This window comes from Streptomyces angustmyceticus (assembly GCF_019933235.1).
Classification (GTDB): Bacteria; Actinomycetota; Actinomycetes; order Streptomycetales; family Streptomycetaceae; genus Streptomyces; species Streptomyces angustmyceticus.
Map to the genome: position 1 here is coordinate 3815145 of NZ_CP082945.1, position 57671 is coordinate 3872815.

The 57671-nt window shown below is 72.1% G+C and carries 47 protein-coding genes, 3 tRNA genes and 3 pseudogenes (2 of these 53 cut by a window edge); 16 read left to right on the top strand and 37 right to left on the bottom strand.

What is annotated here, in order from left to right:
- Both K7396_RS17115 and K7396_RS17120 read right to left on the bottom strand, forming a co-directional pair.
- Position 1: a 1-nt sliver of a helix-turn-helix domain-containing protein gene (locus K7396_RS17115; RefSeq protein WP_086718130.1), read on the bottom strand. Its footprint begins 974 nt before the window's first position; only 1 of the gene's 975 nt is visible here; the start codon is cut by the window's left edge — 1 of its three bases falls inside, at position 1; its stop codon lies beyond the left edge, outside the window.
- 274 nt (positions 2–275) lie between these two features.
- Entirely contained in the window at positions 276–494 is a 219-nt protein-coding gene (locus K7396_RS17120) for a hypothetical protein (protein ID WP_086718129.1), read from the bottom strand.
- Between the two features lie 357 nt (positions 495–851).
- Between K7396_RS17120 and K7396_RS17125 the strand changes: the two genes are divergently transcribed.
- The 3 genes from K7396_RS17125 (at position 852) to K7396_RS17135 (ending at position 5066) form a co-directional block, all read left to right on the top strand.
- A complete protein-coding gene (locus tag K7396_RS17125; protein WP_086718128.1) occupies positions 852–1325 on the top strand; it encodes a MarR family winged helix-turn-helix transcriptional regulator in 474 nt (157 codons plus the stop codon).
- 11 nt (positions 1326–1336) lie between these two features.
- Positions 1337–3952, top strand: coding sequence for an MFS transporter (locus tag K7396_RS17130; protein ID WP_152104619.1), 2616 nt, complete (start codon positions 1337–1339; stop codon positions 3950–3952).
- Positions 3953–4223: 271 nt separating this feature from the next.
- Positions 4224–5066, top strand: a complete 843-nt coding sequence (locus K7396_RS17135) for a YceI family protein (protein ID WP_086715293.1) — start codon at positions 4224–4226, stop codon at positions 5064–5066.
- 97 nt (positions 5067–5163) lie between these two features.
- Here the strand turns inward: K7396_RS17135 and K7396_RS17140 are convergent, their stop codons facing one another.
- From K7396_RS17140 to K7396_RS17165, 6 genes are all read right to left on the bottom strand, one after another.
- On the bottom strand, positions 5164–5934 hold the full coding sequence (locus K7396_RS17140; RefSeq protein WP_086715294.1) for a TetR/AcrR family transcriptional regulator: 771 nt from the start codon (positions 5932–5934) through the stop codon (positions 5164–5166).
- Between the two features lie 143 nt (positions 5935–6077).
- Positions 6078–7661, bottom strand: a complete 1584-nt coding sequence (locus tag K7396_RS17145; protein WP_086715298.1) for an MFS transporter — start codon at positions 7659–7661, stop codon at positions 6078–6080.
- A 93-nt stretch (positions 7662–7754) separates the two neighbouring features.
- On the bottom strand, positions 7755–10070 hold the full coding sequence (locus K7396_RS17150) for an ArnT family glycosyltransferase (RefSeq protein WP_086715299.1): 2316 nt from the start codon (positions 10068–10070) through the stop codon (positions 7755–7757).
- Complete coding sequence (locus K7396_RS17155; RefSeq protein WP_107421132.1) at positions 10067–11389, bottom strand: glycosyltransferase; 1323 nt, start codon at positions 11387–11389, stop codon at positions 10067–10069. Before K7396_RS17155 ends, K7396_RS17150 begins: the two co-directional genes overlap by 4 nt.
- Positions 11390–11415: 26 nt before the next feature.
- On the bottom strand, positions 11416–13056 hold the full coding sequence (locus K7396_RS17160; protein WP_086715305.1) for a sensor histidine kinase: 1641 nt from the start codon (positions 13054–13056) through the stop codon (positions 11416–11418).
- 106 nt (positions 13057–13162) lie between these two features.
- Positions 13163–13864, bottom strand: coding sequence for a response regulator transcription factor (locus K7396_RS17165; RefSeq protein WP_152104660.1), 702 nt, complete (start codon positions 13862–13864; stop codon positions 13163–13165).
- A gap of 661 nt (positions 13865–14525) precedes the next feature.
- Here K7396_RS17165 and K7396_RS17170 point away from each other — a divergent pair.
- Positions 14526–15092, top strand: a complete 567-nt coding sequence (locus tag K7396_RS17170; protein ID WP_086721944.1) for an NADPH-dependent FMN reductase — start codon at positions 14526–14528, stop codon at positions 15090–15092.
- A gap of 21 nt (positions 15093–15113) precedes the next feature.
- Here the strand turns inward: K7396_RS17170 and K7396_RS17175 are convergent, their stop codons facing one another.
- The 3 genes and pseudogenes from K7396_RS17175 to K7396_RS17185 form a co-directional block, all read right to left on the bottom strand.
- Positions 15114–15989 (bottom strand): amidohydrolase family protein, encoded by an 876-nt coding sequence (locus K7396_RS17175; RefSeq protein WP_086721945.1) that lies wholly within the window; start codon positions 15987–15989, stop codon positions 15114–15116.
- Between the two features lie 396 nt (positions 15990–16385).
- Positions 16386–17057: pseudogene (locus tag K7396_RS17180) on the bottom strand (DUF2797 domain-containing protein); the annotation flags it as partial.
- A gap of 173 nt (positions 17058–17230) precedes the next feature.
- Positions 17231–18355, bottom strand: a complete 1125-nt coding sequence (locus tag K7396_RS17185; RefSeq protein ID WP_152104618.1) for a GlxA family transcriptional regulator — start codon at positions 18353–18355, stop codon at positions 17231–17233.
- 44 nt (positions 18356–18399) lie between these two features.
- Between K7396_RS17185 and K7396_RS17190 the strand changes: the two genes are divergently transcribed.
- Complete coding sequence (locus K7396_RS17190) at positions 18400–19185, top strand: NAD(P)H-dependent oxidoreductase (protein ID WP_152104617.1); 786 nt, start codon at positions 18400–18402, stop codon at positions 19183–19185.
- Positions 19186–19266: 81 nt separating this feature from the next.
- Here the strand turns inward: K7396_RS17190 and K7396_RS17195 are convergent.
- The 3 genes from K7396_RS17195 to K7396_RS17210 form a co-directional block, all read right to left on the bottom strand.
- A tRNA-Met gene (locus K7396_RS17195) sits at positions 19267–19340 on the bottom strand.
- Positions 19341–19702: 362 nt separating this feature from the next.
- Positions 19703–19775 (bottom strand) — tRNA-Arg (locus K7396_RS17200).
- Positions 19776–20364: 589 nt separating this feature from the next.
- A tRNA-Ser gene (locus K7396_RS17210) sits at positions 20365–20455 on the bottom strand.
- A 242-nt stretch (positions 20456–20697) separates the two neighbouring features.
- Between K7396_RS17210 and K7396_RS35965 the strand changes: the two genes are divergently transcribed.
- Complete coding sequence (locus tag K7396_RS35965; protein WP_373866922.1) at positions 20698–21657, top strand: SSI family serine proteinase inhibitor; 960 nt, start codon at positions 20698–20700, stop codon at positions 21655–21657.
- A gap of 192 nt (positions 21658–21849) precedes the next feature.
- The gene (locus tag K7396_RS17220; RefSeq protein ID WP_152104616.1) at positions 21850–26157 is read left to right on the top strand and encodes a response regulator; all 4308 of its coding nucleotides are present in this window, start codon (positions 21850–21852) and stop codon (positions 26155–26157) included.
- A gap of 164 nt (positions 26158–26321) precedes the next feature.
- Here K7396_RS17220 and K7396_RS17225 read toward each other — a convergent pair whose 3' ends face one another.
- Positions 26322–27974 (bottom strand): long-chain fatty acid--CoA ligase, encoded by a 1653-nt coding sequence (locus K7396_RS17225; protein WP_086718606.1) that lies wholly within the window; start codon positions 27972–27974, stop codon positions 26322–26324.
- A 493-nt stretch (positions 27975–28467) separates the two neighbouring features.
- On the opposite strand from K7396_RS17225, the gene K7396_RS17230 reads away from it, so the two are divergent.
- Positions 28468–28740: a hypothetical protein gene (locus K7396_RS17230; protein ID WP_223660044.1), complete on the top strand. Its 273-nt coding sequence runs from the start codon at positions 28468–28470 to the stop codon at positions 28738–28740.
- Positions 28741–28840: 100 nt separating this feature from the next.
- On the opposite strand, the gene K7396_RS17235 is transcribed toward K7396_RS17230, so the two are convergent.
- Positions 28841–30667 (bottom strand): SpoIIE family protein phosphatase, encoded by a 1827-nt coding sequence (locus K7396_RS17235; protein ID WP_223660047.1) that lies wholly within the window; start codon positions 30665–30667, stop codon positions 28841–28843.
- 298 nt (positions 30668–30965) lie between these two features.
- Here K7396_RS17235 and K7396_RS17240 point away from each other — a divergent pair, with 298 nt between their 5' ends.
- Positions 30966–35270: a HAMP domain-containing protein gene (locus tag K7396_RS17240; protein WP_373866929.1), complete on the top strand. Its 4305-nt coding sequence runs from the start codon at positions 30966–30968 to the stop codon at positions 35268–35270.
- Complete coding sequence (locus tag K7396_RS17245; RefSeq protein ID WP_152104615.1) at positions 35267–36139, top strand: response regulator; 873 nt, start codon at positions 35267–35269, stop codon at positions 36137–36139. The genes K7396_RS17240 and K7396_RS17245 overlap by 4 nt, the downstream gene beginning before the upstream one ends.
- Positions 36140–36209: 70 nt before the next feature.
- On the opposite strand, the gene K7396_RS17250 is transcribed toward K7396_RS17245, so the two are convergent.
- The 4 genes and pseudogenes from K7396_RS17250 to K7396_RS17265 form a co-directional block, all read right to left on the bottom strand.
- On the bottom strand, positions 36210–36392 hold the full coding sequence (locus K7396_RS17250; RefSeq protein WP_170314279.1) for a hypothetical protein: 183 nt from the start codon (positions 36390–36392) through the stop codon (positions 36210–36212).
- A gap of 295 nt (positions 36393–36687) precedes the next feature.
- A pseudogene (locus K7396_RS17255) lies at positions 36688–37113 on the bottom strand (Uma2 family endonuclease); the annotation flags it as partial.
- Between the two features lie 32 nt (positions 37114–37145).
- The gene (locus K7396_RS17260) at positions 37146–38105 is read right to left on the bottom strand and encodes a helix-turn-helix domain-containing protein (RefSeq protein ID WP_373866921.1); all 960 of its coding nucleotides are present in this window, start codon (positions 38103–38105) and stop codon (positions 37146–37148) included.
- 372 nt (positions 38106–38477) lie between these two features.
- The gene (locus K7396_RS17265) at positions 38478–38894 is read right to left on the bottom strand and encodes an ATP-binding protein (protein WP_086720158.1); all 417 of its coding nucleotides are present in this window, start codon (positions 38892–38894) and stop codon (positions 38478–38480) included.
- 111 nt (positions 38895–39005) lie between these two features.
- On the opposite strand from K7396_RS17265, the gene K7396_RS17270 reads away from it, so the two are divergent.
- Together K7396_RS17270 and K7396_RS17275 are read left to right on the top strand one after the other, a co-directional pair.
- Positions 39006–39854, top strand: a complete 849-nt coding sequence (locus K7396_RS17270; RefSeq protein WP_086720157.1) for a helix-turn-helix domain-containing protein — start codon at positions 39006–39008, stop codon at positions 39852–39854.
- Positions 39851–40063, top strand: a complete 213-nt coding sequence (locus K7396_RS17275) for a DUF397 domain-containing protein (protein ID WP_086720156.1) — start codon at positions 39851–39853, stop codon at positions 40061–40063. The genes K7396_RS17270 and K7396_RS17275 overlap by 4 nt, the downstream gene beginning before the upstream one ends.
- A gap of 32 nt (positions 40064–40095) precedes the next feature.
- Here K7396_RS17275 and K7396_RS17280 read toward each other — a convergent pair whose 3' ends face one another.
- Entirely contained in the window at positions 40096–40455 is a 360-nt protein-coding gene (locus tag K7396_RS17280) for a hypothetical protein (protein WP_158101178.1), read from the bottom strand.
- Positions 40456–40513: 58 nt separating this feature from the next.
- On the opposite strand from K7396_RS17280, the gene K7396_RS17285 reads away from it, so the two are divergent.
- Complete coding sequence (locus K7396_RS17285) at positions 40514–40681, top strand: hypothetical protein (RefSeq protein ID WP_158101177.1); 168 nt, start codon at positions 40514–40516, stop codon at positions 40679–40681.
- A 56-nt stretch (positions 40682–40737) separates the two neighbouring features.
- On the opposite strand, the gene K7396_RS17290 is transcribed toward K7396_RS17285, so the two are convergent.
- Both K7396_RS17290 and K7396_RS17295 read right to left on the bottom strand, forming a co-directional pair.
- Positions 40738–41145, bottom strand: a complete 408-nt coding sequence (locus tag K7396_RS17290) for an RNHCP domain-containing protein (protein ID WP_208629153.1) — start codon at positions 41143–41145, stop codon at positions 40738–40740.
- A 382-nt stretch (positions 41146–41527) separates the two neighbouring features.
- Positions 41528–42064, bottom strand: coding sequence for a SigE family RNA polymerase sigma factor (locus tag K7396_RS17295; protein WP_086720154.1), 537 nt, complete (start codon positions 42062–42064; stop codon positions 41528–41530).
- Between the two features lie 278 nt (positions 42065–42342).
- On the opposite strand from K7396_RS17295, the gene K7396_RS17300 reads away from it, so the two are divergent.
- Complete coding sequence (locus K7396_RS17300) at positions 42343–43362, top strand: LAETG motif-containing sortase-dependent surface protein (protein WP_086720153.1); 1020 nt, start codon at positions 42343–42345, stop codon at positions 43360–43362.
- Between the two features lie 161 nt (positions 43363–43523).
- Here K7396_RS17300 and K7396_RS17305 read toward each other — a convergent pair whose 3' ends face one another.
- The 6 genes from K7396_RS17305 to K7396_RS17330 all read right to left on the bottom strand — a co-directional run bounded on the left by K7396_RS17305 (position 43524) and on the right by K7396_RS17330 (position 49080).
- On the bottom strand, positions 43524–44690 hold the full coding sequence (locus K7396_RS17305; protein WP_086720152.1) for a lipid-transfer protein: 1167 nt from the start codon (positions 44688–44690) through the stop codon (positions 43524–43526).
- On the bottom strand, positions 44687–45151 hold the full coding sequence (locus K7396_RS17310; RefSeq protein ID WP_223660050.1) for a MaoC family dehydratase: 465 nt from the start codon (positions 45149–45151) through the stop codon (positions 44687–44689). Before K7396_RS17310 ends, K7396_RS17305 begins: the two co-directional genes overlap by 4 nt.
- The gene (locus K7396_RS17315; protein WP_152104612.1) at positions 45138–46235 is read right to left on the bottom strand and encodes an acyl-CoA dehydrogenase family protein; all 1098 of its coding nucleotides are present in this window, start codon (positions 46233–46235) and stop codon (positions 45138–45140) included. Before K7396_RS17315 ends, K7396_RS17310 begins: the two co-directional genes overlap by 14 nt.
- Position 46236: 1 nt before the next feature.
- A complete protein-coding gene (locus K7396_RS17320) occupies positions 46237–47400 on the bottom strand; it encodes a bifunctional MaoC family dehydratase N-terminal/OB-fold nucleic acid binding domain-containing protein (protein WP_086719955.1) in 1164 nt (387 codons plus the stop codon).
- Positions 47397–48566, bottom strand: coding sequence for an acyl-CoA dehydrogenase family protein (locus K7396_RS17325; RefSeq protein WP_086719953.1), 1170 nt, complete (start codon positions 48564–48566; stop codon positions 47397–47399). The genes K7396_RS17320 and K7396_RS17325 overlap by 4 nt, the downstream gene beginning before the upstream one ends.
- A gap of 208 nt (positions 48567–48774) precedes the next feature.
- Positions 48775–49080, bottom strand: a complete 306-nt coding sequence (locus K7396_RS17330) for a hypothetical protein (protein WP_086719949.1) — start codon at positions 49078–49080, stop codon at positions 48775–48777.
- 477 nt (positions 49081–49557) lie between these two features.
- Here K7396_RS17330 and K7396_RS17335 point away from each other — a divergent pair, with 477 nt between their 5' ends.
- Positions 49558–50535 carry a bifunctional DNA primase/polymerase gene (locus K7396_RS17335; RefSeq protein ID WP_373866928.1) on the top strand — a complete coding sequence of 326 codons (978 nt, stop codon included), beginning with the start codon at positions 49558–49560 and terminating at the stop codon, positions 50533–50535.
- A gap of 141 nt (positions 50536–50676) precedes the next feature.
- On the opposite strand, the gene K7396_RS17340 is transcribed toward K7396_RS17335, so the two are convergent.
- The 7 genes and pseudogenes from K7396_RS17340 to K7396_RS17370 form a co-directional block, all read right to left on the bottom strand.
- Positions 50677–51435, bottom strand: coding sequence for a class I SAM-dependent methyltransferase (locus K7396_RS17340; RefSeq protein ID WP_152104610.1), 759 nt, complete (start codon positions 51433–51435; stop codon positions 50677–50679).
- A gap of 90 nt (positions 51436–51525) precedes the next feature.
- On the bottom strand, positions 51526–52005 hold the full coding sequence (locus tag K7396_RS17345; RefSeq protein WP_152104657.1) for a GNAT family N-acetyltransferase: 480 nt from the start codon (positions 52003–52005) through the stop codon (positions 51526–51528).
- Between the two features lie 155 nt (positions 52006–52160).
- On the bottom strand, positions 52161–52565 hold the full coding sequence (locus K7396_RS17350) for a DUF4186 domain-containing protein (RefSeq protein WP_152104609.1): 405 nt from the start codon (positions 52563–52565) through the stop codon (positions 52161–52163).
- A gap of 387 nt (positions 52566–52952) precedes the next feature.
- On the bottom strand, positions 52953–53606 hold the full coding sequence (locus tag K7396_RS17355; RefSeq protein WP_086716374.1) for a hypothetical protein: 654 nt from the start codon (positions 53604–53606) through the stop codon (positions 52953–52955).
- Positions 53607–54236: 630 nt separating this feature from the next.
- The gene (locus tag K7396_RS17360; protein WP_223660463.1) at positions 54237–54959 is read right to left on the bottom strand and encodes a hypothetical protein; all 723 of its coding nucleotides are present in this window, start codon (positions 54957–54959) and stop codon (positions 54237–54239) included.
- An 84-nt stretch (positions 54960–55043) separates the two neighbouring features.
- A pseudogene (locus K7396_RS35970) lies at positions 55044–55433 on the bottom strand (helix-turn-helix domain-containing protein); the annotation flags it as partial.
- 338 nt (positions 55434–55771) lie between these two features.
- Positions 55772–55918 carry a hypothetical protein gene (locus tag K7396_RS17370; protein WP_158101096.1) on the bottom strand — a complete coding sequence of 49 codons (147 nt, stop codon included), beginning with the start codon at positions 55916–55918 and terminating at the stop codon, positions 55772–55774.
- Between the two features lie 599 nt (positions 55919–56517).
- Here K7396_RS17370 and K7396_RS17375 point away from each other — a divergent pair.
- Positions 56518–57381 (top strand): tyrosine-type recombinase/integrase, encoded by an 864-nt coding sequence (locus K7396_RS17375; RefSeq protein ID WP_223660051.1) that lies wholly within the window; start codon positions 56518–56520, stop codon positions 57379–57381.
- 114 nt (positions 57382–57495) lie between these two features.
- Here K7396_RS17375 and K7396_RS17380 read toward each other — a convergent pair whose 3' ends face one another.
- A protein-coding gene (locus K7396_RS17380) for a hypothetical protein (protein WP_086716377.1) crosses the window boundary here: on the bottom strand, positions 57496–57671 show its 3' portion. 25 nt of this gene lie beyond the right edge of the window; only the last 176 of its 201 coding nucleotides appear in the window; the start codon falls outside the window, past its right edge; its stop codon occupies positions 57496–57498.

Genomic DNA, 57671 nt, shown 5'->3' on the forward strand with positions numbered 1-57671 from the left:
CGTGTCTATCCCCCGCTTTCCGAAACCGCGGTTCAAGGGCTCCCACCAGCCGGTCCCCAGTCTGCTGGACGCCCCTGACCACTGCCGCGGCGGCCCGGGGACTGGCGCCCGCAGGCCGCAACCCCTCGAACCCGCCCGGGAGTTGCTCCGGCGCACGGCGGCGCCACGGAGAGCGGGTCCGGTCGGGCGTGAGACGTGACCGGTGGCGGACAGGCCAAAGGCCCGGCACAGCCGTGCCGGGCCCCTCATGCGGGAAGTCGACTGCGCGGGAGGCGTTACGCCAGCGCGAGCCAGGCGGCGCCCGCGACGACCAGGATCGCGACGATCACGCCGATGATGACGCCCACCCGGGGGCCGGCGGACTGCTGCGGGGCGGGGGCGCGGCGGCTGCCGGCCTGCGGGGTGCCGCCCTCGTCCACGAAGGCCCGGAACATCTGCGTGCTGCCGGCCGGGTCGTAGTTGCCGCCGGCCTGGTTCTGCGGGTTGGTCGCCATGGGCAAGGACCCTAGCGAACCGGGCGCCGGGCGGCACCCCTGGGGCGCGTACGGGACGCCCGGGAAGCCGCCTACGGAGCGGGGTCGGGCCGGGTACGGGGCGTGGGCGGGGGTGCGGCCGGGTCGTCTGGGGGTGTCCCGCTACCGACCGGTATCGGCCGGGAGCCGCCACCTGGCCTCCGACCTGCACCTTTGCGCGCCACGTCACCCCGATTGACCAATTGCCGACACAGACTTTCCGTTCCCTTTACTTCAAGCCTGGACGATTCGTTTGCCTTCAGCAACCAACCTTGTTTATGGTTGCCCAAAGCAACAAAAGATGTTGATGCGATGTGCGATGGATGCGTGGAGGAACCCGTGGCCGCCCACAGTCAGTACGAGGAGCTGGCCAGGCAACTCAGCGCCATCGGTGCCGTCAAGCGCGAGATGGGGCGGATGCTGCCCCAGGAGTGCCCACCGGCCTCGGCCGGGGTGCTCACCCTCCTCGACCGGCACGGCGAGATGCGGATGAGCCAGCTCGCCGAGCTGCTCGCCATCGACATGTCGGTGACCAGCCGGCATGTCGCCCACGCCGCCGAGCGCGGGTGGATCGAGCGCAAGCCCGATCCGGTGGACAAGCGGTCGCGGCTGCTGCGCCTGACACCGAGCGGCACCGCGCTCCTGGAGGAGCTCGCCGAGCGCTACACCGCCACGCTGGCCCGGTACTTGAACGACTGGTCCGACGCCGACGTCGGACACCTCGTCGAACTGCTCGCCAGGCTCCGTACGAGCTTCGGCGACTGCCGCACCCGGGCGCATCACGACTCCACCACCCGTACACCCGCAGGATGAAAAGGAACTACATGGCTACGACCACACCAGCCGGTGTGCGGGGCGGCCACGCCAGGCACGGAGGCGGACACCACGCCTCCGACGGAGCCCCTATGACGCACCGTCAGATCATGGAGGCGCTGTCCGGGCTGCTGCTCGGCATGTTCGTCGCCATCCTGTCGTCGACGATCGTCTCCAACGCGCTGCCCGAGATCATCCACGACCTCGACGGCGGGCAGAGCGCCTACACCTGGGTCGTCACCGCCTCGCTGCTGGCGATGACCGCGACCACCCCGCTGTGGGGCAAGCTCTCGGACCTCTTCAGCAAGAAGCTGCTGGTGCAGTTCGCGCTGATCATCTATGTGGCGGGATCGGTCGTCGCCGGTCTGTCGCAGAACACCGGGATGCTGATCGCCTGCCGCGTGGTGCAGGGCATAGGCGTGGGCGGTCTGTCCGCCCTGGCCCAGATCGTGATGGCCGCGATGATCTCGCCGCGCGAGCGCGGCCGGTACAGCGGCTACCTCGGCGCCACCTTCGCCGTCGCCACCGTCGGCGGCCCGCTGCTGGGCGGCGTCATCACCGACACCGACTGGCTCGGCTGGCGCTGGTGCTTCTACGTCGGCGTGCCGTTCGCGATCATCGCGCTGATCGTGCTGCAGAAGACCCTGAAGCTGCCCGTCGTCAAGCGCGAGGGCGTCAAGGTCGACTGGGCGGGCGCCTTCTTCATCAGCGCGGCGGTCTCGCTGCTGCTGGTGTGGGTGACGCTGGCCGGTGACAAGTACGACTGGATGTCGTGGCAGACCGCCGCGATGGTCGGCGGCGCGGTCGTGCTCGGCGCGGTCTTCGTCTTCGTCGAGACCCGGGCCAAGGAGCCGATCATCCCGTTGCGGCTGTTCCGCAACAAGACGATCACCCTGGCGTCGGTGGCCTCGCTGTTCGTCGGTGTCGCGATGTTCTCCGGCACCGTCTTCTTCAGCCAGTACTTCCAGCTGGCGCGCGGCAAGTCGCCGACGATGTCCGGCGTGATGACCATCCCGATGATCGGCGGCCTGTTCATCTCGTCGACCGTCTCGGGCCAGATCATCACCAAGACCGGCAGGTGGAAGGCGTGGCTGGTCTCCGGCGGTGTGCTGGTGACCGCGGGTCTCGGCCTGCTGGGCACCATCCGCTACGACACCGAGTACTGGCACATCGCGATCTTCATGGCCCTGATGGGCCTGGGCATCGGCATGATGATGCAGAACCTGGTGCTCGCCACGCAGAACCAGGTGGCCCCCGAGGACCTCGGCTCCGCCTCGTCCGTCGTGACCTTCTTCCGGTCCCTCGGCGGTGCGGTGGGCGTCTCGGCCCTCGGTGCGGTGCTCGCCAACCGCGTCACCCACTACGTCAAGGACGGGCTGGCCGAGCTCGGCCCGAAGGCCGCCAAGGCCGCCGCCCACGGCGCCGGCAACAGCGGCGGCGGCATCCCCGACCTGGACGCCCTCCCGGCGCCGCTGCGCACCGTCATGGAGAGCGCCTACGGTCACGGTGTCGGCGATGTGTTCCTCTATGCGGCGCCCTGCGCGCTGCTCGCCTTCCTCTTCACCCTGTTCATCAAGGAGGTCGCGTTGAAGACGCGTGGCGGACTGTCCCAGAGCTCACAGGGCGCGGACACCGCGGCCGCCCCGGCGGCGGACGCCGTCGTCCCGGACCTCGCCGCCGCCGCGGCGGTCGAGGAGCTGGAGCCCGCACTGGTGGGCGCCCCGTCGGTGGCCACCGACGACGACGCGCACACGCCCTCCTGGGCGCAGCCGGCCGCGGCGACGGCCACCCGGCCGCTGGCGGCGTACGCCTCGGCGGGCGGCGGTGACGCCACCCCGGCCGGGTCCGCGATCCACGGCTTCGTCCGCAACGCGGAGGGCCACCCCGTGCCGCGCTCCGCGGTGACGCTGATCTCGCTCGGCGGGCGTCAGCTGGGCCGAGCGGTCGCCCAGGCCAACGGCTCGTACCTGCTCGACGCCCCCGGCGCCGGCTCGTACGTGCTGATCGCCGCGGCCGACGGCCACCAGCCGCAGGCGTCCACGGTCGTCGTCGGCGACCAGCCCTACGGCTACGACATCCTGCTCAGCGGCACCAGCGGCCTCGGCGGGCAGGTCCGCAGCGCGGCCACCGGCGCGCCGGTCGACGGCGCGATGGTCGTCGTCACCGACGTCCGCGGCGAGGTGCTGGCCACCGGAACGACCGGCGCCGAGGGCCACTTCGCCTTCGGCGACCTGGCGCCCGGGACCTTCACCGTCGCGGTGAACGCCGCGAACCACCGCCCGGCCGCCCTGCCGGTCGAGGTCGGCGGCCAGGGCACCACCCGGATCGAGATCGAGCTGCTGTCCGGGGCGCGGGTCGAGGGCATCGTGCGGGCCGGCGGACCGGGCGGCGCCCGGCCGCTGCCGGACGCGCGGGTCACGCTGGTGGACGCGGCGGGCAATGTCGTGGCCACCTCGACGACCGGGGAGGACGGCGCCTACGCCTTCACCGACCTGGACGCCGGCGACTACACGGTCATCGCGAGCGGCTACCCGCCCGTCGCCACCGGGCTGACGGTCGGGGCCGGGGGAGTCGACGGCTACGACGTCGAGCTCGCACACCCCGGAGGTGCGGGTACGAGGGAGTGAGTCCGGGCAGGGGCCGTGGTCGGTTGCGCATCGAGCGGACGACGCCCCTGCCACTGAAAGCCCCGGACCGGGGCGCGTGTTGAGCGGAGACGCGCCCCGGACCGGACCCGAGGGCTCCGGGCGGCGGCGCTGCGCACAGGCAGGGGACGGCCTGCACGCCGCCGACCGGAGCCCGCCCCCCGGGCTACCGGCCCTCCCCCGCTCCCGGCTCCGGCCGGGCGCGGGGAGCCGGCGAGCACGGGGCACCCACCAGCAACAAACGGGAGAGGCAATGACTTCGACGGGCGCGGGAGCTGCGGGACTGAGAGCGCAGGTCCGCACACGCGACGGCTGGGCGGTCCAGCACGCCGTGCTGACCGTCACCGACATGACGGGCGCGCAGGTGCTGCGCGCCGCGGCGGACGACGAGGGCACCATCCGCAGCGAAGGGCCGCTGCCCGCCGGGCCGTACACGGTCATCGTGACGGCGGTCGGCTACGCCCCGGTCGCCTCCAGCGCGATCGTGACGCAGAGCGGCCGGATGGACGTCGGCACCGTCGTCCTGGCGCGGCAGGGCGGGGCCGAGCTGCCGCCGCCCGGGGCCTGGACCATCGACCCGATGCACTCGACGGTGGCCGCGGTCGCCCAGCACCTGGGGATCTCCAGCGTGCACGGCCGGTTCACGGAGTTCAGCGGCCGGATCGAGATCGCCGAGGACCTCGGTGACTCGCGGGTCGAGGCGGCCATCAAGGCCGCGTCCATCGACACCGGCAACGGGATGCGCGACGGACACCTGCGCTCCGAGGACTTCCTGAACACCGAGGAGTTCCCGGAGATCACCTACCGCAGCTCGGGCCTGGCACCGGCCGGCCCGGACCGCTGGACGGTGCACGGCGAGCTGTCGCTGCACGGCGTGGTGCGCCCGGTGGACCTCGATCTGAGCTACCTCGGCACCGGGCCCGACCCCTGGGGCGGGGTGCGCGCCGCGTTCCGCGCCACCGCGGAACTGCGCCGCGAGGACTTCAAGATGAACTACAACCAGGTCGTCGCGGCCGGTATCGCGGCGATCGGCACGACGCTGAAGGTCGAGCTGGACATCCAGGCGGTGCAGGGGGAGACCCTGCCGATGGGGTGACGGTCCCCTCCGTACCCGCCGGCGGGTACGGCGAAGGCCCCGGGCCATGCGGTCCGGGGCCTTCGTCATGCCGGTTCCCGGGGCGGGCCTGCCGCCGTCAGGCCCCCGTCCCGTCCCGCATCGCCTCGATTCCCGCGATCTGCAGGTCGAGGGCGAAGGCGAAGTCCCGGTCGAGCATCTCCACCGCGCTGCGGCCCTGGCGGACGTGGTCGGCCCGGGTGGACGTCTCCAGCATCTCGGCGAACTCCGGCCGGTCCGACAGCGTCGCGACGACCTGCTCGAAGTAGTCGTCCAGGCTCATGCCCACGACCCGGCAGCGGGCCTCGTGGGTGGCCCGGATGGTGGAGAAGCCGTAGACGAAGTGGAAGAGCGACGCCAGCGCGCCGGAGACGCGGTCCGCGGCCAGGCCGCTGCGGCGCATCACCCGCTGGGTGGCGTTGGAGAAGGCCGTCGAGTGCGGGCCGATGTTGAGGAACTCGCCCAGCAGCCGGGCGGCCCAGGGGTGGCCCAGCAGCATGTCGCGATAGCCGACGGCGAGGGTGCGCAACTGGTCGCGCCAGTCGGCGTCCGCGTCCGACTCGTCGGGCAGGACCATCTCGCCGGCCACCGCGTCGACGGCCAGTTCCAGCAGGTCGTCCTTGGTGTCGACGTACCAGTACACGGACATCGCGGTGACGCCGAGCTCGGCGGCGAGCCGGCGCATCGAGAACTTCGACAGGCCCTCGGCGTCGAGCAGCCGGACCGTCGCCGCGACGATCTTGTCGAGGTCGAGTCCGGCCGGCTGCTCCGCCTTCCGTTTGAGCGGGGGCCGTTCGGTCAGCCAGACGCTGTTCGGCCGCTTGCCGGCACGCTCGTCCGTCGCTGCCATGGCGCCCCTCCCTGTCCTGAGCGTCGTCGACGTCGTGGGTGGCGTCGTCGAGGTCGGCGTCGGTGTCGTCATCGGTGACGGCACGTACGGGTGTCATACGTGCCGCCGGTACGCGCCGTTCACGATCACATACCGAGCCGATGCTATTCCGCCGCGGCGGCGGCCGGTTGCGTCCCGGCGGGCGGGGCGGACGGCGCCGCGCCCGCGCCGTCCCGCTCGGCCCGGCGCAGCAGGACGGCGGCGAGCAGCCCGCCGAGGAACACCGCGGCCGCGCCGACCAGCTGGCTGGTGCCGATGCCGGACGCGAAGGCGTCGTGGACAGCGGTCCGTTCGGCGTCCGTACGGGTCCGGGCGAGCGCCGCGGGCAGCGACCCGGCGCCCGCGGAGACCAGCGGAAGCAGCGCCGCGAAGCGGGAGTTGAGGACCGCGCCGAGGACGGCGACGCCCAGGCCCTGGCCGAACTCCATCAGGGTGCCGTTCACCCCGGCGCCCACTCCGGCCTTGGCGGGCGGGATCGCGGACATGATGGCGTTGGCCATCGTCGGCATGGCGAACGCGACCCCGACGCCCATCACGACCAGGCCGCTCAGCATGCCGCCGTAGCCGGTGCCGCCCAGCAGGGAGACGACGGCGAGCCCCGCCGCGAGCAGCGACATGCCCGACACGATCATCGCCGGGGTGCCGTACCGGCGGATCAGCCGGGCGCCCAGGCCGGTGAAGTTGACCAGGACGACGGTGACGGCGAGCGGCGCCATCCGCAGCCCCGCGTCCAACGGCCCGTAACCGAGGACGAGTTGCAGATGCTGGGTGAGCAGGAACATCGAGCCGCCCATCCCGAAGGCCACGAGGATGCCGCCCGAGACGGCGCCGATGAAGCGGCGGTTGCGGAAGAAGTGCATGTCCAGCATCGGGTGCGGGACGCGCAGCTCCCACAGCGTGAAGACGGCGAGTGCGGCGACGCCGATGGCCGCGGAGATCAGCACCCGGGCGGACAGCCAGCCGTGGAGCGGCCCGGAGATGATCGCGAAGACCACCCCGACCATTCCGGTCATGGACAGCAGGGCCCCCGGCAGGTCGACGGGGGTCCGCTGCGCCGCGGAGAGGCCGTCACCGCGGCTGGTGGATTCGGGGACGAGGGCGGCGACGGCCGCCAGCGAGGCCACCGCGACGGGGAGGTTGACCAGGAACAGCGAGCCCCACCAGAAGTGGTCCAGCAGCGCACCGCCGATCAGCGGGCCGGCGGCGAAGCCGAGGGAGTTGACCGAGCTCCAGATGCCGATGGCCCGGGGGCGCTCCTCGTCGTCGAAGATCTGCATGACGACGGCGAGGGTGGTGGTGACCAGCAGCGCACCGCCGATGCCCATGCCGGCGCGGGCGGCGATGAGCTGACCGGGCGACTGGGCGAGGGCGGCGCCGAGCGACGCGGCGCCGAACAGCGCCAGGCCCACGAGGAGCATCTTCTTGCGGCCGTAGCGGTCGGCGGAGTTGCCCGCGATGAGCAGCAGACCGGACTGGACCAGCGAGTAGGCGTTGATCATCCACTGGACGTCGGCGGTGGTCGCGCCCAGGTTCCCGGTGAGGGAGGGGATGGCGACGTTCAGGACGGTGTTGTCGAGGACGACCGTCAGCTGGGCCAGGCAGATGACGGCGAGGATCAGCCAGCGGGCGGCGGGCCGGTCCGGCGGCCGGAGGCCGGCGGCGGTGGCGTCGGAGGCCACGGAGGGCATACGGGCTCCCTGTGCGGTGCGAGCGGTGACTTACACCGTACAGGGAGCGCTATACGCCGTACATTTCCTTTTCGGCCGGCCGGGCCCCCGGGGTCACGCCTTCCGGGTCAGGTCGTAGAAGGTGGCGCTGCCGACGGTGACCTTCTCGAAGGTCTTCTCCACCCAGGACGTGATCTTCGACGAGCCGCCCCGGCCGCCGCCGGGACCGCCGTGCCCGCCGCCGGGTCCGCCCCGCCCGCCCGCGATGAAGTAGTGGATCTTCCCTTCCGCGACGTCCTTCTTGAACTGGGCGAGGGTCGGCGACGGGTCGCTCCCGTTGAAGCCGCCGATCGCCATCACCGGCTTCTCGGTGGCGAGTTGATAGCTCGCGGCGTTCTGCGAGCCGATCGCCGCCGCGGCCCAGGTGTAGTGGTCCGCGTCCTTCTCCAGCAGCGCCTTGGCCTTGGCGCTCACCTTGCTGCCGTTGAGCAGACCCCCCATGCCGCCCATCCGCCCGGTGCCCCGCTCGCCGAAGCCGCCGGGGAAGCCCTGCCGGCCGCTGCCGGCCCCTTGCCCGGGGAAGCGCCCCCGGGAGGCCCCGGGGACGTTGCTCTGCCCGGCGCCCGGCTTCCCTGCCTGCTTGCCGCCCGGCTGACCGGCCGGGAAGTTGCCCGGGGCGCCGCCCTTGCCGCCGCGCCACATCCCGGGCCGGCCGCCGGGGAAGCCGCCGGGCCCGCCCATGCCGCCCCGCACCGCGGGACCGGCCGTGATGATCGACCCGCCCTTGGGGGTGTTGACCGTGTTGAGCGTGTACGCGACCGGCCCGGCCAGCGCCGTCACCACTCCGAGCCCGGCCGCCAGCACCGCGAGGCCCGGCCCCTTCCGCGGCGACGGGCGCGCGGACGCCCCGTCCCCGACCGCGGCTCCGTCCTCGGCCGCGGCTCCGTCCCGCGCGGGCTCCCCGTCCCCGGCCGGGACTCCGTCCCCGTCCCGGGCTCCCGCCCGTACGGACGCTCCCGCCCGTGCCGCCGGCAGCAGCCCCAGCACCGACAGCGCGCCGAGCGCGAGCACCGTCCAGCGCAGCCACGGCAGCCAGTCCGGCGACCGGTCCAGCAGCACGAACGACCAGCCGGCGGTCACCGCGACCACCGCGGCGAGCACGAACGAGGCGCTCCGCCCGCCGCGTCGCGAGAACAGCCCGGCGCCCATCCCCACCAGCGCCGCGATGTACGGGGCCAGGGCGATGTTGTAGTACTGGTGGAAGATCCCGGACATGAAGCTGAAGGTCGTGAAGGTCATCAGCAGCGCGCCGCCCCACACCAGGAACTCCGCCCGCTGACCGGCCTGTTCGGCGTCGGTCGCCCGCCGGGCCCGCCGCAGCACCCACACCGCCGCGACCAGCAGGATCAGCGCCGCGGGCAGCAGCCAGGAGATCTGCCCGCCCATGTCGGACGAGAACAGCCGGGTGATGCCGGTCTGCCCCCAGCCGCCACCGCCGCCACCGGGACGCCCACCGCCGCCGACACTGCCGGTCTCGTTGCCGGTGATCCGCCCGAAGCCGTTGTAGCCGAAGGTCAGTTCCAGGAAGCTGTTGTGCTGCGAGCCGCCGATGTACGGGCGCGAGTCCGCGGGCCACAGCTCGACGGCGGCCACCCACCAGCCGCCGGACACCACGATCGCCAGTCCCGCGAGCAGCAGTTGCCCCAGCCGGCGGCGCGGCGCGACCGGCGCGCAGAAGACGTAGACCGCGGCGAGCGCGGGCAGGATCAGCCACGCCTGCAGCGTCTTGGTGAGGAAACCCAGACCGAAGCAGACACCCGCCAGCACCAGCCACTTCGTCCGGCCGTCCGCGAGCGCCCGCAGGACGGCGGCGACCGCGCAGACCATCAGCAGGCACAGCAGCGCGTCCGGGTTGTTGAAGCGGAACATCAGCGCCGCGACCGGGGTGACGGCGAGCGCCCCGCCGGCCAGCAGCGCGGCGCCCGCGCCGAACCTGCGCCGGACGGCCGCGTGGAGCACCCCGACCGTCACCACGCCCATCAGCGCCTCGGGCACCAGGATCGCCCACGAGCTGAGCCCGAAGAGCCGTACGGACAGCGCCATCGGCCACAGCGCGGCCGGCGGCTTGTCGACGGTGATGGAGTTCGCCGCGTCGGAGGAGCCGAAGAAGAACGCCTTCCAGCTCTCGCTGCCGGCCTGTACGGCGGCCGAGTAGAACTGGTTGGCGTAGCCGGAGGCGGACAGGCTCCAGAGGTAGAGAACCGCCGTGACCAGCAACAACGCCAGCAGCGCGGGCCGCGCCCAGCGCGGGGAGGCGGCGGGGCCGGCGGCCGCCGGGGAAGTGGCGGCCGGGCCCGGCGGACCTCCGTGCGGCGTGGACGGGGGCCGGTACGACGGCTGGGCCGGCGTAGCGGGCGGGTGCGGGGTCATCGAGTGCTCCTGGTCAGGTCGTGGTGATCGTGCGAAGGGTGCGGCCGCGGCCCGTCGGACTCGCCGCGCCGCTCGCGGTCCGGGAAGACCCAGGCGCGGAAGAGCAGGAACCGCAGGACGGTCGCCGCGAGGTTGGCGGCGACCAGCACCGCGAGTTCGGTGCCGTGCGAGGCGTCGCCGCCGGTGGAGTCGAGGGCGGCCAGGGAGCCGCTGGTCAGCGCCAGTCCGATGGCGAAGACCACCAAACCCTGGGCCTGGTGGCGGACCGCCCGGTCCCGGCCCCGCACCCCGAAGGTCAGCCGCCGGTTGGCGGCCGTATTGGCCAGCGCCGACAGCAGCAGCGCCACGGCGTTGGCGGCCTGCGGCCCCGCCCCGAGCCGGAAGAGCGAGTACAGGCCGAGGTAGAGCAGGGTGCTGAGCCCGCCGACGACACAGAAGCCGACGAGCTGGCGCGCCAGGCCGCCGGGCACCCCGGACAGCTCCCGGTCCCGCGGATCGTCCCCGAACGGCCGGGCGAGCCGGTCCAGCGGCAGCGCGCCGGTCGCCAGCGCCCGCCCCACCCGCCAGACGCCCTTGAGGTCGTCGGCGGCGGTCCGCACGAGCTGCACGGTGCTGTCGGGGTCGTCGACCCAGTCCACCGGCACCTCGTGGATCCGCAGCCCGGCCCGCTCCGCGAGCACCAGCATCTCGGTGTCGAAGAACCAGCCGGTGTCCTCGATCATCGGCAGCAGCCGGGCCGCGACATCGCCGCGGATGGCCTTGAAGCCGCACTGGGCGTCGGAGAAGCGGGCGGCGAGCGAGCCGCGCAGGATGAGGTTGTACATCCGCGAGATGAACTCCCGCTTCGGGCCGCGCACCACCCGCGCGCTGCGGCTGAGCCGGGAGCCGATCGCCAGGTCCGAGTGCCCGGAGATCAGGGGTGCGACCAGCGGCAGCAGGGCGTTGAGGTCGGTGGACAGGTCGACGTCCATGTAGGCCAGCACCGGCGCCTCGGAGAGCGACCACACGGTGCGCAGCGCCCGCCCGCGCCCCTTCTGCTCCAGCCGTACCGCCGTCACCTCGTCGATGGTGTCGTCGAGCAGGGCGGCGACCTCGGGCGTACGGTCCGTGCTCGCGTTGTCGGCGATGGTGATACGGAAGCTGTACGGGAAGGTGCGGACGAGGTGCTCGTGCAGCCGCCGCACACAGGGTTCGAGGTCGCGCTCCTCGTTGTACACCGGGATCACCACGTCGAGGACGGTGGCGATCTGCCCGAGCCGCAGATGCTCGCGCGGCGGCAGGGAGCCCAGCGGGGTGCGGGGCGGCTGTGTCGTCGTCATGCCGACGACACTCGCCAACCGCCCTGTCACGTCGGTGTGCTGAGCCTGTGTCCTGGCTGTGAGGCGGCGGGGGCCTGCGGGGCGGACGGGCCGTGCGGGGCGGCCGGAGCCTTCTCCACTGGCGTCGTCGGGGCGGCGGCCTCCGTCGGCAGCGTCACGGTGAAGACCGTCCGTCCCGGCACGCTGGCGACCCCGACCGTGCCCGCGTGCGCGGCCACCACCGCCTGCACGATGGCGAGGCCGAGCCCCGTGCTCCCGGCGGCCCGCGAACGCGAGGCGTCGCCCCGCGCGAACCGCTCGAAGACATGCGGGAGGAGCTCCGCCGGGATGCCGGGCCCGTCGTCCTCCACCTCCAGCCGCACGACGTCACGGCGACCGGCGACCGACTCGGCGGTCCGTCCGGCGGCCCGTCCACCGGTGCGCCCCTCGCTACGCCCGGCGGCCCGTTCCTCCGCCCGCCCGGCGGCCCGCACCCTGGCGGTGACCGTGGTCCCCTCCGGCGTATGCGTACGGGCGTTGGCCAGCAGATTCACCAGGACCTGGTGCAGCCGCCCGCCGTCGCCGTGCACCAGCGCGGGCTCCTCGGGCAGCTCCAGCCGCCACCGGTGGCCCGGCCCCGCCACCCGCGCGTCGCTCACCGCGTCCACCACCAACGGCGACAGGTCCGTGCTCTCGTACGAGAGCGGCCGCCCCGCGTCGAGCCGGGCCAGCAGCAACAGGTCCTCCACCAGCCCCGTCATCCGCTCCGCCTCGGACTCGATCCGCCCCAGGGCGTGCCGGGTCTCCGGGCCGGGCTGCTCCCGCCCGCGCCGGGTCAGCTCGGCGTAGCCCCGGATCGACGCGAGCGGCGTACGCAGCTCATGGCTGGCGTCGGCGACGAACCGCCGCACCCGCGTCTCGCTCTCCTGTCGCGCCGAGAGCGCCGAGCCGACATGCCCCAGCATCCGGTTCAGCGCCGCGCCGACCTGCCCCACCTCCGTACGGCCGTCCGACTCGGACGCCGGCACCCGGACGCGCAGCGCCACCTCGCCCTGGTGCAGCGAAAGTTCGGAGACCCGGGTGGCGGTGGCGGCGACCCGGCGCAACGGCCGCAGGGCGATGCCGACCATGGTGGAGCCCGCGATGCCGGCCGCGATCAGCCCGGCGACCGTCACACACTCCTCGATGACCACGAGCCGGCCGACGGTGTCCTGCACCTTGCCCAGCGGCAGGCCGAGCACCAGCGAGCCGTCGTCGGCGACCCGCATCCGGTAGTCGCCGAGGCCGGGCAGTTCGACGGTGTGCGGCCTGCCGTCCCGCGTCACCGTGTTCAGCGCCGCGACCTGCGCCCGCGACAGCGGCGCCAGCCGGTCCTCGGGCAGCCGGTTGGTCGACTTGTTCAGCCGGGCGCCGTCCTTGGCGACCCCGTCGGGCCCGAACCTGGCCCCCACCGACTCCAGGGGCTGGCCCCCCATCGCCACGAATTCCAGGCCCTGGGAGCGCCGGGGGTCGTACGGCCACGGAGCCTGGGCGTGGCGCACGGCCTCGGTCAGCTGCCGGTCCAACTGCCCCTGCAGGTAGGAGTGCAGCGCGATCGTCGTGACCGTGCCGATGACGGCCCCGACGACGGCGATCAGCGCCACCGCCGACACGACCAGCCGGGTCCGGAGCGACCAGCGGCGGCGGATGCGGGTGGACCTCGGTGCGGCGGCGGGCGGGGCCTCCGGGCCGGCTTCTCCGGAGACCGGAGCTCCGCGTCCGGCCCGGCCGGCGGTCGGGGTGCGGAACACCGGCCTACCCGCCCGGCTTGATGAGGTAGCCCGCGCCGCGCCGGGTATGGATCATCGGCGCCCGCCCCGCGTCGATCTTCCGCCGCAGGTACGAGATGTACAGCTCCACGACGTTGGCCTGGCCGCCGAAGTCGTAGCTCCAGACCCGGTCGAGGATCTGCGTCTTGCTCAGCACCCGCCGCGGATTGCGCATCAGATAGCGCAGCAGCTCGAACTCGGTGGCGGTCAGACGGATCTCCTGTCCGTCCCGCCACACCTCGTGGCTGTCCTCGTCGAGCACCAGATCGCCCACCGTCAGCCGCGACTCGCTCCGCGCGGCGGCCGCCCCGGCCCGGCGCAGCAGCCCCCGCAGCCTGGCCACCACCTCTTCCAGGCTGAACGGCTTGGTGACGTAGTCGTCGCCGCCCGCCGTGAGCCCCGCGATCCGGTCCTCGACCGCGTCCTTGGCGGTCAGGAACAGCACCGGTACGTCCGGCAGTTCGCGCCGCAGCCGCCCGAGCACCGTCAGCCCGTCCATGTCCGGCAGCATCACGTCGAGCAGCACCGCGTCCGGCCGCCAACTACGGGCGCAGCGCAGCGCTCCCGCGCCGTCGCCTTCCGAGCGGATGTCCCACCCCTCGTAGCGCAGGGCGAGCGACAGCAGGTCGGCGAGCGAGGACTCGTCGTCCACGACCAGCACCCGCACCGGACTGCCGTCGGGCCGCAGCAGCTCCGGCTGTTTCCCGGGCGCGCCCCGGGAGGACGAGGCCGAAGCCGGCAGACGAAGCGACGCTGAGGACGACGAAGTCACGGTCATGCCGGTGAGCCTGACCCGCTCCCGTGAAAGCGTCCTTGCGCCTTTCTGTGAATCTCCTGAGAATTCCCCGTGCGGTGGGAGCTCTCCGTTCTTCGGCGCCGGCGGCCGGGGGGCTCTTCCCCCCTCCCCCCGGGTGGCTTCCCCCACCCCACCCGCCTCTCCCACCCCACCGCTCACCGGCCTCCGTTGGCCCCCGCCCAACGGCCCGCCGGCCCGACGAGCTGCCTGCCCGCCGCCCCCCTGCCGAACCGCTCCCGAGCCCCACCCGGCCCTGGCCGCCCGGCTTTTGACCGACCTGGGCCGCCCCCCGCGCGGTCCAGGTCGATCACTACTCCTTAAGCATCGCACCCACCACTGACAATCGCCCTGACCAGCACTTTCACCCCGCTACGAGTCCCCATGAGACCCCACGAGCCCTCCGCAACCGCCCGCCGAGCCCGTGCCCCTCCACCCGGCCCCGCCCCGCACCCCACCTCGTTCGGCCGGCACCTCGCCTCGTACGGCCCGCACCCCGCGCCTCAAATCCCACCTCCGCAGAGCACCCACCACCCCCCGCAGCTACCGTCACCCCATGAGACTCCTCGCCCTCTCCGGCAGCCTGCGTGCACGCTCCTCCAACGGCGCGGTCCTGCGCTCCGCACTGGCCTTCTGGGACGGCCCGACCGCCACCGCGGACATCGGCGCGCTCCCGCACTTCAACCCCGACCTGGACGGCGAGGACGCCACACCCCCCGCCCCGGTCGCCGCCCTGCGCACCGCGGTGGCCACGGCCGACGCCCTGCTCGTCGTCAGCCCCGAGTACGCGCACGGCGTCCCCGGCGTCCTCAAGAACGCCCTCGACTGGCTGGTCAGCAGCGGCGAATGCGTCGGCAGGCCGGTCGCGGTGGTCACCGCCTCGCCGTTCCCCACCGGCGGCGCGTACGCCAACGCCCAGCTCCGCGAGACCCTGGGCATGTTGTCCGGCGAGATCATCGCGGACGCCTGCCGCGAGATCCCCGCCGTCGGCCCGAAGATCGACCCCGCGACGGAACGCGTGACGGACGAGGCCGCCCTCGCCGATCTGCGCACGGCCCTCTCCCACCTGGCCACGGCCGCAGCCGCCACCCCGGCCGCACCCGTCACATCCGAACGGCCCTGACCCCGCCGGACCGGCCCCCGCTCACACCCCGAACAGCCGCGCCGCGTTCCCGTAGCAGACGCCCCGCAGCCACTCCTCGCCCAACTCCAGCCGGGCCAGCGCCTCCAGCGCGTGCGCGTACCCGTAGGGGATGTTGGGGAAGTCGCTGCCGAACAGCACCCGGTCGCCGAGGTCCAGCAGGCGGGGGAGTTCCGCGCGCGGGAACGGCGCGATCCGCTCGGAGAAGTCCGTGAAGGACGTCGTGGTGTCGAGGTGCACCGCCGGGTAGCGCTCCGCAAGGTCCAGGAAGTCGGTGCACTCCGGCGTCCCCATGTGCGCGATGATCAGCCGCAGCCGGGGATGGCGGGCCATCAGCCGCCCGATCGGCTCGGGCCCGGTGTGCTTGCCCGGCACCGGCCCCGACCCGCAGTGGGTGACCACCGGCACCCCGGCCTCGGCGAGGAGACCCCATACGGGATCGAGCACCGGATCCGCCGGATCGTACCCGCCCACCTGCACATGCGCCTTGAAGACCCGCGCCCCGCCCGCCAGTTCGGCACGCACATACGCCTCGGCGCCGTCCTCCGGAAAGAACGTCGCGGTCCGCAGACAGTCGGGCGTGCGGGACGCGAAGTCGGCCGCCCAGCCGTTCAGCCACTGCGCCATCCCCGGCTTGTGCGGATAGACCATCGACGTGAACGCCCGCACCCCGAAACCGCGCAGCCTCGCCAGCCGCTCGTCCTCCTCGAACCGGTACGCGATCGGCCAGGCCCGCCCCACCAGCGGCCCGGCCGCGTCGAAGTACGCCCAGACCTTCGCCAGCACCCGCTCGGGCATGAAATGCGTATGCACATCGATCAGCCCCGGCAGCCCCAACCCCCGCCAGAACTCCTCGACCCGCCCGTCACCCTCCACCACGCCGGGACCTCCACGACCACGACCGTGCCCGCCACCGAGCACAACACCGGCACCCACGATTACCTGCACCCGGCATCTAAACGCCCCTCCCGCCCCGGAACAACCCCCACCAACCCCGGAACATCTCCCCCGGGGCACCCCAACCTCAGCCCCAAGCCGCGCCCAACCCCAGCCGCGCCCGCTCCAACCGAGCAGCCACCTCCCACCCCTCAGAACAACCCCTCCTGCTCCCCCGCCCCCTCGCCGACTCCCTGCCCTCCCCTTCCGCTCCCCCGCCCCGCTCACCACACCCCGCACCGGCACCGTCGTCATCGGCCCCACGGCCGCCCCCAGCACCCACCCCGACAACAACCGCGCGTCCATCACGGCAACCGCCTCACCGCCCCCGTCGCCACCACCACCCGCCAACCGCAGATACACATCGGACCCCACCCCGGTCAGCACCTCCCCCACGATCTCCGCCCCGGAGGTCATCCCGCCCAGCTCCGCCACCTCCCCCGGAATCCGGTCGAGCCCGAACAGCTCCGTATGGTCCGCACCCGCGAACTCCACCGGTTGCAGCGTCTCCGGCCAGCCCGGCAACTCCTGTGCTGCCCCGTGCAGTTGAGCCAGTTCGGCGAACCGGTCCGCCACCGGGGGCAGCGCACCACGAGCCGCCCGCTTCGCCGCCTTGGCGAACCGGTCGGGGACCGCCAGCGCGCTCCCCAAGAGCGCCTCCGCCCGCCGCGCCGCCATCAGGGGCCCGCGCCCCAGCCACGCGTACGCCACCGCCCCCTGCTCCACCAGCCGGGCCGGTCCCCGCTCGACGGCCGTGATCCCCACCTTGAGCAGGCCGGGGCCGAAGTACGCGAGGTAGACGCCGTACGGGCGCGGATCGTCGGCCATGGTGTCCGCGGCCACCGAACGCGACCGGTCCAGCCGGGCGCACCGCGCGCACTGGTCCTTGGCACCCGCCCCGTCGAGCACCGCACCGTACGGGCACACGATCCAGCGACCGGCCCGCCGCACCCCCAGACAGCGCCGCTCCCCCTGCGCGGCGAACGCCAGCACCTTGCCGGCGGGCAGCATGCTCACCCGCTCCTCGCCCCGCTCGGCGCAGTACCAGCCGAGCCGCTGTCCGAACCGCCCCTCGGGCCCGGACCCCGGCCCGCCCCCTGACCAGCGCGGTCCCGTACATCGCCACACACCGCCAGCGTACGAGCCCCCACTGACAACGCCCCCGGCCCGCGCCCACGGCCCCCTCAAGCCGGCAACCCGCCCCCACTCCCGGGCCCATTCCCACTCCCGCTCCCGGGCCCCCGGAACGTGCTCCGATAGGCCCGCGGCGACACCCCCAGCGCCGCCTGCAGATGCATCCGCAGCGAGGCCGCCGTCCCGAAGCCCGCCTCGTCGGCGATCCGGTCCACCGTCAGCTCCGTCTCCTCCAGCAACTGCCGCGCGCGCTCGATCCGTTGCCGCGTCAGCCACTGCAACGGCGAGACCCCGACCTCCTCCCGGAACCGCCGGGTGAAGGTCCGTACGCTCATCGCCTCCCGCGCCGCCAGGTCCCGCAGGGTCAACGGCCGGTCCAGGTGCTCCAGCACCCAGGCCCGCGCCACCCCCGTGGAGGACAGCTGCGGCTCCGGCACCGGCCGCCGGATGTACTGCGCCTGCCCGCCCTCCCGGTGCGGCGGCACGACCGTCCGCCGCGCCACGTCGTTGGCCACCGCCGCGCCGTGATCGCAGCGGACCATGTGCAGACACAGATCGATCCCGGAGGCCACCCCCGCCGCGGTCAGCACCTCCCCCTCGTCCGTGTACAGCACGTCCGGATCCAGCTCGACCGCCGGGAACAACTGCCGGAAGGCGTCCACCGACCGCCAGTGCGTGGTCGCCCGCCGCCCGTCCAGCAGCCCGGCCGCGGCCAGCACGAACGCCCCCGTGCAGATCGACGCGATCCGGGTCCCGGGCCGGATCCGCCCCAGCGCCGCGGTCATCTCCGGGTCCAGCCGCCCGGCGCACCACCCCTCGCCCCGCCCGTAGTCCGTCCCGGACGCCGGTACGACCACGGTTCCGGCCTCCGCCAGCGCCTCCGGCCCGTGCGCGACATTCACCGTGAAGTCCGCGTCCGTACGCACCTCGCCCGGCGCCAGCGCACAGGTCACCAGCTCGTACAGCCGCTCCCCCGCCGCCGACCGGGCCTCGCCGAAGATCCGGTGCACGATTCCCACCTCGATCGGCAGCATCCCGTCCCGCACCAGCACCGCCACCCGGTGCGGCGGCACACCCCCCGGAACGGCCGGCACATGCCCGCCACCGCCGCCCTCGTCACCACGGCCGCCGCTCTCCCGCACACCCATGGCCCGATCTTTGCACATCATGGCCATCGGGCCACTCGATGCGGCCCGCCGCCCCCGGAACAGTGGAGGACATGAAGGTCCTCTGGCTGTTCGCCCACCCCGACCAGCGCTCCCTGAGCGGCGCCCTCAAAACCGAGGGCCTGCGCACCCTCGACGCCCAGGGCCACCAGCACCGCGTCTCCGACCTGTACGCCATGAAGTGGAACCCGGTGGTCGACGCCGCCGACTACGGCCACGACCCGGCCGACCGCCTCCTCGTCGGCGCGGCCTCGGAACGCGCCTACGCACGCGGCCGCTTGAGCCCCGACATCGACGCCGAGCAGCAGAAACTCACCTGGGCGGACACGCTGATCGTCCAGTTCCCCCTCTGGTGGTACGGCATGCCGGCCATCCTCAAGGGCTGGTTCGACCGCGTCTTCGTCAAGGGCTTCGCCTTCGGCCTCACCGACCCCGCCACCGGCCGCCCCCGGCGCTACGGCGACGGCAGACTCACCGGCAAGCGCGCCATGGTCATCACCACCGCCGGCGCCCGCGCCGCCACCCTCGGCCCCCGCGGCGTCAACGGCGACCTCAACGACCTCCTCTTCCCCCTCCAGCACGGCACCCTCTGGTACACGGGGATCTCCGTCGTCCCGCCCCTCCTGATCCCCGGCGCGGACCGCACCACCCCCACGGCCTACGCCACCGCCGCCACCCGCCTGCGCGAGCGCCTGAACACCCTCCCCACCACCGCCCCGCTCCCCTTCCGCCACCAGAACAACGGCGACTACGACGACAACCTGCTCCTCCACCCCCACCTGCCCCACACCGGCCCGGCCGCCCACTACACAGCCCCACCCCCACCGACCCCCGGCTGACCCCAGCGCCTCGCCCACGCACACAGACGCAAAAAAGCCGTAGGCCCAGTGGAACGAATTCCACTGGGCCTACGGCATCAGTAGCGGGGACAGGATTTGAACCTGCGACCTCTGGGTTATGAGCCCAGCGAGCTACCGAGCTGCTCCACCCCGCGTCGGTGAACAGAACACTACGCCACTCCCCCACCAATGCCTAATCGCTTCCCCTCCCCACCACCACACCCCTGCCGCACCCCCGCGCCGCACACCCTCAACTCATCAGCACACCAGCCCAACTCACCTCCGGCCACCCTCGGCGGGCACCCAAGGAGGCACAACGCGTCCGCCGGCACTCGCAGATCGCGATAACGATGGAGGTCTACGCCGAGGCGAGCGAGGAAGAGGCCGACTCACCCTTGGACAAGCCCTCCGAAGCGATGGGCGGCACGGGCTCACCCGGCCCGGTTGCCGCACTTCGCTGCTGTACGGCACGACAAAGCCCCCGTCCGGATGACCCGGCGGGGGCTTTGATCTGCTGTGCGCTCGGCAGGATTCGAACCTGCAACCTTCTGATCCGTAGTCAGATGCTCTATCCGTTAAGCTACGAGCGCTTGGCTTTCCGGCGGTTTTTCTTGCCGGTCGGCGTTGCGGGAACAACATTACATGACCTGCGCCGTCACGCGAAATCCATTGCCCGTAACCCCTCTGACCTGCGGAAACGACCTCCTGGGGGCGTTCGGGGGCCGCTGGAGCCAGGGGGAGTCCTCGATCTTCCGGACGAAGTTCGGGCAGAGGCAGTCCTCTTCGGAATGGTTCGGAGTGGTTCGGTGCGGTTCGGGGTGTCGGCCTTCGCGTTGCCAAGGAACCCGACGGGGTGAGGACGGTGGGCCGGGCCGGCCGGAAGGGTCGGAGGGTGCGGCGCTCGGAGGCGGGGCGCAGGCTCGGGGGTCAGGGCCGCGAGCTCCGGAGCAGTGCGCGAGTGGGTGGCGGTGATCGCCTCGCGGGTCGGGGTGGGGAGGGTGCCGTGAACGCCGATGGCTTCCCGTTCGACGCTTGCTGTGGCGGGGGCCACTTTCGGGGCGGGGGGGGTGGACCCAGCAGAGGGGGAGAGAGGCGGGGAGCAATGGGGTGCGGTTGCTCAGGGGGGCGGGAAAGCGTTCAGGCCCCGGTCGGGAGGACCGGGGCCTGAACGAAGAAGAGCGGAGGCGGAGGGATTTGAACCCTCGATGGGGGGTAAGCCCCAAACCGCATTAGCAGTGCGGCGCCATAGACCGGACTAGGCGACGCCTCCACACACCCCACGCGTGCGGGCACGCTGTGGTGTGTCCAGATGATGGCACAGCCCCCAGGGCTGTCACCAATCGCCCCCTACGGTACTAGGCGCGCGGGCCACCCGGCAAAGACGTTCCTGCAGCGCAACGTCGGGGGCAAAGGCGCGTTAGAAGTGTCGGGGCCGTGGCGGCTGGCGTCGTCGTGCGCCCCCGGCGTGTACGTACCGCGTACCGCCCCGCACTCGCCTCCCTGGAGCCCGTGATGCCGCATCGCCGGACGTCAGCCCCCCTCGCCTCGGCCGCCAGCCCCGCCACCACGACCACGGCCCGCCAGGCCGCCGCCACGAGCGTGAGCCGCCGGGTCGCCGGCGCCGCCGCCACGGTCATGACCCGTTTGGCCGCCACCACGGCGGCCGCGGGCCGCGTCTCCGTCACCGCCGCCGTGTCCGTCGTCTCCGTCACCGCGGCGCTGGTCCTGGCGGCGCCCGCCGCGTCGGCCGCCCCGATCCCGCTGCCGCACCACTGGGCCGGGGACGGGATCCCCGACCCGGGGCGCCAGGACCTCGCCGGACAGCACGCGCTCGCCGGACACCCTGGGCGCGACGGACGCGACGTCCCCGGCGGGCGCCACTCCCTCCACCGGCACCACGCCCCCGCCGGCCACGCCGCCGTAAGCCACCACGCTCTCGCCGGACACCACGCGCTCGCCGAGCACGGCAGACCCTCCGGTCACCGCACCCCGGCCAGTCACCACGCCCCCGCCGGCCACCACAAGCCGGCCAAGCACCACACTCCCGGCCACCACCACACCCCCACCACCCACCACGCGCCGCACGCCCACCACTCGCACCACGCCCACGCCCACCGCGCCCCCGGCCACCGTCGTGCTCCCGTCGACCACCTCACCGTCACCGTTCACGGCTCCGGTTCGGCGGCCACCAATGGCACCTTCGAGCTGTACTGCCATCCGGGTGGGGGCAATCACCGGGACGTCAAGGGGGCCTGCGCGAAGCTGGACGGGATGACGAAGTGGGGGAAGGACCCGTTCGCGCCCGTTCCGCAGGGGGCGAACTGCACGATGATGTACGGCGGCCCGGCGACCGCGCATGTCACCGGGACCTGGGCGGGGCGACCCGTCAACGCGGATTTCCGGCGCACCAATGGGTGTGAGATCAGCCGCTGGGGCCGCTTCGAACCCCTGCTCCCGCCGACCGGTTCCTGACCCGGTTCGTGCCGTAGTAGCGCGCCAGGTCAGGACGAGGGGCACATGTCGGGCGTGCGGTGAGTCGCACAAGCCCGTGGCACTACCTCCTCGTCATCCGCCTCCGCGCCCGGGGCAAGTGCCCGTAGACTCCATTCCAGCGATCCGCCACGGTGGGTCGGCAAGGTGCGGTAACAGGGAGGAAGCGTCGTCGTGAGCAGCAGGCCATCCCGAGGCGCTGCTCGCCTCGCAGCCATACTCGACGCCCTCCCCGACGCGCTGTTGCTCGTCAACTGCAACGGCACGGTCGTCAACGCCAACACCATCGCGCTGGAGACCTTCGAGGCGCCGGGCACGGCCCTGGTGGGGCGCGGGCTGCTCGATCTGCTGCCGTCCTTCGACTCCAAGCGGATCCCGGGGTCCATGCGGCGCCGGGACGAGGAGGAGGAGCGCACCCGCACCAAGCCGACGCGGATGGTCGCGCGGCGCACGGACGGGACCGAGCTGCTGGTCGAGGTGACCAGCGCCAACCTGGAGGACGGGCGCACCCCGTACGAGTCCGCCTTCGAGGCCGCGTACGCCGACCACCGCAACGGCTACACGGGCAACGAGCTGCTGATGCTCGTCGTCCGCGACCTGACCGGGACGCTGGACACCGAGACCGAGCTGGCCCGCCAGCAGCGGCAGACCGAGATGATCCTGCGGGCCGCGGCCGAGGGCGTGGTCGGGGTGGACGCCGAGGGCAAGGTCGTCCTGGTCAATCCGTCCGCGGCGCAGATCCTGGGATTCCGGGCGAGCGAGCTGGGCGGCAAGGAGCTGCATCCGCTGATCCACCACTCGCGGGCGGACGGTTCGGCGCTGCCGTGGGACGACACTCCGCTGGCCGACACCCTCAAGTCCGGGCGCAAGCACCGGGTGCGGGGTCAGGCGCTGTGGTCGAAGGACGGCCGGGCGGTGCCGGTCGATCTGACGACGGCGCCGGTGCGGGACGGCGATCAGCTCGTCGGGGCGGTGATGACCTTCACCGACCGCCGTGCGTTCGACGCGCTGGCGGCCCGGCACACCCAGTTGCTGGCGGTGCTGGACCAGGCGCTGCGCGGGCCGCTGGAGGAGCTGAAGGGCGAGCTGGGCACGCTCGCCTCGGACCCGGCCGGCCAGCTCTGGCCGGAGGCGAACCAGATCCTGCACCACCTCGCGGCCGGCCACGCCCGGATGACGACGCTGGTGGACAACGTCCTGAGCTATCAGCGGCTGGACTCCGGCAAGGAGAAGCTCAACCGCACGAAGGTCTCGCTGGACGGCGTGGTCGCGGCGGGCGTGGAGGGCGCGATCGAGCTGATCGGGCCGGGCCGGGCGCAGTTCGCGGTGCACGCGCCGCCGATAGAGGCGACGGTCGACGCGGAGCGGATCGCCCAGGCGCTGTCCCATCTGATCGCGGATGTCGCGGGGGTGGACTCGACGGGCCGGATGCCGGCCGGTGAGGCCGCCGTGAGCGGGCGTTCGGGGCCGATTCCGGGCGATTCGACGATCGTGGTGGCGGCGGCCAAGCGCGGGGATGTCGTACGGATCGAGGTGCGCGGCCCGTTCGGCGGCGGCGACCCGGTCCATGAGCCGATCGTCCGCGGGATCGTGCGGCAGCACGGCGGTCTGATGCAGACGCACGAGGTGCCCGGCGGCGGGCCCGGCGCGGGCGGCAGCTCGTATGTGCTGGAGCTGCCGGTGGCGGCGGACGGTACGTCGGTGGACGGCGCGACGAGCGGGCCGGAGCGGACGGACGGGCCGGCCGGCAACGAGACGACGGTGATGCCGGTTCCGGCCGCCCACGCCCGGGGCACCCAGGGCGACGCGGCGGACCCGGAGAGCGGCGAGCAGGGACCGGACGGCGACGGCCAGGAGGGCGGCGACGGCCGTCCCGGTGGTGACGGCGGGTCCGGTGGGACCGGTGGGTCCGGTGAGCCGCTCGTGGGCGGTGGCGGCGGTGCGGCGGTGCCGGACCGGGCGGGCGGCGCGCAGCCGACCGGCCGGCGCCGGGCGCGGCCCTCCGGCGTGGAGCAGGGCGCCCTTCCGGGCGGTCCGGGCGCGGGCATGGGGCCGGAGCCCGGCGTTCCGCACGGTGCCACGGTCGACGGCCCGCAGGGCGAGACGGGCCCCGGGGCGGCCGGGGGCGGCCGCGGGCCGCATCCGGCGCACGGCGGCGCCGGGCAGGGGACGCAGGGCGGCGCGCCGGCCACGGACGGCCGGGGGCTGCCGCCGGGCATGGCGGGTGCCGAGTCGGTGCCGCCGAGCGGGCGGCGCCGGGCCCGGCAGGGTGCCCCGGAGGGCGGCGGGCTGCCCGCGCTCCCCTCCGGAACGGACCGGACTTCCGGGCAGCAGCAGGGCCACGGGCCCGCGGCGGGCGCACCCGGCGGCCCGGCGGCCGCCGCGCAGGGGCCCGCGGCGACGCCCAACGGGCAGGCACCGGGCGCGCGGTCCGGCCCGGCCCCGGTTCCCGCGCGTCCGCAGATTCCCGGGCAGGCCACGGCGTCGGGGCAGACCCCGGTCCCGGGGCAGCCGCAGATCCCCGGTCAGGCGCCGGGCGGGCCGCAGGGCCTCGGTCCGGTGCAGCCGGGCGGGCGGCGGGCGCGGCGGGCGCTGGCCGAGGCGCCCGAGCGGACCGCGCAGGGTGACCGTGCCCCGGCGGGCGCCGCCTCCGGGGCGCAGCAGCAGGCCGGTGCGCGTACCGCCTTCGCGCTGCCGCCCGCCGCGGCGGACCGGACCCCGCAGTCGTCGCCCGAGGCCGCCGACCAGGTGCCCGCGCAGGACACCGGTCCGCAGGAGGGCGTCGGCACGGGACGCCGTCGCGCACGGCGGCCGGTGGCGGGCGGCCCGGAGCAGCCGGTGCCCGGCGGGCAGCCGGGACACGAGCTGGAAGCGGCCGGCGGCCCCGCCGCGGCGCACGGCGAGTGGGACGGCGAGCCGACCGGACGGCGACGGGCCAGACGGGCGGCAGCCGAGGAGCGCGCGGCGGCCGCCATGGCCGACGCCGAGTCGTCCGGCACGTTCGTCGCGGGCCCGGAGGGGCTGGTGGCGCAGCCCACCGAACCGGCGGAGGCCACGGGCACGGCCACCGGCACGGCGGCCGGCATCGCCCCGGGCCCGGACGCCGGTGCACCTCACGCATCCGGCGCGCCCCAGGCACCCGGCGCGCCCCAGCCGCCGCACGCCCCCGCCGCGCCCCAGGACCCCAACGCCCCCGCCCCCACCGGCCGTCGGCGCGGCCGCCCCAGCCCGGCCGAGGAGGCCGGGGGCCGGCCGCCGGTACCCCCGCAGGGCGGGCCGGGACCCCACCGTCAGCCGCTGCCGCCCGCCGCCGAGGACGACGCGCACGCCGCGGGACACTCCCACGGGCGGGCGTTCAGCGTGCGCACGCTCGGGCAGGGCGTGCCGTTCGCCCAGCAGATCGCGGACCAGCAGCGTCCGCCGGTACCGCCCGGCAGCACCCCGCCGGGCGGGACGTCCGCCGGTTCGGGCCGCCGCCGGAAGCTGGCCGCGCCGCCTCAGGAGGGCGAGCGGTCCGCGGCCGAGTCGCGTCCGCACCCCGGTGCCCAGCCGCAGCAGCAGGCCGGGCCGCCGGCCCCGCACCAGGCCCCGGCCCCGCCGCCGTCCGCGCCCCAGCCGCATCTGATGGACTCCGGCGAGGGCCGGGCTTTCGCCATCTCCGCGCCGGACGAGGGCAGCGAGGGCCCCGAGCCGCTGGACGGCCCGAACGGCGCCATAGAGGTGATGGACCGTCAGCCGATGCCGATGGACGACGAGCTGCCGCCGGAGCCGCTGGACAACCCGCGCCGGCTGCTGGTGTGGCCGGCGCCGGACGTCGCCACCCAGCAGGCGCTGAGCGACCGCGGCTACCGCCCGGTGATCGTCAACTCCCGTGAAGAGGTGGACGCCCAGATCGCCGCCTACCCCGCGGCGCTCTTCGTCGACCCGCTGACCGGGCCGATCACCCGTACCGCGCTGCAGTCGCTGCGCCAGGCGGCGGGGGCGGCCGAGGTCCCGGTGCTGGTGACCGCCGGTCTGGGGCAGGCCACCCGGGAGGCCGCCTACGGTGCCGACCCGGCCGTCCTCCTCAAGGCGCTGGCACCGCGCGACAGCGAGGTCCATCCGCCGCGGGTGCTGCTGATCGAGGAGAACGACGCGATCGCGGGCGCCCTCTCCGCGTCGCTGGAGCGCCGCGGGATGCAGGTCGCACGGGCCGGCGGCGACACCGACGCGGTCAACCTCGCGACGCAGATGCGCCCGAACCTCGTCGTGATGGACCTGATGCAGGTGCGCCGCCGCCGGGCCGGGATCGTCGACTGGCTGCGCGCCAACGGCCTGCTCGACCACACGCCGCTGGTCGTCTACACCTCCGCCGACATGGACCCGGCGCAGCTGCCGCGGCTGGCCGCCGGCGAGACGGTGCTCTTCCTCGCGGAGCGCTCCACCAGCGCCGAGGTGCAGACCCGGATCGTCGACCTGCTCGCCAAGATCGGCACGAACTGACGGCGGTGGGCGGCGGCCCGCAGGGGCCCGGGGGCCCGAGGACGCCCGCCCCGGCGGCCGGCCGGGACTGACCGGCCGACCGGATCCGGCGAGGGCCGACAGCAGGCCCGCCGCCCGGGGGAACGCCGGGCCGGGCGCCCGTGCCGCGGACGCCCGGCCACCGCTCAGGCCAGCAGCGTGACGTCCAACTCGCCCTCCGCGTACTGCCGGCGCAGCACCTTCTTGTCGAACTTGCCCACGCTCGTCTTGGGCACCGCCGGGATCACCGCCCACCGCTCCGGCAGCTGCCAGCGGGCGACCCGCTCGCCGAGGAACGCCTTCAGCTCCTCGTAGCCGATGGTCGCGCCCTTGATGAGCACCACCGTCGCCAGCGGCCGCTCGCCCCACTTGTCGTCCGGTACGGCGACCACCGCGGCCTCCGCGACGTGCGGGTGGGCCATCAGGTGGTTCTCCAGCTCGACCGAGGAGATCCATTCGCCGCCGGACTTGATGACGTCCTTGGCGCGGTCGGTCAGCGTCAGGTAGCCGTTCGGGGTGATGGTGCCGACGTCGCCGGTGCGCAGCCAGCCGTCGGGGCTGAACTTGTCCTCGGGGCGCAGCGGTTCGCCCTGGGCGCCGCCGTAGTAGGAGCCGGCGATCCACGGGCCGCGGACCTCCAGCTCGCCCGCCGCCGTGCCGTCGTGGGGGAGCCGTTCGCCGCCGGGGCCGATCAGCCGGGCCTCGACGGAGGCGGCGAAGCGGCCCTGGGTGGCGCGGTAGGCCCACTCGTCGTCGCCGCTGACCCCGGCGGGCGGGTGGGAGACGCTGCCCAGCGGGGAGGTCTCGGTCATGCCCCAGGCGTGCACGACGCGGATGCCGTGCCGCTCCTCGAAGCCGCGCATCAGGGCGGGCGGGCAGGCGGAGCCGCCGATGACGACGGTCCGCAGACAGGCGACATCCCGTTCCGTGGCGTCGAGTTCGGCGAGCAGGCCCTGCCAGATGGTCGGCACGGCGGCGCCGATGGTGGGCCGTACGGTCTCGATCATCTCGGCGAGCGGCGCGGGCTGCAGGAAGCGGTCCGGCATCAGCAGCGAGGCGCCGGCCATGAAGGCGGCGTGCGGCAGGCCCCAGGCGTTGACGTGGAACATCGGCACGACCGGCAGCGTGATGTCGCGCGGGGTGAGCGCGAACGCCTCGGCGGTGTTGACCTGCATCGAGTGCAGATACAGCGAACGGTGGCTGTAGAGCACGCCCTTGGGGTCGCCGGTGGTCCCCGAGGTGTAGCAGAGGGCCGCGGCCTCCCGCTCGTCGATCTCCGGCCAGTCGTAGGTCTCCGGCCGCCCGGCGAGCAGCTCCTCGTACTCGTGCACCCGCGCCCGGACGCCCGCGAGCAGGGAGCGGTCACCGGGGCCGACGACCACGACGTGCGCGAGGTGCGGCAGTTGCGGCAGCAGCGGGGCGAGCAGCGGCAGCAGGGTGCCGTTGACGAGCACCACGCGGTCCTCGGCGTGGTTGATGATCCACACCAGTTGCTCGGCGGGCAGCCGCAGGTTGAGGGTGTGCAGCACGGCCCCCGCGGAGGGGATCGCGAGGTAGGTCTCCAGGTGCTCGGCGTTGTTCCACATCAGCGTGCCCACGACACTTCCCTCGGTCACTCCGAGGTCGTCGCGCAGGGCGTGGGCGAGCTGGGCGGCGCGGTTGCCGATCTCGGCGAAGGTGCGGCGGTGGGGCTCGGGCTCGCCGGTCCAGGTCGTCACGGTCGACTGTCCGTGGACCGTCCGTCCGTGCTCCAGAATCCGGCTGATCAGCAGGGGTACGTCTTGCATGGTGCTGTACACAGAGCCTCCCGAGGGTGCCGTCGCCGCATCGCGACCGGTGGAGACGATTCTGCGCACATACCGGGCGGTATGTCACTACCCGACGGTAGCGCCGCCGCCGACGGCGGTAGCACGGCCGCGGGACCGGCCTCCGGCCTCAGGCCGCACTTCGGCCGGATTCCGCTTCCGGGCGCCGCGATCCCCCCGGCCCCGCCGGGTCCCGACGCCCTCGTTCCCGGCTTCACGACCACGTCAGAGGGCTCACGGACCCCCGCGACACCCCTTATGCCGTCGAATCGAACTACAGAGAAGTTTTTCCGAAAATGGCTCGCACCGGTGATCGATCCTTTGCACCGTCAGACACCTACCGAACGGGGGGATCTCCATGATTCGTCGTGCCTCACTGGCCGCCGCCGCGTGTGCGGCCATCGGCTTCTCGCTTCTCACGGTTCCGGCTCACGCGGCCGGAACCCAGGCGGTGGCGTCGGGGTCGGACCATGTCAAGTGCACCAGCATGAGCAACGGTCAGCTCTGCATCGTCATGAACAGCCGGCCCCAGTCCATCGACATCATCTACACCAAGAAGTCCGGCTCGGACATCAAGGCCCAGCTCGGTTACCGCATGAACGGTTCCTCGTCGTACGCCGGGCTGGAGACCATCAGCAAGGGCGACCGGGCCACCCAGACCTGGAACATGAGCTGGCCCTGCAAGAGCGCCGTCGGCCTGATCAAGGTCCAGGGGCAGGGGACCTTCGAGACCCCGTCGGCGACGTTCCCGGGCTGCTGACGGGGTAGCACAGGACAGCCACAGGAAGGGGCCCGCCGGAAGCGGGCCCCTTTCGGCTGTCCGCACGCGTTCGCCTGTCCGCACGCAGGGGCGGAGCGCGTCACGGGCGCCGGTCGGCCGCCGGGGTCACCGCCTGGAGGACCAGCACCGACAGATCGTCCTCGACGGGCCCGGTGCCGAAGTCGTGCGCGGCGCGCCGCACGTGTTCGGCGAGGGCCTTGGCGCCCAGCCCCATGCCGTCCCGCAGGACCTCGATCAGTCCGTCGTTGTCGTCCAACTGCCAGTTGCCGCACCGGCGTTCGGTGACCCCGTCGGTCACGCACAGCAGCGTCTCGCCCGGCGCGAGGACGAACGAGCTGGCGTGGAACTCGGTGCCCTCGTCGATGCCGAGCAGCATCTGCGGGTCGGAGGCCGCCTCCACGGTGCCGTCGACGAACATGTGCAGCGGCGGCGGGTGCCCGGCGGTGGCGACCGTGCAGCGGGCGCCGGGGACACCCGGATCGACCTCCAGCTCGCCGTACAGCAGGCTCAGGAAGCGGGAGGTGGCCTGCTCGCCGCCCATCTCCACCGCCTCCGCGCTCTCCTCGGCCATGGCCAGATTCAGCCGGCCGAGCACCGACTCGACGCCATGGCCCTCGCGCGCCAGCAGCCGCACCAGATGGCGCGCCAGACCGGTCACGGACATCGCCTCGGGGTCCTTGCCCTGTACGTCGCCGAGCAGGAAGCACCAGCGGCGCTCGCCCATCGGGAAGACGTCGTAGAAGTCGCCGCCGACGGTCTGTCCCTCGCCGTGCGGCTCGTAGACGATCGCCGTGTCGACGCCGACGATGCTGGCGAGCGTCGCGGGCAGCTGCCGGCGCTGGAGCGCCAGGCTGATCGTGGTCTGCCGGGTGTACTGGCGGGCGGTGTACACGGCCTGCGCGACCCGGCGCGCCACGTCCTCGACCATCCGCACCACGGTGTCGGTCATCTGGAGGTGGCCCGCGCGGCCGAGCAGCAGCATGCCCTGGTCGACGTCGCGGGCCACGAGGGGGAAGGCGAGTGCCGACCCGCCCGAGGGGGACGCGCCGGCGCATTCCGGCCAGGGCCAGGGGGTGCCGGCGGTGCGGATGATGTCGGACGGCGGGTCCCGTTCCAGTTCGTCGCGCAGCGGCGCGATCCGCCGCTCGTCGACGTGCCAGACCCGTGACAGCTGCACCCCGCCGCCCTCCGTGGTCAGCCAGATCGCACACCAGTCGGCGAGCCGCGGCACCAGCAGCTGGGCGGCGAGCGCGGTGACCATGTCCTGGTCGAGCTGCCCGGCCAGCAGCTCGCTGGTCTCGGCGAGGAAGGACGGGCCGCCGCGGTCGGCCCACTCGGCGGCGAAGCCGTGCGGGCGGCGGCGCGGGGCCACGGGGCGGACCGGGGCCACGGACGGCGCCGGCTCGCGCGACTCGCGCGAGGGCACGGCACGCGGGCGCAGCGGCTGGCCCTCGGTGGCCTCCAGCCGGAACCAGACGGTCTTCACGGCCCGCCGGTAGGTCACGCCCCATGCCTCGGCCAGCGCGCTCACCAGCTGGAGCCCGTATCCCGGCTCCCCGGTGCGGGCGTCGACCCCGCCGCGTACGCCCCGGGCGGGGTGCCGGTCGGAGACCTCGACGACCACGCCCACCCTGGCCGGGTGGCGCTCGCCGTTGCCCTCGGGGTCGGGCCCGCCGTGTTCCAGGCGGCAGGTGACGTCGATGTCGGTGCCGGCGTACATCACGGCGTTGGTGACCAGCTCGCTGGTGAGCAGGACGGCGTCGTGGATGAGTTCCGCGCTGATCGCGGCGGCGCCGGGCCCGGCCGTGGCGGAGGGTGCCGTGGCCCGCTCGGTGAGCAGGGCCCGCACGAACTTGCGGGCACCGGCGGCCGCGAGCTGGTTCGCGGGCAGCCCTTTCCGGGACACGGATTCCGTCGTGTGCGGGGAGGACAGCGATACCACTGCGCCCCCTGAATAAGCCGGGAAAAACTCATTACAAGCGCTTTATACTATGTCATACCTGACCAAATGGATCACCCTGCCCGACTGGCTCTCTCCGCTTCGATCACTGGGGGGATGGTGCGACATGGCGCTCGACCCGTCCCGGCCGGAGTCTGCTTCTCCGTCCCCGGAGCCTCCCGAGCCCACGGGGCCCCCGCAGCCCGTCTCCCCGCACGACGGGCAGTGGGTACGGACCAGTGAGCTGCGGCCACTGCTCGCGGCGATGAACGCGCTGCGCGACGGGGACTTCACCGCACGTGTCGACATTCCGCAGGACGGTTCCGCCGCGGACGGCGTGGTGGCCGACATGACGGGCGTCTTCAACCAGATCGTCGCCCGCAACGCCCACCTGGCCTCCGAGCTGCAGCGCGTACGCGGCGAGATCATCCGGCAGGGGCGGCTGGACGAGCGGATCTCCGCCAGCCCCGGCCAGGGGACCTGGACGACGAACATCGAGGCCGCCAACACCGTCCTCCAGGCGCTGGTGGTCCCGCTCGCCAAGGCGACCCGGGTGCTGGACGCGGTGGCCGACGGCGATCTGACCCAGCGGGTGGACCTGCACGACGGCAACCGCCAGCTCCGCGGCGATCTGCGCCGGCTGGGCAGCGGCGTGAACCGCATGGTCGACCAGCTGTCGCTGTTCACCGGCGAGGTCACCCGGGTCGCCCGCGAGGTCGGCACCGAGGGCCGGCTGGGCGGCCGGGCCAAGGTCCAGGGGCTCTCCGGCGACTGGCTCCATGTGACCGAGGCGGTCAACACCATGGCGTCGCGGCTGACCGCGCAGGTCCGCGACATCGCCGTGGTCACCACCGCGGTGGCCACCGGCGACCTGACCCAGCAGGTGACGGTCGAGGCGACCGGCGAGCTGCTGGAGCTGAAGCTCACCGTCAACAAGATGGTGGACCAGCTGCGGGCCTTCGCCGACGAGGTCACCCGGGTGGCCCGCGAGGTCGGCACCGAGGGCCAGCTCGGCGGCCGGGCGCAGGTCAGGGGCGTCTCCGGGGTCTGGAAGGACCTCACCGACAACGTCAACTTCATGGCGTCCAACCTGACCTGGCAGGTCCGCAACATCGCCCAGGTCACCACGGCCGTGGCCAACGGCGACCTGAGCCAGAAGATCACCGTGGACGCGCGGGGCGAGATCCTCGAACTGAAGTCGACGATCAACACGATGGTCGACCAGCTCTCCGCCTTCGCCGACGAGGTCACCCGCGTCGCCCGCGAGGTCGGCACCGAAGGCAGGCTGGGCGGCCGGGCCCAGGTCAGGGGCGTCTCCGGGGTCTGGCGGGACCTCACGGAGAGCGTGAACTTCATGGCGGACAACCTGACGTCCCAGGTCCGCAACATCGCTCTGGTCGCCACCGCCGTCGCGGAGGGCGACCTCGGCAAGACGATCACCGTCGAGGCCAAGGGCGAGATCCTCGAACTGAAGACGACGATCAACACGATGGTCGACCAGCTCTCCGCCTTCGCCGACGAGGTCACCCGCGTCGCCCGCGAGGTCGGCACCGAAGGCAACCTCGGCGGTCAGGCGCAGGTCAGGGACGTCTCCGGGGTCTGGAAGGACCTCACCGACAACGTCAACTTCATGGCCCTCAACCTGACCTCCCAGGTCCGCAACATCGCCCAGGTCACCACGGCCGTGGCCAACGGCGACCTGTCGAAGAAGATCGACGTGGACGCCCGCGGCGAGATCCTGGAGCTGAAGGAGACCGTCAACACGATGGTCCAGCAGCTGCGGGCGTTCGCCGACGAGGTCACGCGGGTGGCACGCGAGGTCGGCACCGAGGGCAGGCTCGGCGGCCGCGCCCAGGTCCACGGCGTCTCCGGCGTCTGGAAGAACCTCACCGACAACGTCAACTTCATGGCCGACAACCTGACCTCCCAGGTCCGCAACATCGCCCAGGTCGCGACCGCCGTCGCCAAGGGCGACCTGTCGAAGAAGATCGACGTGGACGCCCGCGGCGAGATCCTCGAACTGAAGACGACCATCAACACGATGGTCGACACCCTGTCGTCGTTCTCGTCCGAGGTGACCCGGGTGGCCCGCGAGGTCGGCAGCGAGGGCCAGCTCGGCGGCCAGGCCCGGGTCGAGGGCGTCTACGGCACCTGGAAGCGGCTGACCACCAGCGTCAACGAGCTGGCGCTGAACCTGACCACGCAGGTCCGCGCGATCGCCGAGGTGGCCAGCGCCGTCACCCAGGGCGACATGTCCGGCTCGATCACCGTGGACGCGCAGGGCGAGGTCGCGGCCCTGAAGAACAACGTCAACCTGATGGTCGCCAACCTCCGCGAGACCACCCGCGCCAAGGACTGGCTGGAGTCCAACCTCGCCCGTATCGCCAGCCTGATGCAGGGCCACCGCGACCTGGTCGAGGTCGCCGACCTGATCCTGCGCGAGCTGACCCCGCTGGTGAACGCGCAGTTCGGCGCGTTCTTCCTGGCCGAGGCGGGCGCCGAACCGGGCGAGGGCCTGGAGCTGATCGCCGGCTACGGCACCGGCCAGCCCGAGGGCCGCCGCTCCCTGCCACGGCTGCGCCTGGGCACCCCCGGCTGGGGGCTGATCACCCAGTCCGCCATGGAGAAGAAGCGCATCGTCGTCGACGCCGTCCCGCCCGACTACATCACCATCAGCTCCGGGCTCGGCGCCGCCGCCCCGGCCAGCATCGTGATCCTCCCGGTGCTCTTCGAGGACCAGGTGCTCGGCGTGATCGAGCTGGCTTCCTTCAGCCGGTTCAGCGAGGTCCACCTCGCCTTCATCGACCAGTTCGTGAACACCATCGGCGTCTCGATCAACACCATCATCGCCAACTCCCGTACCGAGTCGCTGCTGTCGGAGTCCCAGCGGCTGACCGCCGAGCTGCGCCAGCGCTCCGACGAACTCCAGCTCACCAACGCCGAGTTGGAGGAGAAGGCGGCGCTCCTGGCCACTTCCTCGCAGTACAAGTCGGAGTTCCTGGCGAACATGTCGCACGAGCTGCGCACCCCGCTGAACTCCCTGCTGGTGCTCTCCCGCCTCCTCGCCGACAATCCCGACGGCCGGCTCTCCACCCAGGAGGTCGAGTTCGCCGTCACCATCCACCGCGCCGGCTCCGACCTGCTCCAGCTCATCAACGACATCCTCGACCTGTCGAAGATCGAGGCCGGCCGGATGGACGTGCACCCCAAGGCCCTGCCGCTGATCAAGCTGCTCGACTACGTCCGCGCCACCTTCCGGCCGCTCACCGTCGACCGCGGCCTCACCTTCGACGTCACGGTCGGCGACGACGTCCCCAAGGAACTCTTCTCCGACGAACAGCGCCTCCAGCAGATCCTGCGCAACCTCCTGTCCAACGCCGTGAAGTTCACCTCCTCGGGAAGCGTGGAGCTCATCGTCCAGCGCGTACCGGGCACGGACTTCGAGGAGGACTCCCTGCGCACCGCCGACGACGTCATCGCCCTCTCCGTGAAGGACACCGGCATCGGCATCTCCCCGGAGAAGCTCGACGGCATCTTCGAGGCGTTCCAGCAGTCCGACGGCACCACCAACCGCAAATACGGCGGCACCGGCCTGGGCCTGTCCATCAGCCGCGACATGGCCGCGCTGCTCGGCGGCCGGATCATCGCCGAGAGCGAGCCGGGCGTCGGCTCGACCTTCACCCTGTACGTGCCCGCCCGCTACACCGGCCCGTTCCCCGCGCCGAGCCCCACCGCGGCGACCCGCCCCGCGGACAGCACCGCGCAGGCCGGACCCGCCCGCCCCGTCCTGGCCGAACAGCTCACGGCCACGCCCGCGCCCGCGAGCACCCCCCGCAGCTCGCCGCAGCCGTCCGGCGACGTCTTTCCCGCCGCGGAGGAGCACGAACCGGCCCCGCACCTGGGCGCCGCCCCCTCCCCCGACGGCGGCGACGTCACCTGGCCCGAGACCACCCGCCTCAAGGACTGGCTCAGCGGACGCCCCGGCGAGGTGCTGGCCGACCGCCGCATCCTCATCGTCGACGACGACATCCGCAACGTCTTCGCGCTCACGCACGTACTGGGCCGGGTCGGCATCAGCGTCAAGTACGCCGAGAACGGCCGCGAGGGCCTGGAGGTCCTCGACCGGACGCCGGACGTCTCGCTGGTGCTGATGGACATCATGATGCCCGAAATGGATGGTTACGAGATGATCAAGGCGATCCGTCAAGCACCCCGGTTCGCGGACCTGCCGGTCATCGCGCTCACCGCGAAGGCCATGCCGGGAGACCGCGAAAAGGCGATCGAGAGCGGGGCCAACGACTACATCCCCAAGCCAGTGGACGTGGACCGTCTGCTGACCGTGATCTGCGGGCTCCTGGACCCGCAGGACGAGAGTCCGGGGGCCGGCGGCGATTGCGGCGGGCTCGCCGACAGCGACGGGCCGGAGGGCGGCGACGGGTCGGAGGGCAGCGACGGGTCCGGGAGCGGCGACGGGGCAGGGGATCCCGGCGGGTCCGGTGATCCCGGCGACTCCGGTGGCCTGAGCGGCTCCGGTGACGACGGCCAGGACGCGACGGGGGAACCCTCATGAGCACACCGGACACCTCGTCCAGCATCCTCATCGTCGACGACATGGAGGAGAACCTCGTCGCGCTGGAAGCCGTCCTGGGCTCGCTCGCCCAGAAAGTGGTGCGGGCGCGCTCCGGTGAAGAGGCCCTCAAGGCCATGCTCCGCGAGGAGTTCGCGGTCGTCCTCATCGATGTGCTGATGCCGGGCATGAACGGCTTCGAGACCGCCGCCAACATCAAGGGCCTGGACCAGACGAAGGACGTCCCGATCATCCTCCTCACCGGCGCCTCGGTCGACCCGAACTACGCCTACCGCGGCTACACGGTCGGCGCGGCGGACTTCCTCATCAAGCCGTTCGACCCCTGGCTGCTGCGCACCAAGGTGAACGTCTTCCTCGACCTCCACCGCAAGAACCGCCAACTGGCCGCCCAGGCGGAGCAGTTGAAACGCCTGCTGACCTCGGAGGATCAGCCCGGGAGCGAGAGCTGGCCGCCCGGCGCGACCGCCCCGGTGGCCACCAGTACCGACACCGCCGCCGCCCCCGCGGCCTCGCCGCCGCCCGCGACGGCCGCTCCGGCCCCGGCTCCCCCGGCGGGCGGCGGTCAGGCCCAGCAGCCGCCGCCGGGGCCGCCGATGGATCAGCCGGTCGGGCAGCCGCACCCGCCCCAGCCCCCGGAGGGCCCCGGCGCCCCCGCACCTCCCGAGCCGCCCCCGCAGCCCTCGGCGGCGCCCGCCGGTGACGCCGCCCGCCTCGCGGAGATCGCCGGCCAGCTCGCCGAGGTGGAACTCCTCCTGCGCGACGCGAAGGGCGCCGACAAGGAGCGCCTGGCCGACCGCATCACCGAACTGGAGGAAGCGGTGGGGAGGTTGATGGTGGCCCGGGGGACCTGAGGCAACGCCGGCTCCGGTACAGGCACCGGCCCGACGCCGGCGCCGACGCCGACGCCGACGCCGACGAACGTCAGACTTCCCAGTTTCCCCGGGTGCTCTTTCCGCGAGGCCCCGGCACCTTGTCGACGGTAAAGGCGAAAATTCCCGCCAGGAGGAGCATCGCCAGATACTGGGCCCAGATGGCGCCGTCGAGCACCCGGTCCGCGACGATCACCACGCCGGCCCAGAGAACAGTGAATGCCGTCTTGGCCATCAGTGAAATTCCCCGATTCAACTTCATTACACGGCGCAGGCATTGGTCAGATGCCGCGCCACCTTTTGCTACGCAAAAAAAAGACTAGCCGGTATGGGCTCCGGGAAGCCCCGTTTAGCCGATCTTGAGCATGACGATGTCGTGAAACTCGTGTGGACGGTGGTTCTTCGTACTTCCGCCGACTGATACGCAATGTCCCCATATCTGAGTGCGGGGAACGGCCTCCCGAACGAGGCCGGCGACCGCCCGCCCCGGCCTGCGGTGGGACCGCGCAGCGCCGCCATCAGCGGCGCCACTAGGCATAACGCGGCAGATCCCGCGTCGCGATGGTCCACTCCCCGATGGTCACGTCCTCGCCGTACACGAATTCCTTACGCGTCGCATAACGGGGTCCGGACGGCGTCGGATGGATGTCGGTGAAGACCGCTCCGGATCCGGTACGTGGGTCAAAGATCACATACACGGGAACGCCCAGGAGCGGATAGTCCCGCATCTTGCTCACCCAGTCGTTGTCCGGGTTCGAGCGGGAAACCACTTCGATGGCGGCGACGAGTGCGCGCGGGTCGAACGACCCCTCTACTTCCATGTCCGCCTCGGCGATCACCATCACATCCGGATGGCGCAGGATGCCCTCGGCCTGGTTTTCCACATCGGGCGTTCCCGTGTGTGCCACCAGTTCGTCCGGCATCACCTTCTCCAGGCGCTTCCGGACGCGTGCCGCCGAAGTGCCGGACGGAGCCCCTCGGCTTGTTTCTATGTCGCGCCCTGCTCCGGCGCCGGGTGGCGGCAGTCGCGGCAGCGGCCCGGGGCCGGGGCGCGGAAGGCGCGCTCGCAGCCGTCGCAGGTCTGGAGCGGCGGTGGGGCAGCGGGTTCGGGGCCAGGCGGCGGGGGTGCCGTGGGGAGGGGCGGGGGGAGGTGTTCCGCGAGACGGTGGGCGAACAGGGACGCCGGGTGGCGCAGGGCGGTGGGGAGGCCGGTTGTCAGGGCGCTGCGCACGGCCTCCGGGGAGGCCCCGCGTTCCAGCCAGGCGGCGACGGGCGGGGCGAGTCGACGGATCTCCCGTACGGAGAGCAGCAGACGGGGATCGTCGTGGCGGAGGTTCGCGAGGAGGGCGGCGGCCCGGGTGTGGTGTGCGTGGGTCGTGGGCTCCGGGAGCCGAGGTGCGGAGGATGGCTGCCGGGGTGCGGAGGAGGACCGCCGGCTTGCGGAAGACGGCTGCCGGGGTGCGGGCAACGGTTGCCGGGGTGTGCGGGACGGCTGTGGCGAGGGTGCGGGACGGGGCGGTTGCCCTACGGGCGCCGGGGCCGGGGGCTGGGTCGGAACCGGGGCCGGGGCCTGGGTCCGCGCAGGTGGGGGCGGTTCGACCGCCGTGCGGCGTTTGGCCTGCTCGGCGGCCTCGCGGGCGCGGCGGGCGCGGGTGGCCTCCGGGTTGTTGTACGAGAGCGTGACCGTGACCATCCGCCCGTCCTCGGTGCGCTGCCGGACGCGTTCGAGGTAGCCGTACGCCTCCAACTCCCTCAAGGCGGCGGCGATCCGGTCCCGCCCCTCGGGGAAGCGGCGCGCCAGCGTACGGATGTCGGCCGGCGCCCCCTCGGGCAGCGACTGGATGTGGGCGGCGAGCCCGATCGCCAGGCCGGACAGGGACCGGTGCTGGGCGAGGTGGTTGCCGACGATGGTGTAGCCGGGGTCCTGATACTCGGTCACTTTGTGCACGCCGGAAGGGGATCGGCGAATCCTGTGCCGGGCGCGGTCAGGCGCATTAAGCTGCTTCTCAGCCATCAGGAAGGTCTCGTCTTCCTCGTTGGTCAGGCCCTCGTTCGGGATTGCCGTCCCGGCCGGGGGCCGTCGCATGTGCGGGTTTCTGGTTCGTCGTTACCGAGAGTGCAGGCACGAGGACCCCGGAGGCGAGCCTTCCGGTCGTGGATCACCCGAGCGAGTGACGACCGGGGTGCACCGGGGCAGGGTCCGGCTGGGTGGGAGTGGTTTCTCTACCTGGGGTTATGGATCTTTTACGAGCCGAAACCCCGACGCTCAGCAGACCGACGCCCGGTTCTCCGGGCGCCGGTTGACGGGCCACCGAGCACCTCACCGCCCCCACATCGGAAGGTCGAACTCCGCCCAGACCGTCTTGCACGGGAACGGTCCCTGCCGGGTGCCCCACCGGTCGGCGAGCGCCTCGACGAGGACCAGCCCGCGACCGCCCGATTCCCATGTCCCTGACACCTGCGGCACCGGGAGCCGGTCACCGCACGCGTCCGTCACCTCGATGCGGAGCGTGTCCGCGTCGGCCAGGACGGCGAGGCGGAAGTCCCGTCCCGGTACGCACCCGTGCGTAGCCGCGTTCGCGGCGAGCTCGGCGATCACCTGAGCGGGCGATTCGAACGGCACGCCCCAGGACCGGAGCTGCTCGGTGGCGAGCAGCCAGGCGAGACGAGCGCCCCGGCGGGTGGCGGAGAGCTGAACCTTGAACTGCAGCTTGTGCTCGGCGTTTTCCTCATTCATGTCACTCAGCGTGGTCGGGCGTGCTTACGCTGAATAGTGATGACGCCAGTACTCATGGTGATGTCCACGGGTTGTCCAGAGGCGTCCCCGCTGTCCAGGAGGTGGAAGTGGATGCATGTTGACGCTGCGGAAGACGGGGGTTGGGAACTCGATCCGGAAGACGACGCCCAGGCGGCTGTGGAGACGGTCGGACGCCAGCTCAAAATGTGGCGGGAGGCGTCGGGACTCCGCGCGGCGGAGTTCGGGGCGGCCATCGGGTACGGCGAGAACCTGATCTACAAGATCGAGCGTGGTGTGCGCATCCCGCGCCCCGAGTACCTCGAAAAGGCCGATGAAGCCCTGGGCGCGGGCGGCAAGATCGCGGCGATGAAGAAGGACGTGGAGCAGGCCCGGTACCCGAAGAAGGTGCGGGACCTGACGCGATGGGAGGCCGAGGCGGTCGAGCTGGGCGCCTACGGCAGCCACAACTTGCATGGGCTGTTGCAGACCGAGGAGTACGCACGGGCGCTGTTCGAGATGCGACGGCCCGCCTGGTCACAAGACAAAGTCGACCGCGAGGTGGCGGCACGAGTAACTCGAAGGTCGATCTTCGAGCGCACGCCAGCCCCTGCCCTCACGTTCGTCCAGGAAGAGGTGACGCTTCGCCGCCCCATCGGAGGCACAATGGTTCTGCGTCGGCAGCTCGAACGGATGTTGGATGTGGGCCAGTTGCGGAACGTCGAGATTCAGGTGATGCCGACGAACCGCGAAGACCACGCAGGAATGGGCGGCAGGATCCATCTGCTGAAGTTCGGGGACAGCTCGGTCGTGGGCCATTCCGAGGGGCAATTCGGCAGTCGCCCGGTCTCCCACCCGAAGGAGATCCAAGTCCTTGAGCTGCGCTACGGGATCAACCGGGCCCAGGCTCTCACGCCCCAGGAGTCATTGGCCTTCATCGAGAAAGTGCTGGGAGAGACATGACCCTCAAGCCCTCTGCGGTGAACGCTTCCGAGCTGAAGTGGACCAAGAGCAGCTACAGCGGCGACAGTGACAGCAACGAGTGTGTCGAGGTCGCCGCCGTCCAAGGCACCATCCACATCCGCGACTCCAAGAACCCCCACGGCCCGCAGCTCCACCTCCAGCCGTCCGCCTGGGCCGACTTCGTCTCGTACGCCGCTGCCGCGCGCTGACGATCGTCAGAGGGCCTCGGGGGGGGGACGAGTCACGGCGTGACCGGCTCCGACACGGTCGTTCTGCTGCCGCCCGGCGTCCCCCACGACGGCAGGAGGCCGCTGCCGTCCCGCACGCGCACCCCACTCGTGTGATCCGCTGCTTCAAGTCCCACGGCCTGCTGCCGCACGCAGACCTGACCGGCAGGCGTGCCCTTCTCCGGGACGAGCGGCGTCACGCGAGGGTCACGCCGGATCAATGCCAGGGTCATGGCATGCCTTTCACCGTGGATGTAACCACATCCCATCAACTCAAGAGCAGGCTTCATGACGACGAACATCCGGAATCGACTTCCCCACGTGATCGGCGCGTCTGTCCTGGTCGTCGCACTCACGGGAACGGTGAGCGCCATAGACGCGATGAGTTCTGAGACAGCGTCCCAAGCGCAGGCTTCGTCGTCGGCACCTGAGGTGAACTGCAAGTTCCGTATCGAGCTGGGCAAGGTCGTCGCGTTCCCGAGGGGCTGCAGGCTGCCCGGTGGTGGAGGAATCAGCGCCACCCTCGACGGCGGCCTCACAGCCGTCACCACCATGAACACCGCCGCCCGCAGCACCGGGGCCACCACCGGCGGTCGGTGAGGCGAGCCGCGCCACGACCGGAGCGGCCCCCGCCGTGGGCGGGAGCCGCGGGGGCGTCAGCGGTGTGCCTGGCGCCGGTTGGTGTGGCCGGCTTCGTGGTGGCCGGAGCGCATGAGGGCGAGGACGGTGTCGAGGTCGTCGCCCTGGTGCGGGTCGTCGGCCATGCGGTTGCGGGTGCGGGTGCCGCAGCCGGTGCACCGATGGACGATCATGTAGCCCTTGGCGGAGTGGTGCTCGACTGCGACCGGGCGCATCAGCGCGCGGCAGTCGTTGGCACGGTCTCCGGGCGAGAGGTCCACGTGCAGCGAATGCAGGCAGTGCGAGCAGTGGTTGCGGTAGCTTCCGTTCACCAATGGCGCGACCGCCTCACCGCAGTTTCCGCAGGTGAAGCCGGTGTTTTCGGTTGTTCTGCTGATGCTGCTGCTCCTCAGCGAGTCGAAGGGATCTTCAACTCGGAGGCGCAGGGTTCCGTTCGTTCTCCCCCTGCCGGAGCAGGGGTCGCGGGCTTGACCGGGGAGTGACGCGGTTCACCGCCGCGCTGAGGCGGGCGATTACTTCCGGCTCCAGCTTCACCGGAGTGCGCTTGCGGCTCCGGATCCGGACCACGACCGGGTTTGTGTGTTTGTCCCGGCCACTGTCACGCGGGGGTGCCACGTGCCGCCGGTAGGTGTCCGTCCGGTCTCACCGCCGTCGGCGTCGTCCCCCGTCAGGCAGCGTCAGCAGCGGCATGCACGATCGTGATCACGCCACCTCCTTGATCTGCTGGTTCCCCGTGGCCTGTCGGTACGGCCCCGGAGGCTCTCTCCAGCGTATGCGCCGGCCCGTGGTCGCGCGGAGGGGCGCTGGTCAGGCCCAGAGCATCCCCAGTTCCGGGTCCTCGCGGAGTTTGGCCAGGGCGCGGGAGACGGCGCTCTTGACCGTGCCGATGGAGACCTCCATGACCTCGGCGGTCTGGGCCTCGCTCAGGTCCTCGTAGTACCTGAGGACGACCATGGCCCGCTGGCGGGCGGGCAGGCGCATCACCGCGCGCCACATCGCGTCACGCATGCCCTGGAGTTCGGCCGGGTCGGGCGCGGGCAGCGGGTCGGGCTCCGGCAGCTCGTCGACGGCGAATTCCTCGACCTTGCGCTTGCGCCACTGGGAGGTGCGGGTGTTGATGAGCGCGCGGCGGACGTAGCCGTCCAGGGCGCGGTGGTCCTCGATGCGGTCCCAGGCCACGAAGGTCTTGGCCAGGGCGGTTTGGAGGAGATCCTCGGCGTCGTTCGGGTTGGCGGACAGCGACCGCGCGGTGCGCAGCAGGACCGGCCCCCGGGCCCGTACATAGGACGAGAATGTCGGGAACACAGCGGCGGTCGAAGCGCTTGTGCACACTGGCGTGGTCATGTGGACCACGCTAGGAGCGAGGATCGTCGCGCGGATCGCCCCAGGGTGCCGAAGCGCTATCCGACTCAAGTTGTACGGGTGGGGCCGCTTCCACCTCCTCTGGGGGGACGGGCCCTAGCACTCCCCTGAGTTCCCCTGAGTTCCTTTCTGCGGGTCGAGAGCGGATCTTCCGGTGGGCAACCTTCTGACCGGTTCGCGGGTCACGTACCCGATCATGCGCGTCGCACCGCGCACGCCGCCGCTCGTGGCGGCCGTCCGACTTCGTACGAAGGGCCTCGATGAAGCTTCACCCCGTTCTGGCGACCGCAGCCGTCACGGCTGTACTCGGCCCCCTGGCGCTGCTGTCGGCTCCTGGCGCCTACGCGGCGGGCGGGGCGCCCGCGGCCGCCGGAAGCCAGCCGGCGGCCGCCGCCACCGCGTCGGCATCGGCATCGGCGTCGGCGTCGGCATCGGCGTCGTCCCCGGCCGCAGCAGCCGGGGCGGCCGCCTCCGGGGCGTCGGCCAAGCCGGGTGCCGAGCCGTCCCCCACCTACACCCGCCCGACCTTCTGCTCGGGGATACCCGACGAGGACCGCGGCAAGACGGGGCTGCGCGGACTCCCGAGCAAGATCGTCGCGGGCTCCGGCTGGCACGGGTTCACCTACCGCGTCACCAATGTCTCCAAGATCAAGGTGATGGAGACCGATGTCTCCCTCATGCTCGGCACCGCCGACCCGAAGCTCAAGGACGTCGCCCAACTGGCCGTCACGGTCCAGTGGTTCAACCCGGCGACCGGCAAGTGGAAGCCGGTCGAGGGCGAGGGCGCCGAGTTCCGCGACAACGACGAGTTCGCCACCGTCAAGAGCCTGAAGCCGGGCGAGTACGCGGACGCCAAGATGCGCATCAAGATCGGCGGAAAGGCGAAGGCGGGGACCGGCTACTTCTTCACCATCGGCCACTCGTACGGCGAGGACGGCCAGTGCGGCTTCGACAAGATCAGCCAGTTCAACTTCACGGTCCTGCCCGCCGGCAGCCGGCCCGGCAAGGTCTCGGACGCCAAGGGGCGGCCCGGTGAGCCGGGCAAGGCCGTCCCGCCGGCGAACGGCGGCGGGCGGGGCGCGACCGCTCCGCCGGCGAAGACCGCGCACCACCTCTCGCCCCAGGGCACCCTCGACGAACTCCCGGTCACCGGCAGGCTCGCCGAGACGGGGTCCTCCGACGCGCTGCCGACCGTCGCCGCGGCCGGCGCCGCGGCCGTCCTCGCGGGCGTCGGCACCGTACTCGTCGTGCGGCGTCGCAGGGCCGGGTCCGCGCAGTAGGGACCAGTAGGGGCCCGTAGGCCAGTAGGGACAGTAGGGGCCCGTAGGGGGCAGCGTCGGCAGGCGGTCGGGGCGGTGCGGGGTGGGGTCGGTGCCCGGCCGGACCGGTGCCGGGTCGGGGCGGTACCCGGTCGGGCCAGTCCCCGGTCCGGCCGTCTGCCTCAGCCGTCCGCGCCGAGGATCAGCCCCGAGGTCGGCACCCCCGTACCGGCCGTGACCAGGACATGGGCGGGGGTGCCCGCCTGGTTGACGGAGGTGCCGCGGAGCTGGCGGACGGCCTCGGCGATGCCGTTCATGCCGTGCAGGTACGCCTCGCCGAGCTGGCCGCCGTGGGTGTTCAGGGGGAGGGCGTCCGCGGCGACGAAGTCCGACGCCTCGCCGGGGGCGCAGAAGCCGAACTCCTCCAGCTGCATCAGCACGAACGGGGTGAAGTGGTCGTAGAGGATCGCCACGCCGATGTCGGCGGGGGCGAGACCGGCGGTGCGCCAGAGCTGCCGGGCGACCACGTTCATCTCGGGGAGGCCGGTCAGGTCGTCGCGGTAGAAGCTGGTCATCTGCTCCTGGGCGCGGCCCGCGCCCTGCGCCGCGGCCGTGATCAGCGCCGGCGGCCGGGGCAGCGCGCGGGCCCGCTCGGGCGAGGTCACCACGATCGCCTGGGCGCCGTCCGTCTCCTGGCAGCAGTCCAGCAGCCGCAGCGGCTCCACGATCCAGCGGGAGGCGGCGTGGTCGGCGAGGGTGATGGGCTTGCCGTGGAAGTACGCGGCCGGGTTGCGGGCGGCGTGGCGCCGGTCGGTGACCGCGACCGGGCCGAAGGCGTCCGGGGTCAGGCCGTAGGTGTGGAGGTAGCGCTGCGCGGCCATGGCGACCCAGGAGGCGGGGGTGAGCAGGCCGAAGGGGAGGTTCCAGCCGAGGGCCGCGCCCTCCGCGGTGGGCTCGCGCTGCTGGACGCCGGAGCCGAAGCGGCGGCCCGAGCGCTCGTTGAACGCGCGGTAGCAGACGACGACTTCGGCGAGGCCGGCGGCGACGGCGAGAGCCGCCTGCTGGACGGTGGCGCAGGCCGCGCCGCCCCCGTAGTGGACCCGGGAGAAGAAGGACAGCTCACCGATCCCGGCCGCCTGCGCGACGGTGATCTCGGGGTTGGTGTCCATGGTGAAGGTGACCAGGCCGTCGACGTCCGCAGGGCTCAGCCCGGCGTCGTCGAGGGCGGCGCGCACGGCCTCGACGGCGAGCTTCAGTTCGCTGCGGCCGGAGTCCTTGGAGAACTCGGTCGCGCCGATGCCGGCGATGGCGGCCCGGCCGCCGAGGGAGTCGGGGCGGTGGACGCTCATGCCGTGCCCTCCGGGAGGCTGACGGTCACCGTGCCGGTGACGTGGTGGCCCAGGCCGTTCGCGCCGACGATCCGCACCACCGCCGTCCCGTCCGCCACCTCGGTGATCGTGCCGCTCAACACCAGCGTGTCGCCGGGGTAGTTGGGGGCGCCGAGGCGGATGGCGACCTTGCGCAGGGTGCAGCGCGGCCCGAAGTGGTCGGTGAGGTAGCGGCCGACGAGTCCGTTGGTGGTGAGGATGTTCATGAAGATCTCCGGGGAGCCCTTCTGCCGGGCGGCCTCGGGGTCGTGGTGCACGTCCTGGTAGTCACGGGAGGCGATCGCCCCGGCGACGATCAGGGTGCGGGTGACGGGGATGGTGAGCGTCGGCAGCTCGTCACCGGGCTTGGGCTCGTCACCGGGCTTGGGCTCGTCAGCGAGCTTCGGCTCGTCACCGGGCTTCGGCTCGTCACCGGGCTTCATCGGGGCTCCTTTCGCCGGCATCCGGGTGCCTTCCGGTCGTGAGCAACTCGCCCAGTTCGTCGAGGACTTCGCCGCCCGCGCCCAGATAGCCGGCCACTTGCCGGCCCCACAGGAAGTGGCGGTGGACGGGGTGGTCGAGGTCGGCGCCGATGCCGCCGTGCAGATGCTGACCGCTGTGCACCACGCGGGTGCCGGCCTCGGCCGCCCACCAGGCGGCGGTCAGCGCGTGCGGTCCGGCGTCCAGGCCCGCGTCCCGGCGCCAGGCCGCCTCGTAGGCGGTGACACGGATCGCCTCGGTGTCCATGTGGGCATCGGCGGCGCGCAGTTGTACGCCCTGGTTCGCGGCGAGCGGGCGGCCGAACTGCTCGCGGGTGGTGGTGTGGGACACCGCACGGGCCAGCGAACCGGCGCAGACCCCGGCCTGGAGCCCGGCGAAGGCGGTACGGGCGAGGGCCAGGGTGTCCGCGTAGGGGTCGGGGGCGGGGCCGGGGTTGGCGATCGTCTCGGCGGGGGCGTCCTCCAGGGTGAGCCGGCCCGCCGACCAGGGGGCGGTGGTCTCGACCGGGTCGCGCCGCACCCCCGGGGCGTCGGTGCGTACGAGCCACAGCGTCCGCGTCGTACCGTCCGGCACCAGGACGTGGGTGGCCTCGCGCAGCCACGGCACCACCGGGACGGTGCCGGTCAGCCGCCCGGTCCCGTCCGCGGCCCGCTCGCTCCGTACGCCGCCGCGCCGCGCCGGAAACGCCCCGGTCGCGACCGCCTCGCCGTCCCGCAGCGGCGGCAGCAGCCGCGCCCGCTGTTCCGGGCTGCCGTGCGCGCCGATCGCCAGCAGCCCGTACACACAGGTCGCCGCGAACGGCACCTGCGCCGTCGTCCGCCCCTGCTCCTCCAGCATCAGCACGAGCCCGAGCAGGCCGGTCTCCTCCGCCGCGCCCGGCAGACCGGCCGCGCACAGCGCCTTCCACAGCGCGGCGTCCGTGCCGGTGCCGCAGGTGGCGAGGCGCTCGGGCGTGGACAGGTCGCCGAATATCCGGGCCGCCAGCTCGCGGGCCGCCGTCTGCTCCGGTGTGGGCGTGAAGTCCATCTCACCCCTCACCGCCCTCGGCCGCGCGGAAGACCGGCAACTCCCACTCCTCGTCCACCCGCAGGAACGCGAGCCGCACCGGCATGCCGATCCGCACCTTGTCGCAGGGGACACCGATGACGTTGCTGACGATCCGCACCCCCTCCGCGAGCTCGATCAGCCCTACGGCGTAGGGGCTGGGGCCGGTGGGTGTACCGGGAGCGCCCGTACACCGGTCGGACACGTGCGGGCCTGCCGCGTCCGCTTCGGGCTCCGGCACCGTGAAGGCGGGGAAGGGCGGATGGTGCATCACGACGTAGGAGAAGACCGTCCCCGCGCCGCTCGCCTCGACGGTGTCCCAGTCCGCTGCCCCGCAGACGTTGCACCCCGGCAGCCAGGGGAAACGCAGCGTCCGGCATCCCGTGCAGCGCTGGATCAGCAGACGGTGCCCGGCCACGCCCTCCCAGAATCCGGCGTTGTCCCGGTTGACGACGGGGCGCGGGCGCCGGGAGCGGGCAGCCTGCCCGCTCCCTTCCGTCCTCCGGGACGCCTGCGACTGCCCGCCCGCCTCGGGGGACCGCTCGTCCCCCTCAGGAGGCCGCTCGTCCGCCTTGGCCGTCTCGGGGTTCCGCCCGGCCCCCTCGGGGTTCCGCCCCGCCGTCTCAGGGTCCCGGCCCCCCGCTGCCGTCCTGGAATTCCGTACGGCCGGGGCGTACTTGAGAACCCGGAAGCGATGCGTCCCGGCCGGCTCGCCGTTCGCGCGGATGTCCATCCGGGTCGTGATGAAGTGCCCGGTACCCAGCTTCGTCGTCTTGCGCTCCGAGACCGACTCGATCACCGCGTCGAAGGTGATCCGGTCGCCGGGCCGCAGCGGCCGCAGGTACTCCTGCTCGCAGTCGGTGGCGACGATCGAGGTGTACCCGGCGTCGTCCAGCAGCCCGGACAGCTCGTCGTACGCCCCCGAACGGTCGGCGTGGCCGGACAGGCCGCCCATCGTCCAGGCCTGCAGCATGGTCGGCGGAGCGATCGCGTCCGGCCCCCGGTAGGCGGGGTTGGTGTCGCCGACGGCCTCGCACCAGTGCCGGATCATCGGCTCGTTGACCAGGTCCTTGCCCACGCCCGCCGCCGACGTCGACCGCCCCTCGTAGACCTTGAGCTGCTCGTGGCCGAGCTGTACCGGGCTCATCGCCGCCCCCTCCGCATCCCCAGCCGCATCGTCGCGACGATCTCCCGCTGGACCTCGCTCACACCGCCCCCGAACGTGTTGATCTGCGCCGCCCGGTTCATCCGCTCCAGCTCACCGCCCCCATGGGCGCCCGGCGATCCGGCTCGCACCAGGGCGGCGGCGCCCACCACCTCCTGGCACAGCCGGTACACCTCGACGGCGCTCTCCGTCCCGGCGAACTTCACCCCCGCGGCGTCGCCGGGTCCGAGCGTCCCGGCGCCCACGTCGTCGACCAGCCGCCAGTTCAGCAGCCGGGTGGCGGCCAGCCGGGCGTGCGCCTCGGCGAGCCGGGACCGCACCCAGGGGCGGTCGGCGGGCCGCTCGCCGGTCTCCGGGTCCGTCGTACGGGCATGGGCCAGCGCCGCGTCGAAGGCATCCTCGGCCTGCATGCCGATGGCCGCCAACGCGACCCGCTCATGGTTGAGCTGATGCGTGATCAGCCGCCAGCCGGCGTTCTCCTCCCCTACGAGGTTCCCGGACGGGACGCGGATGCCGTCGTAGTAGGTGGCGGTGGTCGTCAGCCCGCCGACCGTCCCGATCGGCGTCCAGGAGAACCCCGGGGCGTCGGTGGGCACCAGGATGATCGAGATGCCCTGATGCTTGGGGGCGTCGGGGTCGGTGCGGCAGGCGAGCCAGATCCAGTCGGCCTGGTGGGCGTTGCTGGTGAAGCTCTTGGCGCCGTTGATCAGCCAGTGCGCGCCGTCGCCGGCCGCCTCTCTCGTCGCGCGGGTGCGGAGGGACGCGAGGTCGGTACCCGCCTCGGGCTCCGTATAGCCGATCGCGAAGACCAGCTCGCCACTGAGGATGCGCGGCAGGAAGAAGTCCTTCTGCTGCGCGGTGCCGTACTTCATCAGGGTCGGGCCGACGGTGTTGAGGGTGACCATCGAGACCGGGGCGCCCGCGCGGTACGCCTCGTCGAAGAAGACGAACTGCTCGTCGGGGCCGCGGCCCTGCCCTCCGTACGCGGTCGGCCAGCCCAGCCCCAGCAGGCCGTCGGCGCCGATCCGGCGGAGCACCGCGCGCTGCTCCGCCGGGTCCTCGACCGGCCCGTCCGGCATTACCCGCCGGAAGTACGAGCGGAGTTCGGTGCGCAACTGCTCCTGGCGCGCGGTGGGGGCGAGGTGCACGTCGGCGGCTCCCCTTCTGGTGGCCGCACGCCCGGTGCGCAAGGGAATCCAGGCGTACGAACGAGCGAGCGGGTTTCTGACTGTCCGTCAGAAACCCGCTCGCTGTCAAGGCCAGCGCAGTGAACCCCGGAGGAGCCCCACCTCCTCCGTGCCGCCCTGACGCATCACCCCTCGGCCGGACGCCGCTGTCCCCTTGCGGCGGGCCGGCTCACCAGAGCTTGGTGAAGTTGACGGTGGCGTTGCTCTGGTCGATACGCGTGGGGCCGGAGCCGTTCACGCTCGCGGTGTTGTTCTGGTTGGAGGCGCCGGCGCCGTTGGCGACCTGCTGGCCGGTCGTCGAGTTGCCGAGGTTGCTGCCGCCGACACCGGTCCCCGTCTGGCTCGTCGCCGCCGAGCTCGACCCGCCCGTCGCAAAGCCGCCGTTGTCGGCCTGCGCCACGCCCGTGAAGAGTGCGGCCGCCAAGGGCAGCGCCGCCACGACGGCGAGGGCGCGGGCTGTACGGGTGCTTGCCATGTCTATTCCTCCTACGGAACACGACTTCTGGAGCGATGGAACTCCGCTTGTCCACCGGGCAGTTGGCCGACCACACGGTCCTTGCTGCGACGTCGCGCACTCAGGCTTGCCCATGAATCCCCGGCGAACCCACCGCGACGAGGCGATTCCCCCGCAAGCATGAGAAACCCCGGGTAAACCCCGCCCCCCGCCCGACCTGCCCCCACCCTCACCTCGACCACCCGACACCCCGCCGCAACCCACCCCCCATGGGCCCCGCGCGCCCCACACGCCCACCCGCCACAACCGGCGCACGACCAGATCAGGGCGCGCCCCCTTCCCTTCCTCGAACATTCGTACGAAAATAGATCCATGGCCTCGCACCGCCGCCATACCGGAACACCGACTGCCACACCGACCGGTACGCCACCCCGTACGCCGCCGGTTGGGACGCCGTCGGCCCGCACGCCGTCGGTTGGCTCGGCCGGTGCGCCGCCGATTGCCCGCCCTGCTCCGCCCCTCGGCCCCGACCCTGATCCTGGTCCTGGCCCTGGCCCTGGCCCTGGCCCAAGCACCAACCCCGACCCCAACCCCGGCCTTGCCCCCACCCCTCCCGAGGATCCGCACGCCGCCGCCCTCGCCCACGCCCTCCAGGCCGCCGAGCGCGGCTACCCCGTCATCCCGCTGACCCGCAACAAGCTCCCAGCCCTCCGCTCCCCGCACCGAGGGCACCCCGAGGTCCCGCCCTGCCGCGGCGAGTGCGGCCGGCTCGGGCACGGCGTCCACGACGCGAGCACCGACCCGCTCACCGTCCGCCGCATGTTCGCCGCCGCCCCCTGGGCCACCGGTTACGGCCTCGCCTGCGGGCGGCCGCCGCACCACCTCATCGGGATCGACCTCGACACCAAGAACGGCGCCGACGGCCTCACCGCCCTCCGGTTCCTCGCCGAACAGCACGACTTCCCGATCCCGCCCACCGTCACGGTCCTCACCCCCAGCGGCGGCCGCCACCTCTGGCTCACCGGCCCGCCCTCCCCCACCGTCACGAACTCGGTCGGACGGCTCGCCCCCGGCATCGACGTCCGCGGCGCCGGCGGCTACCTCGTCGGCCCCGGCTCACTCACCGCCCGCGGGCGCTACGCCCTGGCGCCGGGGACCCCGCACCACCCCGCCCCCGTCCCGGACACCCTGCTCGCGCTCCTCACCGCCCCCTCTGCGTCCACCCGCCGCGAGCCCCCCTACGGCGCCCCACCCCAGCCCGCCGCAGCGCTCGTACGCTTCGTCCGCGCCTCCCCGGTGGGCCAGCGCAATGCCCGCCTCTACTGGGCCGCCTGCCGCGCCGACGACTCCGGCCTCGCCCAGGAACTCGCCGCCCGACTGACGGAGGCCGCCCGCCACACCGGCCTGTCCACCCAGGAGGCCCGCGCCACCATCGCCTCGGCAACCCGCCGCCGGCAGAACTCACCGATCCCGTAGGGGTCAGACCCTCCCCACGGCAACCCGTAGAGGGACGGCACCACAGCACAGCGCCGCGCCGCTCCACCCAGCCCCACTCAGCCCCACTCAGCCCAGCTCAGCCTCGTCGCGCGCCACTCAACTCCCCCATCCCCGCCCCACTCAACTCCGCCGCGCCTCGATCAAGAACCGGGTCGTATGCGCCACGAAGGCCCCCTCCGCCCGGATCAGCTCGTCCAACTCCCGCAAACGCTCCCGGTATTGCTCCACCGTGAACCCGGGAACCATCCACACCACCTTGCGCAGGAAGTAGACGACCGCCCCGATGTCGAAGAACTCGGTCCGCAGCGACTCCGCACGCAGATCGGTCACCTCCAGGCCCGCCGCCTCGGCCGCCCGACGCGCGTCCTCCGGATGACGGGCCCGCCGTACGTCCTCCGGCTGCGGCCCCAGGAAGTACTCGACCAGCTCGAACACGCTGGCCGGTCCGACCTGCTGGGAGAAGTACGTGCCGCCGGGCCGCAGCACACGGGCGATCTCCTCCCACCACACGGTCACCGGATGGCGGCTCGTCACCAGGTCGAAGGCCGCATCGCCGAACGGCAGCGGCGGCTCGTCCGCATCGGCCACCACGACCGCGCCGCGCGGGTGCAGCAGAGCGGTGGCCTTGGCGACGTTCGGCGGCCAGGACTCCGTCGCCACCATCACCGGCGGCAACTTCGCCGCCCCGGCCAGCACCTCCCCGCCACCCGTCTGGATATCCAATGCCGCCGACGCCCGCGCCAGCCGCGCGCTCATCGCCCGCTGATAACCCCACGAGGGCCGCTCTTCCGTGGCCCGACCCGCCAGCCACGAGAAATCCCACCCCTCGACCGACACGGCATCGGCCTCGGCCACCAGCTCCTCAAAAGAACGCTCCATCCCCCCACCCTCAACGCCGAAGGCCCGCACCGCCAACGAATTACTTCCGACTACGTCCGGTTACTTCCTGTCACTCCCCGGCGGGGCTGATCACTCACCCTCACCCACCTCACCCACCAGAAAGACAAACTCCGGACGGTCCCACTTCACCGCCGGCGGATTCGCGGGCACCGTCCCGACGGGCCGGGCGCCCACACTGCGATAGAAACCCTCGGCAGGCGGATGCGACACCACCCGCACCCCGTCGATCCCAGCCTTCCGCGCCTCACCCCGCATGTGCTCGACCAGCCGGCGCCCGATGCCGTACCCCTGCGCCTGGTCCGACACGAACATCAGATCCAGCTCGGCCGCCTCCACCAGCAGCGCATAGAACCCCACCACCCGCTCACCGCCGCCCTCCCCGACCGGTATCTCCTCCACGGCGACAAAGACCCGATGCGCCTCGATGTAATCCGGCCCCACCCGATACCCCTCAACCATCGAGGAATAGCGCCCCTCATACGCCCGAGAACTCCGCACCAGCCGGGTAAGCCGCCCAGCGTCCCGCCCCACAGCCCGCCGAATCAAAATCTCCCCCCGCCGAGCCGCCTTCGCCGCCCCCACCCTCCGCACACCCACAGCAACCTCTCCCCACTTCCCCCATCACAACCAAATTGAATTCCACCACTCCCCGCCACCCTACCGCGCAAGCAAAACCAGGACTCAGCAGACATAACGAATTTCCGTCAAGCGTTAGGCCCGGCATTCATCGTCCCCGAAGAACACTCCACCTCACGTTCGATCCACCGGCAGATCACCCCCACCACATAGGCACGCTCCGCGCGGCTCAATTCCCGCCCCTTGGGGATCTCGTGCCAACGCTCAAGGCAGGTACGACAGCAGGTCGCGGTCGCGTGCTGCGCGACAAAGACCGGGTGACCGCGGTACGGCGTCTGCTTCCCGTCCTTGTACGGCTCCGCCGGCGCCAGCCGCTTGGCAATGAGGTCATAGGCATGCCACCGCATCGCCGAAGGGCCACTCAACTCGGCCGTGGCCAACTCCCGCCCGCGCAAATGAAACTTCGCACGAAAAGGATGCCGCGCAATGACATCCAGCCGCTGGTCGAGCGAGCGGGGCACAGAATCAGACATCGATCGCTCCAAGGAAAGACAACGCGCGCTCCCCACCAATCGTATGCCCAGCCCACACAAGCAGCCCCGAACCGCACAACGCAGTCCGGGGCTTCCCTGAGCCTTCACCTACACCTACGCCTGCATCTTCCGCTACGCCTTGCCCGCGCGATAAAGACCCCTAAAAACGCCACGCAACCCAATACCATCTCCCCATTCAGGCGATGAAAAGGAAAAGGCCCCCAACCGGATTCCTCCGATCGGGGACCGTTCTCCGCCGTACGACGCCCCGCTTCGACCACAGCCTCACGCACGCACTCATGAAGCGGCGACGGGCTCCGCGAAGCAGCGCGCCAACATTCCCGAGCCTCCCGCGAAGCGCACCCGCGTAGCTCCGGGCGCAGCGGCTTACGGGTGGTACTTCTCCTCGACCGTCTCGGCGGCGCCGGACTTGCGGTCCATGGTGACGCGGACGGTGACACTGCCGGTCTTCGCGGCCTTCTCCAACTGGTCCACGGTGCACTTCGCGGTGCCGTAACCGTCACCGCCGATGGACACGCTGCCGTCATCGCCGGAGCAGATCGCGGCCGCGCCGAGGACCGTGGTGGCGTTGGCGACATAGAACGCCTGGTCCATGCCGCCGCCCTCGGGCTTGACGATCAGCTTTCCGGGCGCGAGGTACTCCAACTTGCCAACGATCGTGCGGTGGTTACCCGCATGGGCGACGCCACCCCCGGTGGAGGCGGACCCACCCCCAGCGGCGGCGGACCCGCCGCCGGTCTGGTCGGCCGACGACGCCCCGGCGGACTTGCCCCCGCTCTGGCCCTGCGAGCCGGAGTTGGAGCCGGAGGAGCCGCCCGTGGACCGTGCCGAGTCCGACGTGTGCTGGGAGCCGGTCGCAGCCGAAGAGCCCGAGGATCCGGCAGCGGCAGCCGGCCCAGCCCCGTCCCCGCAGGCCGTGGCCCCCAGACCCAGCGCCGCCGCGGCCACGATGGCTGCGGCAATACGGCGACCGGCCCGCCCACGGAAGCGGCTGGCAGCGGTGGCGGTGGCGGTGTTCATCGGGTCTCCTGTTGCGCTGTTCTCTCGTCCTGCTCCCTGACGCTGATCAGCTTCGAAGACCAGGTTGGCGTTCCACTAACAGCCGACTAATACCGCGCAGCGACACCCGACGGCCGCACGCGGTTTCGGCTGCGACCAGGAACGCGAGTGCCAGATGCGCCACAAGAGACCGACGAAAAGCCCCCGGGTGCGGGACGTGCGCCGGGGTCCCCCTCGGACTCCTGGCCCGCCCGCCTCTGGCCCGTACGCCCCGCCAACGCCGATATGGAGGCGAACCGGGTGAGACAGGAAGAACGCAGAAGGGGTGCCCCGCCGAAGCGGGACACCCCTTCTGACCAGCTACTTCGCTGACCTCTGCGGAGGCTGTGGGATTTGAACCCACGGTGACGTTGCCGCCACGACAGTTTTCAAGACTGCTGGGTTCCCTGGTTCGGTACGCGGTCTGACCTGCTAGGTAACCGCAAGGTCGATTCCTGGCTCCGCCACTCTGGCCGCAGGATGGCCACACGCACCCGAACTGCCCGGATGCCATGCCGAAACACCCCAGGCAGCGCCCATGCCTGTTCGCTCAGCAGAGCCCCATGCGGACCCTGTGAAGCTGTCCCTCACTGCGGGACAGCTGCACAAAGTTCATGCTCTCCCCTGGTATCCCAGTAGCCGCTCGTCGTACCTCCATGACCAGGAGGCGAACACATCCCTCTCGTCTACCGGCCACATCCGCGGGTACCGCACGACCCCCGACCGGGGCCTGGTTCGTTGCGTTGGGGGAGCGTATTGGCGCGGATACAGAGCGCCGTAGATCTCACGGCTGACTTCGTAGTAGTGAAGTCCTGCCTCCGTGGGGGAGTAGTACTTCACCTCTTGCTGGGCATCGAGGCGTTCGCGGATCAAAGGCCGGCCCCCGCTGAACCGTCGGCCGAGGAGTCCAGGCCAGACATCGGGGTCGAACGATTCGGGAAGCTCGACTCCCTGCTCCGGGCGTTCCACGCGTCGGCCTGCACCTGAGAGGGCCACCATTGCCCTCCACTGGCGGAAGGTCATCGCATCGTCGAGGAAATCGGCGAGGAACGCTGCCGCCAATTCGGGAGCGACTCTGATGCGCGTCTCCACTTCCATTAGGTGAAGATGAGCGACCCGCCGCTCTCTATCGTTCTGTGCGTAGTCGACCTCGGCGGTGTACCGCTCGCGGTCTTTAAGGAATGCGCGGTAGTTTCCGATCTGCTGGTTGAACAGGCGGCACACGACGCCGGCAGGGTGCCCAATGAGGCGAGCAAGCGCGAGGAGGTCCTGTTCGTCCGGGTCTACGACTGCGGGCGTGCCTGTCGTGTGGGCGCGCTCGAAGAGCGCGCCCACACACTTGACGGCCTGTGCCCGTCGCATCACTGCGGCCGGATGAGTATGCAAGGCCTGCATCACTGCACGCAGCGGAACTCCGAGGCTCTCCGCTAGCCGTACTGGTACCGCTCCCCGGCCACGAGAGGGGAGCCGTGCCTGCTGTTCAATCCTGCGATACGTGCTACGGCTGATGCCGGCCAGCTCAGCAAGGCGGGCTGCGGTCAGCCCTCTCTGGCGCCGCATCGCATACAGACTGTGCGCTTCGACATGGCGTTGGGGCTCGGGGCACAGAACATGGACATCGGTCAGGCCGAGAGCCTGGCCCAACTCCGCCACGCGCCGAGCTTCCGGCACACGCTTCCCACTCTCGTAGGCGAGGATCGCGGATTTCGAGGTCCCCAAATCCGCCGCCAACTCCGCTGCGCTGAGCCCCTTGCGCTGCCTCAGCCACCGCAGCGCGTGGCCATCAAACGTACCCGCGCCCCGAGCCACGCTGCCTCCTCATCCCTCGTCCGACTCAACCCGAGGGTACCGTTTAGGTGTACGTGTGTGAGTCAACTAGCCGGCGGGAGCCGCACATGGAGAGTATCTGCTGGTCAGGGCCTCGCGCAGGTACCGTTTAGGGTTATAGAGGTTTGCATTAGCCGGCTAGGCGATGCATTCTCTTAGAGAAGTTAGGACGGCTCCCGTCCTCTAACGTCGCTGATGGGTATCCCATACCCATGTAGGCGCTGAAGCACATAAAGAGAAGAGGGGCTCGCGCTCGGTGGCCACCAGTACGCGCGAACCCCTCCAGACCGCTTCAGATTCTGAGCGCGGCGGGTGTGGTGTCAGCCACACCCGCCGCCGAAGAGCGCCGGCAGCAGCACCTTGATGAGGAACATCAGCCCCTCGAAGGCGACTTGGTGAAAGCGCTCACGCGTCCAGAACCTGGGGTCCTTCTCGTCCTCCCCCTGCGGGGACGGCGATCCGGACATGCGGTATCACCCCCTTTCCATCGGTAGGCCTTAAGGCGCCCACCGAGCCAGGAAGGTGACGGGTCAAAGCTTACCGCGTTCGCGTGACACCCCCGGGGCGCTGCATGCTCATATGACCTGTGGCCCCATCAGGGATAGGCAGCACAAGGGCCGTTGTCGTCCTACACCTTCAAGTCCCAGGTTCGATGGCCGGGTTGCTGCCTGAACCACAGGAAGTGGTGCGCGCCACGGTGCACAGCTGAATTTCCGGCGCGTGCCCGTAAGTACGAGAACGTCGTCTCCACTGCACCGGCTATGGGCGCGATGGCGTCACGGCCCGTCGCCGCCCGCGCCCACATCGACAGCGTGGATCCGGTCGCAGCCGCCGCCCTGAACGGGGACGTTGTTTCTCTACCGCTGCGGAGGCTGTGGGATTTGAACCCACGGTAACGTTGCCGCCACGACAGCTTTCAAGGGACAGCCCGTAAGTGAAGCGTCATGGCTTCTGACCTGCCGGGAAGGGCTCCAAGGAGCGAGGGCCCGCGGCCGAAATTGCGTCGGCACTCACCTGGGTCGCCAAACACTCCCTGAAAGTCGCCGACCTCAACGACTCGGACACCTTGCGGCGAGCACTCACGGCCCTGTCCCTGAAGCTGGACGGCAAGAAGGCAGCGGAGAACACGGTCAGGCGCAAGCGCACCGCCTTCAACAACGCTCTGCGATACGCCGTTGAACGGGACCTGCTGACCGGCAATCCGCTCTCGCGCATCGACTGGGATCCGCCGGCAACCGACGACGAGGTGGATTTCCGCTACGTGCCGAACCCGGCACAGACGCGGGCTCTGCTGGAGGCAGTACGGGACCAGGGCAAGCGAGGAGAGCACCTGCACGGGTTCTTCGGCTGCATGTACTACGCGGCTATGCGCCCGTCCGAGGTGGCCCAGCTCAGCAAGCGGGACTGCAAGCTGCCCGCGTCCGGCTGGGGCGAACTCATCCTGAACCGGAGCCGCCCGGAGGTCGGTGCGGGTTGGACGGACGACGGCAAGTCATACGAGCTCCGCGGGCTCAAGCGCCGTGCGCGCAAGACCACCCGGCCGGTCCCGGTCCCGCCCGTCCTGGTGGCGATGCTGCGCCGGCACATGGAGACGTACGGCACCGCTCCCGATGGCCGGCTGTTCGCCGCGGCCCGCGGCGGCCGGGTGAGATCCACCGAGTACGCTGCGGTATGGCAGAAGGCGAGGGAAAAGGCGCTCTCTGCCGAGGACACAGCGAGCCCCCTCGCGGAGGTCCCATACTCCCTACGGCACGCCGGGGTATCGCTCTGGATCAAGGCCGGAGTGGACCCGGTGGAAGTCGCCCGGCGGGCCGGCCACAGCATCGCGGTGCTGTGGAAGTTCTACGCGAAGATCCTCCGCGGCCAGGAGCATCGCGCGAACCAGCTCATCGATGACGCCCTGGGGGCACCAGAGGACCCCGCCGCCTGAACGTGACGTCACGCATCTGCCCGGTCCGCGAGCTGTTAGCGCCGGCGCCACGCTTCCGGTCTTGGGGAACATGGTCCCCAAGACCGGTCCCGTGCTACTGGGCACGAGCGGGTCTCAGTCCCCCTGGCCCCGGGCTCGCCGCTGCAGGAACCCGTAAGCGTACGGAACCTCGTCGGGATGCCGGTGCAGGCGAGCGAGCAGCCACGCCTCATCACCGCTGAGGTGGGGGTGGTCGGCCCGCAGCCGGCGGGCGCGCCAGGTGGTGCGGGGCGCCAGGAGCCACCGCTGGA

What these genes read in the sequence shown, in the direction of transcription:
- K7396_RS17120 (WP_086718129.1), bottom strand. Translation starts at nt 494, where the DNA reads ATGGCGACCAACCCGCAGAACCAGGCCGGCGGCAACTACGACCCGGCC.
- K7396_RS17130 (WP_152104619.1), top strand. Translation starts at nt 1,337, where the DNA reads ATGGCTACGACCACACCAGCCGGTGTGCGGGGCGGCCACGCCAGGCAC.
- K7396_RS17135 (WP_086715293.1), top strand. Translation starts at nt 4,224, where the DNA reads ATGACTTCGACGGGCGCGGGAGCTGCGGGACTGAGAGCGCAGGTCCGC.
- K7396_RS17140 (WP_086715294.1), bottom strand. Translation starts at nt 5,934, where the DNA reads ATGGCAGCGACGGACGAGCGTGCCGGCAAGCGGCCGAACAGCGTCTGG.
- K7396_RS17145 (WP_086715298.1), bottom strand. Translation starts at nt 7,661, where the DNA reads ATGCCCTCCGTGGCCTCCGACGCCACCGCCGCCGGCCTCCGGCCGCCG.
- K7396_RS17150 (WP_086715299.1), bottom strand. Translation starts at nt 10,070, where the DNA reads ATGACCCCGCACCCGCCCGCTACGCCGGCCCAGCCGTCGTACCGGCCC.
- K7396_RS17155 (WP_107421132.1), bottom strand. Translation starts at nt 11,389, where the DNA reads ATGACGACGACACAGCCGCCCCGCACCCCGCTGGGCTCCCTGCCGCCG.
- K7396_RS17170 (WP_086721944.1), top strand. Translation starts at nt 14,526, where the DNA reads ATGAGACTCCTCGCCCTCTCCGGCAGCCTGCGTGCACGCTCCTCCAAC.
- K7396_RS17185 (WP_152104618.1), bottom strand. Translation starts at nt 18,355, where the DNA reads ATGGCCATGATGTGCAAAGATCGGGCCATGGGTGTGCGGGAGAGCGGC.
- K7396_RS17190 (WP_152104617.1), top strand. Translation starts at nt 18,400, where the DNA reads ATGAAGGTCCTCTGGCTGTTCGCCCACCCCGACCAGCGCTCCCTGAGC.
- K7396_RS35965 (WP_373866922.1), top strand. Translation starts at nt 20,698, where the DNA reads ATGCCGCATCGCCGGACGTCAGCCCCCCTCGCCTCGGCCGCCAGCCCC.
- K7396_RS17230 (WP_223660044.1), top strand. Translation starts at nt 28,468, where the DNA reads ATGAGCAACGGTCAGCTCTGCATCGTCATGAACAGCCGGCCCCAGTCC.
- K7396_RS17240 (WP_373866929.1), top strand. Translation starts at nt 30,966, where the DNA reads ATGAACGCGCTGCGCGACGGGGACTTCACCGCACGTGTCGACATTCCG.
- K7396_RS17245 (WP_152104615.1), top strand. Translation starts at nt 35,267, where the DNA reads ATGAGCACACCGGACACCTCGTCCAGCATCCTCATCGTCGACGACATG.
- K7396_RS17250 (WP_170314279.1), bottom strand. Translation starts at nt 36,392, where the DNA reads ATGGCCAAGACGGCATTCACTGTTCTCTGGGCCGGCGTGGTGATCGTC.
- K7396_RS17265 (WP_086720158.1), bottom strand. Translation starts at nt 38,894, where the DNA reads ATGAATGAGGAAAACGCCGAGCACAAGCTGCAGTTCAAGGTTCAGCTC.
- K7396_RS17270 (WP_086720157.1), top strand. Translation starts at nt 39,006, where the DNA reads ATGCATGTTGACGCTGCGGAAGACGGGGGTTGGGAACTCGATCCGGAA.
- K7396_RS17275 (WP_086720156.1), top strand. Translation starts at nt 39,851, where the DNA reads ATGACCCTCAAGCCCTCTGCGGTGAACGCTTCCGAGCTGAAGTGGACC.
- K7396_RS17280 (WP_158101178.1), bottom strand. Translation starts at nt 40,455, where the DNA reads ATGGCGCTCACCGTTCCCGTGAGTGCGACGACCAGGACAGACGCGCCG.
- K7396_RS17295 (WP_086720154.1), bottom strand. Translation starts at nt 42,064, where the DNA reads ATGACCACGCCAGTGTGCACAAGCGCTTCGACCGCCGCTGTGTTCCCG.
- K7396_RS17300 (WP_086720153.1), top strand. Translation starts at nt 42,343, where the DNA reads ATGAAGCTTCACCCCGTTCTGGCGACCGCAGCCGTCACGGCTGTACTC.
- K7396_RS17305 (WP_086720152.1), bottom strand. Translation starts at nt 44,690, where the DNA reads ATGAGCGTCCACCGCCCCGACTCCCTCGGCGGCCGGGCCGCCATCGCC.
- K7396_RS17310 (WP_223660050.1), bottom strand. Translation starts at nt 45,151, where the DNA reads ATGAAGCCCGGTGACGAGCCGAAGCCCGGTGACGAGCCGAAGCTCGCT.
- K7396_RS17315 (WP_152104612.1), bottom strand. Translation starts at nt 46,235, where the DNA reads ATGGACTTCACGCCCACACCGGAGCAGACGGCGGCCCGCGAGCTGGCG.
- K7396_RS17320 (WP_086719955.1), bottom strand. Translation starts at nt 47,400, where the DNA reads ATGAGCCCGGTACAGCTCGGCCACGAGCAGCTCAAGGTCTACGAGGGG.
- K7396_RS17330 (WP_086719949.1), bottom strand. Translation starts at nt 49,080, where the DNA reads ATGGCAAGCACCCGTACAGCCCGCGCCCTCGCCGTCGTGGCGGCGCTG.
- K7396_RS17340 (WP_152104610.1), bottom strand. Translation starts at nt 51,435, where the DNA reads ATGGAGCGTTCTTTTGAGGAGCTGGTGGCCGAGGCCGATGCCGTGTCG.
- K7396_RS17350 (WP_152104609.1), bottom strand. Translation starts at nt 52,565, where the DNA reads ATGTCTGATTCTGTGCCCCGCTCGCTCGACCAGCGGCTGGATGTCATT.
- K7396_RS17355 (WP_086716374.1), bottom strand. Translation starts at nt 53,606, where the DNA reads ATGAACACCGCCACCGCCACCGCTGCCAGCCGCTTCCGTGGGCGGGCC.
- K7396_RS17370 (WP_158101096.1), bottom strand. Translation starts at nt 55,918, where the DNA reads ATGTCCGGATCGCCGTCCCCGCAGGGGGAGGACGAGAAGGACCCCAGG.